Raw genomic sequence first — 57,671 nt, 5'->3', positions numbered from 1 at the left:
CCGAGCCCAGTTGCTGCAGGCGCAGGAGATCAGCCTGCTGCTGCCGGGGGATAAAGCCCGCAAGTGGCGAGAGAGGGGAATCGAAACTCTCCCGCAGCTGGCGGCCTCTGGGAACGGGGAGCAGGCAGAGTTGGCGCAGGCCTGGATGGATGGGCAGGTGGCTTTGCGCCGCCCGAAGAAGAACTGGCAAGAGCAGCCGGAACTCTGGGGCGGTAGCGCACGCAACGCCGTCGGGGGCTTGCGCGACTGGGTGGAGATTGACGTGGATATGGAGGCCCACCCCAACCGCGGCACGTTCCTCTGGGGCACCTTCGACGGCTCGCGCTATATCGGGTTCGGAGACTTCAGCCGGGACGGCGACGAAGGCCAACACGTAGCCGAATTCTGGCACTGGATGCAATCGCAGAAGGACCGCGCCCTGGAGAACGGAAAGAACTTCCAGGTGTGGGTGTATGCCGCGCAAGGGGAAAACTACTGGCTGCGCCACGCCGCCGAGCGCTATGGCGGGCGCCGCTACGCGGTCGCGGGCACAAACGTGAAGGTGACCATGCCCACGCTGGAGGAGGTGAATGCCTTCATCGCCTCCGAGCACTGGTGCGACTGCTTCGGCCTGGTGAAGAAGGCGCTGGCGCCCACGGACTCGCTGGGGTTAAAGACGATCGCTCCGCTGGCGGGGTTCGAATTCAGCCAGGCGGGCATCAACGGCAAGGCGGCGGTGGAACTGTTTGAGCAGGCCATCGGCGGATCCCGCAGTACGGCGCAGGCGGCCAGGCGTAAGCTGGAGCGCTACAACGCCGACGACTGCGTGGCGACCTCGGCGGTTCGCGCGTGGCTGCGCAGGGGCGCGCCGGGCTTGCGGGCGCTGCGGCGTCACTAAGCAGTCAAGAAGAAAAAGGGACAAGACATGACGAACTTCTTCGAACGCATCATGGCGCTCAACAGTCAGGGGCCGTACCGGGCCGAAAGGGTCGGGCCGGAGGACGCGCTGAAGGGCGGACGCACGCCCGTGCTAGAGAATCCGCAGCCGAACGTGGTTCTGGGCACGCCGCTGACCGGCCTGGAGGATAGCTACTGGGCCGAGGCCGACGGGCTGGAGCAACCCGCGCAGATCGTCCTGGGTCTGGGCTGCTTCTGGGGTGTGGAGCGCATGTTCTGGGGCGTGGACGGAGTGTGGGGCACCTCCGTGGGCTACGCGGGCGGATACACTCCGAACCCCACCTACCGCGAGGTATGCACCGGGCGGACCGGCCACGCCGAGGTGGTGCGGGTTGTTTTCGACGCTGCCGCGGTGAGCTTGGAGCAACTGCTGCAGATCGCCTTCGAGAACCACGACCCGACGCAGGGCGACCGGCAGGGCAATGACGTGGGCACGCAGTACCGTTCGTGTGTGTACACGCAGGATGCCGAGCAGTTGGGGCGCGTGCGGCAGGCCATCACAGGCTGGCAGCAGCGCTTTAGCGACGCGGGCTTCGGGGAGATCACCACGGAGGTTGCCGAGCTAGCGGAGATTGGCGACGGGCAGTACTACCTGGCCGAGGACGAGCACCAGCAGTACTTACACAAGCACCCCGACGGGTACTGCAACCACGGGCCTAACGGCGTGAGTTGCCCCGTCGGGGTACTAGGGGACTAGCGAGCCAGCGACTGCGGACTCTACTTGGGGAGGTTCTGGTTCGGAATGCGCCCCTCGGGCACGACCTTGCTGCCGTCCCAGCGGAAGGTGACGTCCGAGTAGTACTTACCAGCATTCACATTGGCATCACCAGATTCCTGCAGCGCCTCCCAGTCGCGCATGCGCACCGTGACGGAAGAATCCGTGGCGGACAGCACCTCGGCCTGCTGGGCTGTGTCTGAGCCCACCCCGATGTACTTGCCCTTGTGGAAGAGCATCAGCTGGGTCCGGAACTGACTATTGCCCTGTTGCGCCTGGGTGATCAGCGCGTAGCTGAGGTCGTTGCAGGGGTTGTAGTTCGACTCGCCCGTGGGCTTCCAGCCGAACTGGTTCGGCGGCAGCTTGCTGATGTTGTTCGTGATCTCCGGGGAGTCTGGCTGTTCGGAGCAGTCCTGGTTGCCGCCGTCAGAGCCGGCGTTACCATCGCCGCCCTCGGCATCCTCACCTTCGGCGGGGTTCGGCGCTGCGGCGTTTTCGGTGTTCGCCCCTTCTGCGTTCTGGTCCTTGCCTTCCTTGGGCGCTTCGCCCTTGTCGGCGGAGCCAGCGTCCGCGGCTTCCGCGTTGGAGGTGACTGGTGCCGGGGCATCTTCACCGTTATTTTCGTCGCCGCAGGCTGCGGTGCCCAACAGCAGGCCGGTCAAGGCGACCACGGCACCAAACTGGCGGGTGCGGCGTGCGCCGCGCGTGCGATGGGATGTGGGGGAGTGGTTGGAACGGATGGTTCGTGCGTGAGCCTTCATGGTTCTTCTCCAATCTCGGGTGGGTGTGTAGGTGACTTGTGGGCCAGCTGCGAAAGTCCAATCGAGCGCGAGTTGAGTGAGTGCTCGTTTAAGAAACCGTTCGCCGGGCCCGTTGCGTTTCTGGGGCCACACTTCTAGGGGTGCGTTTCTAGGGACGCAAAAGGCCCTGTATCAAATGGCCGGAAGATGCTTCCGGCGCTGATACAGGGCCAGCTCTATTTAGTTTTCAGTGCTGGGGAAGCGCCTACGCGGGCGCCCCTTGATGCAGCTTTACTTCTGTGCAGCCTCGTAGCGCTTTGCAACCTCGTCCCAGTTGAAGACGTTCCAGACAGCCTTCACGTAGTCTGCCTTAACGTTCTTGTACTGCAGGTAGAAGGCGTGCTCCCACATATCCAGCAGCAGCAGCGGGGTCAGGTTGATGGACAGGTTGCCCTGCTGGTCGGTCATCTGCTCGACAACCAGGCGGCCAGCGATGTGGTCGTAACCCAGAACAGCCCAGCCGGAGCCCTGCAGGCCCAGTGCAGCACCGTTGAAGTGCTCCTGGAATGCCTCGAAGGAACCGAAGTCGCGGTTGATAGCCTCAGCCAGCTCGCCGGTCGGCTCGCCGCCACCGTTCGGGGAGAGGTTCTTCCAGAACAGGGAGTGGTTGGTGTGGCCACCCAGGTTGAAAGCCAGGTCCTTGGACAGTGCGGTAACTACGCCAGCGATGGAGCCGTCCTTGCGGGCAGCCTCCAGCTTCTCGAGGGCAGCGTTAGCGCCGTTAACGTAGTTCTGGTGGTGCTTGGTGTGGTGCAGCTCCATGATCTCGCCGGAGATGTGGGGCTCCAGAGCGTCGTATGCGTAGTCCAGCTCGGGGAGTTCGTACTTAGCCATAGTTTCTAAAGTTCCTTTCACACGTCGGAAGTGCTTATGACAACAAGTGTGGCGCGAAAATATGGTTCCTGCAAGGTTTTCTATTAGGAACTTTTTATTTATTGACGCCACGTATCAAAAGTTCAAAGTCCAGAAATTCTTGTGGTGAGGGTGTCTGGACGTAGCGCTATGCTGGCCGTGGGCGTCAATAAAGAACGAAGGCACCTACAGGGCAACCAGAAGGAAGAAGGCCACAATGACTGCTCCACAACCGCACAATGACACCACCGGCGCCACCAACGGCACCACCACGCCACCGACCCCCGGTTCCAAGATCGTTCTCATCGGCGCGGGCGACGTCGGCATCGCCTACGCATACACCCTGGTCAACCAGGGTTTGACCGACCACCTGGCCATCATCGACCTGGACGAGCGCAAGACCTGGGGCCACGTACAGGACCTCAACCACGCGGTGCCGTGGTCGCACCATAACACCCGCGTTTCGGTTGGCACCTACGAGGACTGCCGCGATGCCGCAATGGTCTGCATCTGCGCGGGCGCGGCACAGAAGCCGGGGGAGACTCGACTGGACCTCGTTGCCAAGAACACCGCAATCTTCAAGACGATCGTCGGCGACGTGATGGAACACGGCTTCAACGGCATCTTCCTGGTCGCCAGCAACCCGGTGGACATCCTGAGCTACGCGACGTGGAAGTTCTCCGGCATGGACTCCAGCCGCGTGATCGGCTCCGGCACGATCCTGGATACCGCGCGCTTCCGCTACGCGCTGGGCCGCTACTTCGACCTCGCGCCGACCTCCGTGCACGCCTACGTGATCGGCGAGCATGGAGATACTGAGTTGCCGGTGCTTTCTGCCGGTTCGGTGGCGGGTACCTCCATCCGTCACCGGCTGGAGAAGATGGGTGAATCTGCTGACGAGGACGTCGACGAGATCTTCGTGAAGACCCGTGACGCGGCCTACGAAATCATCCAGGCCAAGGGCTCCACCAGCTTCGGCATTGGCATGGGGCTGGCGCGCATCACCCAGGCGGTGTTCAGCAACCAGGATGTCGTGCTGCCGATCTCCACCCTGTTGCAGGGCGAGTACGGATTCGAGGACATCTACATCGGCACTCCCGCGGTGATTAACCGCCAGGGCGTTCGCCACGCCGTGGAGCTACAGTTGGATGCCGAAGAAAAGGAGAGGTTCGACCACTCCGCGAACGTGCTGCGCAAGGTGATGGGCGAAGCCGGGCTAATCTGAGCTGGGCTGATTTAAGCGGGGCTGTTTTAAGTAAACAATAAGTGAAACTTGGAGGGTGCCCGGCGTGAGCGGATGCCGGTTGCAGGCCGGCGCACTAAAAATAGAGGGTATGAAAATTGTCGCCCACCGCGGAGCCTCCAAGGAACGCCCAGAACACACCCTGGCAGCCTATGAACTGGCCGAGCAAAGGGGAGCGGACGGCTTCGAATGCGACATCCGCCTGACCCGCGACGGGGAGCTCGTCTGCCTGCACGACCGCACCATCGACCGAGTGGCGGTGGACAAGCCCGCGAAATCCAACGGCGTGGTCAGCGAGATGACGTTGGCGCAGTTGCGGGAACTGAACGTCGGCACCCCGGAGGAGCCCGCGCAGGTGCTTACTCTGCGCGAGCTTCTGACATTCTTTAACGACGTGAACTCCTCGCGGATCGACGCCGGGCAGGAACATAGCCAGAGGGCGGGGGCGGCAGGCGCTGTAGAGGGGGCGTCACTAAAGAAAGACATCTTTATCGAGACCAAGCACCCGAACCGCTACGGGCCCAAGGTCGAGCACGCCCTGCACTACGAACTGCAGCGGGCGCACCTGGCGGAGAGCTCGCACGTGCACCTGATCAGCTTCAGCCCGCAATCGCTAGTGCGCTTCAAGATGATCAACCCGGCGGTTCACCGCATCCTGCTGCGGCGCGAGTACCAGCGCATGCTCAACCCGGGCCTCGAGGCACTGCATGTTGTGGACGCCCACGGCCTGTCGGTCGCACGTGGTCGGATTCGCCCCGACATCATCGGCCGCTTTGGCGATGGAACCTACGTGTGGACCGCCGATAAGGAAGACGAGGTGCGGTGGGCTACGCGCCAGGGAGTGACCTGGCTGGCGACGAACTACCCCGGGCGGGCGCGGATGTGGCGCGACAACGAGCTGGGGTTGGACAAGCCGGAGCCAGCTAGAGAAACCAGTGCTGCTGCATTTTCCTTGGTGCAGCCAGGTACAATTAACGACCGTGGCTAAGAAGAAAAAGAATCAAGATAACCTGCCCGAGGGCATGAGCCGCCGCCAGGCGAAGCTCGCTGCCCGCGCCGCGGAACGCGCGAAGCTGCAGAAGGACCCGCGCCCCTTCGACGGTTTCGCCATGGAGGCCGACCTGATCGCCCTGCAGGAATTCGTCCCCTCGGCGCACTTCGTTGCCGACGTGAAGGACGCGGAGCACAAGATCTCCATCGTTACCGTCCTGCCGGGTGCGGTCGCAGCGCTGCGCCGCTCGGAGGAAGACGGCGGCGAGGCCTTCGTTGCACTGCAGACCCAGCGCCGCGGTGACAACCCGAACCGTGACCTGGCATTCGCCCTGAACTGGGTAAAGCAGGCCGAGCCGGGCCAGTCCCTGGAGGTCGGCGTGGCCGACGGCACCGAGCCCGCCCTGGCGGACATCCTGAACAAGGACGCTGCCTCCGAGATCACCGTCGCCCAGGACTTCTCCTGGTGGCTGACCGAGGAAAACCGCAACAACCCGCAGATCGCCGCCACCCTGCAGCGCGCTAACGAATCCGTGCTGCCCTCCGAGCGCGTGGAGGCGGACATTAAGGGTGCCGCATGGTGGATCGACCCGTCCGACAAGGCGCACATCCGCTGGGTTCGGCAGGAGGGCGAGGAGGAACTGCTGAACGCTCTGGCCCGCCTGCACGCCGCTGGTGAGCTGCACCTGGGCGAGGGCTCCAAGTTCGCCGGTGTGTTCCGCACCCACGGCATCCTGGTTCCGGTGTGGGACCTGGACCGCAGCCGCGAGTCCGCTTCCTGGAAGGATGGCCTGGAGGCTCTGGATCCGAAGATCGCAGAAGCCCTGGCCAAGGATGCTCCGCTGACTGCCGACGAGCAGAAGGCCAAGCAGACCATCCAGTCCCGCGAGGTAACCATCCGCTAGCAGCGGCTGGCTAGTAGCTGACCAGCCCGGCTGGCTAGTGGGGCCGGCTACTGGCTAACGCAGCTCCGCGAACATCTCCTCTGCGCCGGCATCGTCCCACAGTGCGACGTTGCCGGCGTAAGTGTTTTCATAACCTGCAATCGGCACGGTCTCCTGCTTCGCCCCGCCGGCCATAGCCAGACCCAGCGAGGCGAGGTTCCACACGTGGTCGTCCTCGTTGACCGTCATGTTCGCGCTGAGGGCATCGGCGACCTTCAGGTTCTTAAATGGGTTCAGCAGCGTACCGGGGGACTTGATCTTCTTGGACAGCTCGGCCAGGAACTTGCGCTGGCGCTCCACGCGGTCCAGGTCTCCCTGCGCCGAGGCGTAGCGGGAGCGCACGTACCCCAGCGCGGTCGGCCCATCGAGTTCCTGGCAGCCGGCCTGCAGGTTGATGCCCGCCATTGGGTCATCCAGCGGCTCGTCCAGGCACATCTCCACGCCGCCGACCGCGTCGACAACATTGGCGAATCCGCCGAAGCCGATTTCTGCGTAGTGGTCCAGATGGATGCCCGTCGCCTTCTCCACGGTCTGCTGCAGCAGCGCCGGCCCGCCGAGGGAAAACGCCTGGTTGAGCTTATTCTGCCCATAGCCAGGGATGTCAACCCAGCTATCGCGCGGCAGGGAGAGCATGGTCGCGTCTCCGCCGAAGCGGGGAATGTGCACCACCATGATCGTGTCTGTGCGCCCCACCGAATCGTCGAGCTCCCCGGCCATCAGACGGTCGGCGTCCTCCTCGCTCAGCCCGGCGCGGGAGTCCGAGCCCACCAGGAGCCAGTTGGTGCCGGAGGTGCTCCCCAAGCGGCCGTCGTAATCCTGCAGGGCATCGGTGCGCTGGAGCTTCGTATCGATCCACACGGCCGCGCCGATGCTGAATGCCAGCACGATGGCCAGCAGTAGACCTAGCGCCTTGAAGAAGCCGAAGCGCTTGCGCTTCCTCGGCCGCGGGGTAGCCCGCCCGCGGGGGCGCCGAGTGGGGCGCGGGGGCTCGCCCCTGCCAGCACGGCCCCTGCCGGAGCGGTCGTCGGGGTAGCCGCCGAATTGCGGCTCGCCGAAAGGTTGACCCGGTTGGGGCTGTTGGCCCGGATACTGACCCTGATATTGGCCCGGCTGCGGCTGGTGGCCCCGGTTGGCATCGAGGTTGGCATCGCGTGGCGGGAGCGGCTCGGCACGGCGGTAGCGCGGCCCTTCGGGCTGATTCGGGATCTCGCGGCGCTGGGGCTCCCTGTGCCCGGGGGGCCCGGTGGGCTCGTTGTTGCTCGGAGGGATGACGCCCTTACGCACCGGCCGCCCGTAGCGATCCAGGATGGGCTTGCCGTGTCGATCCCGGGCGATCTCCATGCCTCCGGCACCGTCCGTGCCGCCGGAATTGTTGGCGGGGCGGCGGGGGCCGAAATTATCGCGAGAATTCATGGGGACAATAATAACGGGTTCCGGGGACATGGCTGGCGTCAATGCAGTGGTACAGCGGCGCTCGAAGGGCCTAACTGTGCACTAAAACAGCACAGCGTAGCCGACGAATGCGACGGTATCGATCAGCCCGTGGCCGATGACGAGGGGCCAGATCCGCCCGGTTCGCTTGAAGTACCAGAGGTAGATGACACCCATGATGATGTTGCCCAGCCCGGCGGAATACCCCTGGTAGAGGTGGTAGCTGCCCCGCAGCAGCGCGCTGGCGGCGAACACCCACACCCAGCTGATGCGCAGCTGCCGCAGACGTGTGCTGAGCCAAGCTACGACCACCAGTTCCTCGGCGAATCCATTGGCCCAGGAGTTCACTATCAGCAGCGGGATCCGCCACCAGGATTCGTCCAAGCCAGTGGGCACGACCTGCTTTGATAGCCCCAGGTGAACCGCGCCGAAATAAAGCGCCAGCCCAGGTAGTCCGATGATCGCGGCCAGCCCCGCCCCGTGCAGCCAGTCGCGGCCCCGCAGCCGCCAGCTGCGCACCAGCGCCGGGGTGGGCAGGTGCCGTAGCAGCAGGAATATCGCTAACCCGCCCCAGGCGAAGAGCACGCCACTGGAGAGCAGCTGCAGTATCGGATCCAGCCAGGGCAGCACCGATTGTGCCTGGTTGAGGGTGGCTTTCTGCTCGTTGAGCGCCTCCGGACTGACGGTTGCCTCCACCAGCCGGGCAATGGCGCGCAACCCCGAGGTGCCGAAGGTGATGCCCAGGACGAGCAGTAGCTCCCAACGCAGTACCGTGCGGTCGCTGGTGTTAGTGCTCATGACTGTGGCTGTTGTCGGGTTTGGCGCGGAAATCCAGGGCCTCTATATCGCCCGGAACCGCAACGCTGAGGCTTTCGGCGGGCAGGCGCGAGGCGGCGTCCATAATAAAGGCAGCGAGGGAAAGCAGCGTCGCTGCGCTCGTGCGATTGCCGACCGCACCCAGCATCAGGGCGATCGGCCAGCGGCCGGGCACGCGCTCGGGGGCGACGAGCGGCAGCGTGACGGCCGCCCAGCCCGTCAGGTTCCACAGGGTGCCCCAGGGTGTCCAGGCGGTTTGCGCCCAGAAGTTATCGGTGGGCTTGAGCTGGGAAAACGCTCCGGGAGGTGGCGGTGCGCAGGCGAGAGTCGGGGTGGCGATCACGTCGAAGTGCGGCCACGCCTGCTGTGGGTCTAGCCCGACTATCTGTTTTTCTAACTGTTGACGCCGCCATTTCGGCACCTGCCGGCCTTCCTCACGGAGCCAGGTAGTGATGGGCGACAGCGTGCCCGGTAGGTCCGCACAGCGGGCGGCGATGAGGTCGCGGAAGAGCTGGAAGGTGGCCGGGGGATAGGGGGCTGGCGCCTGGGTGACGGACTCGACGAGCGGATGCGTGGTGGCCAGCGCCGTGGCTGCGGCGGTGGCAGCGGCGATGTCCGGTGAGACAACGCTGCGGGTGTGGAAGGGCTGGTTGGTGTAGCCGATGCGCAGAGGCCGTGGCGGTTGAGCGGGCTCCAGGTGCAGCGTGTCCGTATCCGGCGCGGGCAGGCCGTAGGCGCGGGCGGTGGTGAGTAGGTCGGAGGCGATAAACCCCTGTGCGACCGGTGTAAAAGAGCCGAACCGGTGGTTGTGGGCGGGCTTCAACGCGGCGAGCCCGCAGCAGGCCGCGGGGATGCGGATGGAGCCACCGCCGTCGGTGGCGTGGGCGATGTTCACCAATCCACGGGCGACGGCCGTGGCCGCCCCGCCGGAGGAGCCGCCGACCATGATCGCAGAGTTCAGCGGATTGACGGGCTGAGGCATACCGACGGGCTCGGTATAGGCGGTGGTGCCGTACTCCGCGGAGGAAGACGCACCCACTAGCGTGGCCCCGCCCACCAGCAGGCGGTGGGCGGCCGTGTCGTGGTAGTTGGCCACGAAGCTGTGGTGAACCGAGCCCATCGTGGTGACCTCGCCCGCCACCTGCTGCAGGTCCTTGATCAGCACCTCCTCGCCGCCGAGGGGGAGATCCGGGTGACTGCGCAGGAAATCGTAGCTGTGGGGGTTGTCGTAGACGCGGGCCACGCCCAATTGTGCGTTGCTGAGCCCAGTATCGCGCCGGGCGCGGGCTAGGCGGGCGGCGAAAGTGTTGGGCTGGTCGGGCGTGCGGTTCATTGCTTCCCAAGGATATACCCGGGATATGGCCGGGGAGGCTTCGTCTCCGGGAATCGCAGGGAATCTAAATCCGGGAATGGCAGGGAATCCCCGGTGAGGTTCTCCACTAGACTGCGTTGCATGAGTGGTTCCACAAGTGATTCTTCTGTGCGCGTAGCGTTCCTCGGCCCCGAAGGGACCTTCACCGAAGAGGCGCTGAAGCAGTTTAAGCAGCTCGGCGCAGTACCGGAGGGTGCCACCGAGATTCCCGTCGCCTCCCCACGGGTGGCGCTGGACATGGTGCGCGACGGCGAAGCTGACTTCGCGTGTGTGGCACTGGAAAGCTCCGTGGACGGTCCGGTCTCGCAGACAGAAGATGCGCTGACCTACGGCAAGCCGCTGCAGATCTACCGCGAGGTGCTCGTACCGGTGGTGTTCTCTATCCTGGTGCGCCCCGGCACCAAGCTCGAGGACATCACGACGCTGACCACCCACCCCGTCGCCGAGGCACAGGTGCGCAACTGGGTGGCGGAGAACCTGCCTGACGTTTCCTTCGTCCCCGCCTCCAGTAACGGTGCGGCCGCGGCAGCAGTGAAGGCCGGGCAGGCGGATGCCGCCGCAGCGCCGGCCCGCGCGGGCGAGATCCACCAGCTGGATGCCGTGGCCGAGGGGGTGGCCGACGTCGCCGGCGCCCAGACCCGCTTCATCCTGGTTGGCAACCCCGGCAAGCCCACCGAGCGCACCGGCAACGACCGCAGCGGCATGGTGCTCTGGTTGCCGAACGTGCCCTCCAGTCTGCTGGACGCAATCGCCGAGCTGTCCACCCGCCAGGTGGACATGGCCCGCATCGGCTCCCGCCCCCGCCGTACTGGGGAAAAGGGCGAGGGTGCGGCCAACGGCAACTACGTCTTCCACATCGGCATCGTCGGCCACATCGAGGACGCCGCCGTGGCCGAAGCCCTGGCTGGACTGTACCGCCGTGCGGAGGACGTGCGCTTCCTGGGCAGCTGGCCCTCCGCGGAACCACTGCCGGTCGCGGAGACCTCTACCACCCATCCGCTGCATCGCCATGCGGGCAGTGCCCCGCCGAACTACGCTGAGTCCAGTAGATGGATTGAGGAACTCAAGTGCGGCCAGAAGGGTAGCTAGGCAATGGCACAATCGACACGTCTTTTCCTGGTCAGGCACGGCCAGACGACCTCTAACGCCATTCACGCTTTGGATACCGCGCTGCCCGGTGCCGACCTCACCGACCTGGGCTGGGAGCAGGCCGCAGAGGCCGGCGACTGGCTCAGCGAACGCACCCAGCGCCTGAAGATCGCTTCCTCGTTTGCTGCTCGCGCGCAGCAAACTGCCGTGGGGCTGGCCGGTGCGTTCGGTGGGGAGATCGTTCCTGCGGGCTTCTCCCGCGGGGAATCCTTAGATGACGCCACCGCCTCCGCCCGCGCGACGGATCACATTCAAGCTGCGCTGCAGCGGCTACCGCGGGTCTCTGAGATCCCAGCCGGGCAGTACGAGATGAAGAACGACGAGGACGCACACGAGGCCTACCACTCCATCCTGGGCGCCTGGATGCTCGGCCGGGTGGACAAGGCCGTGCCCGGCGGCCTATCCGGCGCGGAGGTGCTGCGCGAATACCTGGCCACGCTGCTGGTCGCACTGGCTGACAACGAGGCGGCGAACCGGGAGGCAGTACAGAACGGAGCTGAGCCCACCGATGTTGCGCTAATCAGCCACGGTGCCGTGATCCGCCTGGTCGCCCGCTTCCTGGGCGGGGTGGATCCGGAGTGGGCCTTCATGCACTACCTGGCCAACGGCAACGTCATTACCCTGCGCGTGCCAGACAACATTGCCGAGTTGGTTGACGTTGCGGTGGGCCGGCCTGGGGCGTCACAAAATAAGACAGAAACGAACAGGGCCGAAACAACGGCGGCGCGCTCCGGGGTGCTCGACAGTCTGGAGGGCTCTTTCGAAGTGCTGGGGTGGGGCGCGGCGACGCTCTAGCCCCAGCCGAGTTCGTGCAGGCGGTCGTCGTCGATGCCGAAGTGGTGGCCGAGCTCGTGGATGACGGTGATGGCGACCTGTTCGACTAGCTCTTCCTCGGTGTCGCAGATGTCCTCGAGGGCGTGGCGGTAGATCGTGATCTTATCGGGCAGGGCAGATGTGTACTCGGAGGTACGCTCTGTCAGCGCGATGCCCTCGTAGAGACCCAGGATGTGCGGGCTTTCGGGGTTGTAGCCCTCGGTGACGATGGCGACGTTGCTGACGTTATCCAGCAGCTCGCGGGGGATGCGCCGAAGGCCGAGGTCAACGAGCTCTTCGAAGCGCTCGGGAGAAACGTCGATGGCCATGGGAAGTGCCCGCCTACGGCGCCGGGGCTGGGTTGGCAGCGTTGTCGGGCCGTGCATCCCGGCGCAGCGGGTTGCGCTTCGGCGGGGTCTTCGGTGGGTGGCCGTCGATGGTGAATTCGCTGCGCACATCGCCGGCCAGGGCGGCGAATCCGCCGCCGGGGCGACCGAACGTCAAAGCGCAGTTCACGGTGCGTGAGCCCGCATCCCAAGATTGGCGCTGCAGCGTGGTCCAGAACGGCGTGAGCGTGGAGTTGTACAGCGCATCGTCGCCGCCCAGGTAATCCTTCGCGGCCTTGGTGCAGACCTTGTTCAGGAACTCGTTCTGCTTCTTCGTATCCGGCCACGCACCGGGGAACTGCTCGCCGAGGTCCACCACGGAGGTCACCTGCCAGGCGTGCGGCTCTTCGCACGGAACCTCGTTGGTCAGATCGCCATCGGCGCGGACGCAGCGGTTCTTTTCGAAGTAGCGCGACTGATCTTGCTTAGCGGCGAAGCCGGTGGTCTCGGTGGTGCGGCCGGTGGCGTCTGGAACCATCACGCCACACAGCATCGTGCGGTCGCCGTCGTTCCACGCGGACTGCGGGGGCAGGATCGGGGAGATGGAGTAGCGCCCCTCCGGGTCGAGCTTGCCCTCGAGGTACTGCATCGTCGGCCCGATGCAGAGCTCGTTGGTCAATTCTTCTTGACGCTTCAAGTCCGGCTGCTTTGCGGATGAGCCGAACTCGCTGGTGGGGTACTGGCCGAGGTCTTCACGGGAGCTGACCTCGAAGCGGTGAGGCTGCTCGCAATCCACGGTGGCGAAGCCGGAGTTCACACCGTCTTTGCCGGGCTTCCAATTCACACAGTCGCCGTTGCTGGCCTCGGTGAACGTAGTGTTGTTCACGTGCTGCCCCTGCTTTTCATCGGCCGGCACCAGCGGAGTGCTGCCCTCGGGGGCGACGAAGGCGAAGGCTGCGGCGCTGACACCACCGCACAGGGCGGAGAACAATGCGATGGTGAGGCTGCGTGCTCTGCGGCGGGTTTTCGCTTCGCTGGTGGTCATGGGGCTCGCTCTAAATCTGCTTCGGGGTTTTCGGCTGTATCCGACAGTAATTGTGAGGCCAGTCTAGTAGGGGTTGTGCCATAGGGGGGAACTGGGCAGACAACTACGAGGGCGAACCGGCTAAGCTAATCACCATGATTGATCTGAAGTTTCTGCGCGATAACCCCGATGTAGCCCGTGAATCCCAGCGCACTCGTGGGGAGGATCCGGCGCTGATCGACCAGCTGCTGGAGGCCGATTCCCAGCGCCGCGAGGCCATCAGCGCCGCCGACGCGGCCCGTGCGGAACAGAAGGCATTCTCCAAGGAGATGGGGCAGAAGATGCGCTCCGCCTCCGACAAGGAGAAGCAGGCCCTGCGCGAGGAGGGCAAGCAAAAGGCCGAGGCAGTCAAGAAGCTGGAGGAGGCCCAGTCCAGCGCCGAGCAGGCCGTCTACGACCTGCAGATGCAGATTTCCAACATTGTGGAGGAAGGCGCGCCGGCCGGTGGCGAGGAGGACTTCGTCACCCTCGACGTGGTGGGCGAGCCGCCGCAGTTCGACTTCGAGCCGAAGGATCACCTCGAGCTGGGCGAATCCCTGGGGCTGATCGACATGAAGCGCGGCACGAAGGTCTCCGGCGCTCGCTTCTACTTCCTCACCGGCGACGGTGCGCTGCTGCAGCTGGGCATGCTGCAGCTGGCGGCCCAGAAGGCCGTGGAGCACGGCTTTCAGCTCATGATCCCGCCGGTGCTGGTGCGCCCCGAGGTCATGTCCGGCACCGGCTTCCTGGGTGCCCACGCAGATGAGATTTATCACCTGGAAGAAGACGACATGTACCTGGTCGGCACCTCCGAGGTCGCACTGGCCGGTTACCACTCCGAGGAGATCATCGACCTGTCCAACGGCCCGCTGCGCTACGCCGGCTGGTCCTCTTGCTTCCGCCGCGAGGCTGGTTCTTATGGCAAGGACACCCGTGGCATCATCCGCGTCCACCAGTTCGACAAGGTGGAGATGTTCGTTTACTGCAAGCCGGAGGAGGCCACGGAGCTGCACCAGGAGCTGCTGGCCATGGAGCGCGAAATGCTGGCGGCCATTGAGGTGCCCTACCGCGTGATCGACGTCGCCGGCGGCGACCTCGGCTCCTCGGCGGCCCGCAAGTTCGATACGGAGGCGTGGGTCCCCACCCAGCAGACGTACCGCGAGCTGACCAGTACCTCTAACTGCACCACCTTCCAGGGGCGCCGCCTGAAGACCCGCTACCGCGATGCCGACGGCAAGGCGCAGACCGCCGCCACCCTGAACGGCACCCTGGCGACAACCCGCTGGTTGGTGGCCATTTTGGAGAATCACCAGCAGGCCGACGGCTCCGTGGTTGTGCCGAAGGCGCTGCGTCCTTTCGTTGGTAAAGATATTCTGAAGCCCAGCGAATAGCCCAGCGAATCCGGCGCCTGCAGCGCCGACTCGGCCGTGAATGTGCCCCCGGCGCGCTGGCCGAGCCACAGTTTTAAGGATCCCAAGAGAGGTAACCACCACCCATGTCGTCGCTCGATAGCTTCAGCTTCCCCGATGGCTACCAGCCCAAGATCACCGGCCACAAGGAAGCCAAGGAGATCCCCTATGGCTTCCCGACGATCGGCGTCACCAAGCTGTGGTTCCGGTACATGCAGCACCTAGATTGCGCAGTCTACGGTGCGGAGAATATCCCCGCCGACGGGCCGGCGATGATCGCCGTTAACCACACTGGCTACTGGGACTTCACTTACGGGGGCATCCCGGCGCACGTGCGCGGTGGCCGCGTGGTTCGTTTCATGGCGAAGAAGGAGATCTTCGACGTCAAGGGCGTGGGCGCGCTCATGAGCTCCTACAACCACATCCCCGTCGACCGCGCGGACGGCCAGGCCGCGGTGGATCAGGCCATCAAGCAGCTGAAGGCCGGCGACCTGGTGGGCATCTTCCCGGAGGCCACGATCTCTCGATCCTTCGAGATTAAGGAGTTCCGCCAGGGCGCCGCACGCATCGCCTACGAGGCTGGCGTGCCGCTGATCCCGCTGACCATTTGGGGTTCCCAGCGCGTGTGGACGAAGGGCCGCAAGCCGATTTGGCGGCCGAAGGAAACCCAGCTGGTGATCACCGTCGGCAAGCCGGTCGAGGTCACCGAGGATGCCCAGGCCACCACTGAGCGCCTGCACCAAGCCATGGTCGAACAGATGGATCTGACCCGCCAGCGTTGGGAGGAGCGCTTCGGCCCCATGCCCGAGGGCGAATTTTGGGTGCCGGCCGCCCTCGGCGGAACCGCGCCGACGCTGGAGGAAGCCACAGTCCAGGACCGCGCCGATGCCGCGGCCCGTAAGGAAAAGCGCGCCCAGGAGAAGGCTGAGGCCGAGCGTCGCGCCGCCGCCGAGGCTCGCGAACGCGAGCAGGCCACGGGCATCAATAAGATCCTGGTGCCGCTGCGCCAGCGCATCAACCGTCTGCGCAAAAAGTAGGCCCGAGCGATGCAGGATTCCCCGTTGCTGGTGGTCAGCGACGTTGACGGCACCCTGCTCAACAGCAGGGAGCGGGTCTCGCAGCGGATGCGCCGCGCGGTGAATTCGATGCTGCGCGAAGGCACCGTCTTCACCATCGCCACCGGCCGCCCGCCGCGCTGGCTGATGCCCGTCTTCGAGCAGCTGCCCGTCCGGCCCGTCTGTGCCTGCGCCAACGGCGCCATTATTTATGACGCCGACCGGGATCAGATCGTGCACGCCGCGACCCTCGAGCCGGACCTCATCCGTACCCTCATCGCACAGCTCAGCGAGTCCGTCCCTGGAGTGGGCTTCGCCGTCGAACGGGCCGGAACCAGCGCCTTCGACCGTGCCGACGAGCTATTTTCCGTCTCGCCCGGCTACGACCACGCCTGGGATTCCACCGAGCATGCCGTCCAGTCCCTCGAAGAGCTCGCCGCTACGCCCGTGGTGAAGCTGCTGGTTCGGGATCCCAATCGAACCTCGGCCGAACTCTTTGCTGCGGTGCGGCCTTTTATTGACGCCACCCAGGCCAAAGCCACCTACAGCTATGAAGGGGGCCTGGTGGAGGTCGCGGCGGCGGGGATCTCCAAGCGCTCCGCGCTGGAATGGATTGCCGCACAGATCGGCGTAGAGGCCGCGCAGACCATCGCCTTTGGGGATATGCCGAATGACACGGAGATGCTTACCTGGGCGGGGCACGGCGTGGCGATGGGCAATGCCGAAGGGTCGTTGAAGGAAATCGCCGACGAGGTCACCCTGACGAATGACGAGGACGGCGTGGCTGCCGTCCTCGAACGGTGGTTTTAGGCAGCCATGTCCAAGCTAAGCGAAAACGTACGCCGGAAGGTAGCCCAGCTGCAGGTGCGCCACGAGGGGCTGAAGAAGCGCAGCTATGGATTCCTGGTCGGCCCGCTGACGCTGCTCATAGGGTGGCTGCTGGTGGTCGGCGGCATCCTCATTATCCCCACGCCCGGGCCGGGCTGGTTCCTGCTGTTCTTCGGCATCGGCGTGCTCTCCTTCGAGATGGCCTGGCCCAACCGACTGCTGGATTGGGGACTACGGAAATACGACAGTTTCGAGGAGTATTGGAAGCGGCAGGGGGCGGCGACCAAGAGCTTCATCGGCGTGGGCTTCCTGGCGGGCTGCGCCGTGGTCTTCAGCGGCATCTTCTGGGTGATGTGGAACACCGGGATGCTCGGCTTCGCTGAAGGCTGGCTAGGGGACTGGGTGGAGGAGCTGCCCGACTGGGCCGGGTTTAAAGAACCGCTTGCCTGAAATCGCTGCACCGGGCGGCACACCGAGGTGGCGTCATGACCAAAAACAGTGAGTTAGCGCGGTAACCTGGCAGGCATGACTGAGCAGACACAGAGCGGACAGAACTACGACCTCATCGTTGTCGGCAGCGGCTTCTTCGGCCTTACCGTGGCCGAGCGCGCGGCAACCCAGGCCGGCAAGAACGTGCTGGTGGTGGAGAAGCGTTCCCACATCGGCGGTAACGCGTACTCCGAGGCGGAGCCGGAGACGGGCATCGAGATCCACAAGTACGGTGCACACCTGTTCCACACTTCCAACAAGCGCGTATGGGATTACGTCAACCAGTTCACGGACTTCACCGACTACCAGCACCGCGTGTTTGCAATGCACAAGGGCACCGCCTACCAATTTCCGATGGGCCTGGGGCTAATCAACCAGTTCTTCGGCAAGTACTACAGCCCGGACGAGGCCCGCCAGCTGATTAAGGACCAGACCGACGGGCTGGACCCGGCGGAGGCCAAGAACCTCGAGGAAAAGGGCATCGCCCTGATCGGCCGCCCGCTGTACGAAGCCTTCGTGCGTGACTACACCGCCAAGCAGTGGCAGACCGACCCGAAGGAGCTGCCGGCCTCTAATATCTCCCGCCTGCCGGTGCGCTACACCTTCAACAACCGTTACTTCAACGACACCTACGAGGGTCTGCCGGTGGAGGGCTACACCGCGTGGTTGGAGAACATGGCCGCCGATGAGAAGATCGAGGTGCGCCTGGATACCGACTGGTTCGAGATCCGCGACGAGATCCGCGCGGCCAACCCGGACGCGCCGGTTGTCTACACCGGCCCGCTGGATCGCTACTTCGATTACGCCGAAGGTCACCTGGGCTGGCGCACCCTCGACTTCGAAACCGAGGTGCTGAACACCGGCGACTTCCAGGGCACACCGGTGATGAACTACAACGATGCGGAGTTCCCGTATACCCGCATCCACGAGTTCCGTCACTTCCACCCGGAGCGGGGCGACAGGTACCCGAAGGACAAGACGGTCATCATGAAGGAGTTCTCCCGCTTCGCGGAGGAGGGCGACGAGCCGTACTACCCGATTAACACCCCGGAAGACCGCGAGAAGCTGGAGGCCTACCGCAAGCTGGCCGCGGCGGAGGCCGCGGAGAACAAGGTGCTGTTCGGCGGGCGCCTGGGCACCTACCAGTACCTGGACATGCACATGGCCATCGGCGCGGCGCTGTCGATGTACGACAACAAGCTGGCGCCGTACTTCGAGTCGGGCGAGCCGCTGGAGCAGGAGCGCGGGCACTAGGGGGCGGGCTCGGGGGCGTTCCTACTCCGGCCAGATGGAGAACTGCTCCATTGCATCGGTCGCGTGGTGGGAGCGTAAATACTCGCGCATATATGGCAGCTCGTAATCGACGAACCCGTGGGCTGTTGGGCGGATCATCTCTGCCTCAATGAGGGGTAGCCGCCGGTCGCCTTGGTTGCGTTGTCGAGTGCGTGAAGGGTCCGCGAGACCCCGACTTGTTCGGTGGTCTTTTCAAGCGCCGCGCGTACTTCTTCAATCGGCACCATTCCGGTTTCAATTTTGTTCGCGCGACGCAAGAAGGTCACAGGGTTACGACCTTCGTCAGCGGCAAGAAGTGGTTTCACAGCACCAGGAATGCCAGCCATCGCAATCGCAATCTCCCGGTCTTCGCGGACGAGATGTTGAATGGTTGTCCCGAACTCAATGATTTCGTCCATGTGGGCGTAGTACAGCTCGTCCAGGGTGATAAGTAGGCCGACTGGTTCTTGGTTGAGTCGGGCGTCAAGCTCAGCCTGTCGGTCGAAAAGCTCGTCGAGTACCGACCTCAACGTCGGTGTGGGCGAAAAGGAGGGAATGGCTTCGGTCTCGAAGCCGAGGTAAGAGAGATCGATGCCGGAGAGGCGACGTTTGGGCTCGTCGGAAAGATCTTGAAGGAGGCTGAAGGCACGGTCACGAATGCGGTCGTTGAAACCACGAGTCGTGGTTTCGGAGATGACGTGCCATGAGTGCGTCTTCGCGACCGTTTCGAATTCATTTAACAAAACAGTCTTGCCGATACCCCTAGGGCCGGTAATGATGGAGATACGTTCATGGCTTCCGGGGCCATCCTGGATGGCGGCATCGAAATCGTGGAGGTATTCATCGCGTCCTGCGAGAACCAGCGGTGTCTTCCCAACTGTTGCGGTGAAGGGGTTCTTGGGTCGAGCTGAAGTGGACGGCATCTTGCCTCTTTACTATCTTTACTATCTTTACTATTTCGTCGCTAGATCGCGGTTTCTTCATTCAAAGGAAGCTGCACTAATATCGCACGAGTGTCGCGTGAGAAAACCCAAACAAAGGCAACCCAGCAAGAGCTATCGCCACGGCGAGTGAGCAAGTTCCTCGCCCTGCCAGTGGCGCCAGTCCTACTGGTTCTCGTCGGGTCACTGGGTACCCAGGCTGCGGCGGTGTTGGTCACGGACATGCTTACTACTGTCGGCGCGCCGGGCGTATCGGGCCTGCGCATGACCGCCGCCGCCATCATCATGGTGGTTATCTTCCGCCCGAAGCTGTCCGGAATGACGCGCGCCCGTGCCCTCAACATCGTCGTTTACGGTATCGCCATAGGCATGATGAACATGATGGTTTACGCAGCCATCGCTCGCCTGCCCCAGGGCGTCGCCGTCACCATTGACTTCCTCGGCCCCTGTGTTGTGTCCTTCCTGGGGCTGACGATGTGGCGCTCCCGTCTGTGGGCCATCGCCGCGTTCGTCGGTGTTGCGCTTATTGCGCAGCCCTCCAATGACCTGGACATTGTCGGTATTGGATTCGGCGCAGTCGGCGCAATCTTCTTCGGCGCGTACACGCTGTTTGCCGCCCGTGTTGGCAAGACCGAGGGCGGCGGCATGCCCGATTTGGCGCTGTCTGTAGTTGTCGCCGCGCTTGTGCTCGCGCCGTTCTCTGCCTCCGCGGTGCCGCATGTGGACGCCACGATGTGGGGCATTATCGTCATCTCTGGTTTTATCGGTGCCGTTGTGCCCTATGTAGTGGATACAATCGCCGCCGGAATTGTCTCGGCGGCGGTCGTCGGCACGCTATTTGCCCTGGATCCGGTGATCGGCGCGATCCTGGGCTGGGCTTTCTCCGGCGACCAGCTCACCTGGTCCATGGTGGCGGGCATCGTCCTGATCGCGACCGCCGGCGCCATTATTACGTGGCGTGGAGCCCAGGAATCTCGGAAGCTGCATTCGTTGTCCGAAGTAGAGACCTAGCCAACTGGGGCTGTGTCGCACAAGCTCTTGCGACGGGCTTTCATGGATAATCGGATATATTCCAATGTCTTTAATGCCTATGCGGAGGTTTGTGTTCAGCAAATGAACGCTCAGCCAGTGAAAGCCAATACCAACGATGGGTTCGACGCCACCCGCCTAGCACGCATTCTGCTGCCGAAGCGCGGCGAACCACGCAACGTGCGCTCCCTGTATTTCGTGGAGAACGAGGCCACCACCCCCGGCCGCGTCAACGCCGTCTCCCGCACCGAAGCGATCCTGCCCGCGGGCAGCGAAACCTCCTTCGAGACCTACTTCAATGCCTTCCCCGCCTCCTACTGGCGCCGCTGGTCCCAGCTGGACGAGGTCAAGCTGCGTATCGAGATCACTGGTGAGGCTCGCGTAGACCTTTACCGCTCCAAGTACGACGGCTCCCGCATTGGCATCGAGGGCGCCCAGATCGAAACTGACGAAAACGGCCACGGTGTTGCCGAGTTCACCATCTCCCTGGCTCCGTTCGAGGACGGCGGCTGGATCTGGTTCGACCTGACCTGCGAGAAGGAAACCCGCCTGCACTCCGCGGGCTGGTACGCCACCGTCGAGGTCGGCGAACAGACCCTCGAAGGCGAGACGTTGCCGGCCGCTGAGCCGAGCGTCACTATCGGCATCCCGACCTTCAACCGCCCGACCGACGCGGTCGCAGCACTCCACGCTCTCGCTTCCGACCCCGAGGTCGACGGCCGCATCGAGGCCATCATCATGCCCGACCAGGGCGACAAGCATCCCGCCGACGAGCCGGACTTCGACGAGGTTGCGGAGCACTTCGGTGACCGCCTGCGCATCGTGCAGCAGGGCAACCTGGGCGGATCCGGCGGCTACTCCCGCATCATGTACGAGGCCCTCCATGAGGAGCGTGGCACCACCAGCCCGTACATCCTGTACATGGACGACGACATCGCCATCGAGCCTGATAGCGTGCTGCGCGCCTTGGCGGCCGCCCGCTACGCGAAGTCTCCGATGCTGATCGGTGGCCAGATGCTGAACCTGCAGGAACGCAGCCACCTGCACACCATGGGCGAGGTTATCGACCGCGGTTCCTTCATGTGGACCGCCGCACCCCACACCCACTACGACCACGACTTTTACCAGCACCCGCTGCGCGACCTGGGCGATGGTGCTGCTCACAACGCAGCAGGCCAGCCCATCGCGCCGGTGGCCCGGGACGTGGTGAGCAAGGGCTACGGCACTCCGAATAGTTCGGAGAACTCCAAGGACCTGCACCGCCGCATCGACGTTGACTACAACGGCTGGTGGATGTGCATGATCCCGCGTGTCGTCGCGAAAACCATCGGTCAGCCCCTCCCGCTGTTCATCAAGTGGGACGACGGCGAGTTCGGCCTGCGTGCGAAGGACGCTGGCTTCCCCACGGCCTCCTGGCCGGGCATCGCGATCTGGCATATGGCCTGGTCTGATAAGGACGATGCCATCGACTGGCAGGCATACTTCCACCTGCGTAACCGCCTGATTGTTGCTGCGATCCAACACGACGGCAGCCCGCGCGGCATTGTTGCCTCGATGGCGAAGGCCACCGCCAAGCACCTGCTGTGCCTGGAGTACTCCACCGTCGCCATCCAGAACGAGGCGATGAAGGACTTCCTGGCTGGTCCGGATCAGCTGTTCGACATCCTGGAGACCTCTCTGCCGCGCATCGCGAAGCTGCGCAAGAACTACTCCGACGCGGTCGTGATCCCGTCGGCCACCGACCTGCCCGCCGCGACGGGCGGACCGGCCCACCTCACGCGCATTCCGCTGAGCAAGAAGGCCAAGGTTGTCACGCTTGCCAAGGGGCTGCTGAACAACGCCAAGCCTGCCGACGCCCGTCACCACCACGCACCGCAGGTGAACCTCCCGCCCATCGAAGCCCGCTGGTTCAGTCTCTCCCGCGTGGACGGGGCGACCGTGACCACCGCCGATGGCAAGGGAGTGGTGTACCGCAAGCGCGATCGCGGCCAGATGCTGGCCCTGGCACGGGAGTCGATGCGCCTGCAGAAGCAGGTCGCGGATCGCTTCGATGAGCTCCGCGATGCCTATCGGGCAGCGCACCCGTACCTGACTAGCCGGGAAGGCTGGGCGCAGATTTTTGAGCCCGAGCGCGCGGCTGAAAACTAACACCCCATACTGAAACCGAGCCAGACCGAAGTTACTGAAGTTAAGGACAACGCAGAAACAATGAGCGCCACAAGCGTAAGCGGCGACCCGCTGGGCGAATCCGACCTGCTGGTCGCACTGCAAAAGCAGCTGACCGACAAGCCGGGTGTGCTGCCCACCGCCCGGGGCATGAGCCACTTCGGTGAGCACGCCCTCGGCTGGATGGGGTCCGCCGCCCTGGGCTACGGCCTGGCCGTCGCGCAAGGCAAGCCCGCCGACGGGCCGGAACGCCGCGGATGGCTGACCGTGGGCGTCAGCGCCTTCCTGGCGCACGCCGCCAGCGTGGTGCTCAAGCGCATCATCCGTCGCCCTCGCCCGCACGATCCGCGCATTAAGATCGGCGTGGGTACTCCCTCGAAGCTCAGCTTCCCGTCTTCGCATGCAACCAGTTCCACCGCCGCGCTCGTGGCCTTTACTCAGTCGGCGAACAACCGCACCGGGGCGCTGCCCCTCGTGGGCATCCCGGCGATGGCGCTGTCGCGCATGGTGTTGGGCGTACACTATCCCTCTGACGTCGCCCTCGGAAGCTGCATCGGCGCTGCCACGGCCATTGCCGTGCGCAGGGTTGTCGATGGGGACGTGGGGGCGTCACAAAGAAAAACAGTGAGGAGAAGAGTCAGTGAGCGAACAGCCTAGCAACGGCCGGCCGGAGCCGTTGATCGGCACGGAGCCGCACACGTCCGGGCTGGAAGATCCCAACCAGGCGACTAGCACCGCCACCGAAACGAAGAAGCTGCGCCCGCCGCGCAACCTGCCGGAGGCGATGATCAAGGCGCTGCGTCCGAAGCAGTGGGTCAAGAACGTGCTGGTCATCGCGGCTCCTGCGGCTGCTGGCGGGGAGCTGCTCTTCCACAGCCGCGTGCTGCTGGACGTACTGATCGCATTTATTGCCTTCTGCCTGGCGGCCAGCTCGATCTACCTGATCAACGATGCCCGCGATGTGGAGGCCGACCGTGCGCACCCGACCAAGCGCTTCCGCCCGATCGCGGCGGGTGTGTTGCCGGTGGGGTTGGCGTACGCGATGTCGGTGGTGCTGATCATTGCGGCGATTGGTGGCTCGCTGTTGGCCTCGTCGGGCACGAACTTGGCGATTGTTGTGGCGGTGTATATCGCGCTGCAGCTGGGCTACTGCTTCGGTTGGAAGCACCAGCCGGTGATCGACATTGCGCTGGTGAGCTCCGGTTTCATGCTGCGTGCGATGGCCGGCGGTGTGGCCGCTTCGATCCTGCTTTCGCAGTGGTTCCTGCTGGTCGCGGCGTTCGGCTCGCTGTTCATGGCGGCGGGTAAGCGCTACGCGGAGCTGAAGCTTTCGCTTCGCTCGGGCGCGAAGATCCGCAAGTCCCTGGAGAGCTACACCCCGACCTACCTCCGCTTTGTCTGGACCCTGGCTGCCACCGCCGTGGTGCTGAGCTACGCGCTGTGGGGCTTTGGCCTGGCGCAGACAGTCGAGTCCGGTGTGGCCGCCGTGTGGTACCAGGTCTCGATGGTGCCGTTTACCATCGCGATTCTGCGTTATGCCGCGGACGTTGACCGCGGTGAGGGCGGCGCGCCCGACGAGATCGCCCTCGAAGATCGCACCCTGCAGCTGCTGGCTCTGGCCTGGCTGTTCTGTGTGGCGATGGCGGTTTACATCGTGCCGCTGTTCTAGGTTTAACTCTCTGCTCTTTCTTTGTGACGCCGACTTCTCCTTTGTGGGGGAGTCGGCGTTCTGCACTTTCGGGGGTGCGCTGGATTTCTAGCTTGCTAGTGATGGGGTTGCAGTGGCGCGAGTGAAGCGAGGGGGGCATGTGATTAGGTGACTTTAAGGATGTGCTGAGAAGTTTCTAGGGGTGTAGCGTTTCGCGAAAGAGATTCGATCATTACGTTGAGTGCGATCGTAAAGATTTGGTAACGTACACGCATCCTGTGTTTCGAGGCGGACCTTTGGTGCGCCTCTCGTCATATACGTTTCAAGACATTTAGGACTACATGAACACGACTAAGAAGATCAAGGGTCTGGGCTCCAAGCTCACTGCGTTCCTGGTAGCTATTGCCACTGCGCTGGGCATGGCCGTTGTCACTGCACCCACCGCTGCTGCTGACAACCGTGGCCACCTGCGCCCGGGCTGCCACTGGAGCAAGCACAAGTACTACCTGCAGAACTGCTGGGTTTACTCCCCGGCGATGGGGCAGAAGATCCAGGTGCAGATCAAGCCCTCTTCCCGCGGCGGTAACGCTGGCGTCTACATGTTGGACGGCCTGCGCGCACGCCAGGACTGGAACGCCTGGGTTTGGTCGGGCAACGCTGTGAAGAAGTTCGTCAACGACGACGTGACCCTGGTCATGCCGGTCGGTGGCCAGGCTCAGTTCTACACGGACTGGGTGGGCCCGTACGGCGGTAAGGGTGGCCCGAAGAAGCCGCGTTGGGAGACCTTCCTGACCCGCGAGCTGCCGGGCTACCTGCAGCGCAACTTCGGCGTGAGCCCGACCCGTAACTCCATCGTTGGCCTGTCCATGGGCGGTACTGCCGCAATGAACCTGGCCGCATGGCACCGCAACCAGTTCAAGCAGGCGACCTCCCTGTCTGGTTACCTGAACCCGACCTGGCCGGGTATGTATGCCGGAATCCAGTACGCGATGTCTGACGCTGACCAGGGTGCAAACATCTGGGACATGTGGGGCAGCCCGGTCGATCCGCGCCGCTTCCGCAATGATCCGACTGTTCAGGCTGGCCGTTTCCGCGGTATGCCGCTGTACTTGGCTGCCTCCGGCGGCGTGCCGTCTCGCGGCGAGAAGTTCCTGGAGAACCCGCGTGGTGTTGGTGCCGGCATCGGCCTGGAGTGGATGGCCCGCACCTCCACCGCGAAGTTCGAGATGGCTGCCCGCGCAGCTGGTGCTCGCCCGGTTGTGAGCTACCCAATCAACGGCCTGCACGCATGGCCGTACTGGGATGCGGAGCTGAGCAAGGCTCGTCCGCACATCCTGCGCGCGCTGGGTGCCTAATCTTAGGTCGTTCCAGCTTTAACTAAAGCCCAAGAAAGCCACTGTCCTGGTTACCGCCTGGGACGGTGGCTTTTTGTGTGTCCGAGGTGTGTGAGGTGCGTCGTTGAGGGCTAGGGTGTGGGTCGAGCCGGTGGGGTATTGAGGCTTAAAGGCGAATGGAGCGTAGGGGCGTCAATAATAAAAAACCTCAAGAGTCACATAAGTAACACTGGCAACATGGTAGGCTAACCCTCAAGTAAAACTTTAAATGTTCCGCGTGTTGTCCATGTGAAAGCGCTTTTGCTTGCCATAATTGCTCACGTGCTAGAAGCGCACCTGCGATATAAGAGTGAAGAGCTTTAGGAAATCCAGGTCGCGATAGACGTAAACGTGAATAGAGAATGGCCTGAAGAAGCGCCCGGTGGTGTTCGAAGCAGGAGGGGAACCTGCTTCGGCCGCAAAAACCGGCGCTTAGACACGCGCTAGACAAAGCTAGCCAAGCGAACCAACCAGACCACAGCAACCAAAGCTACACATACAACCAAAAAGCAACAGAAAGAATGAAGACTATGCGCCTAGCAGCGAACCTCTCCCGTCGCACTCGCTCCGCCAGCAGCCCCCGCCGTAAGAGCGCGGCGATCCTGGCCCTGCCGCTTTCCGTTGCGCTGGCAATGCCAATGATGCCGGCCGCCACCGCGCAGAGCTCCCTCGGTGGCTCCATGGGCCCGGGCTCCGGCACCAGCTACCTGGATCCGGACAGCGTACCGAAGCGCACCCCGCGCCAGGTCACCGAGCAGCACCTGGAGGGTCTGCCGGAGGGCGTGAGCGTGGACCGCGTCGAGTGGATCACCGAGCGCTGGGCCAACATCTTCATCAACTCCGCCGCCATGCCTGGCAAGCCCATCAAGGTGCAGATCCTGCTGGCCCGCGACTGGTACTCCCAGCCCGACCGCAAGTTCCCGACCGTATGGGCCCTGGACGGCCTGCGCGCCCGCGAGGATGAGTCCGGCTGGACCCTGTCCACCAACATCGCCAACCAGTACGCAGACCGCAACGTCAACGTGATTCTGCCCGTCGGCGGCGAGTCCTCCTTCTACACGGACTGGAACGAGCCGGAGAACGGCAAGCACTACAAGTGGGAGACCTTCCTGACCAAGGAACTGCCGCCCGTCCTGCGCGAGGGCTGGCGCGCCAACGAGGATCGCGCGATCACCGGCCTGTCGATGGGTGGTACTGCCGCAATGAACCTGGCCGAGCGCTTCCCGGAGATGTGGAAGTTCGTCGGCTCCTTCTCCGGCTACCTGGACACGACCTCCTACGGCATGCCGGAAGCCATCGCCTACGCCACCAACGACGGCAACGGCTACGACGCCAAGAAGATGTGGGGCGAGTTCGGCTCCCAGGACTGGATCGACCACGACCCGAAGCTGGGTGTGGATGCGCTGAAGGACATGACCGTCTACGTTTCCGCGGGTAACGGCAACGCGGGCAAGTACGACAAGCCGGGCACCATCCCGGGCATGCCCTCCAACATGGCCGGCTTCGGCCTTGAGGCTATGTCCCGCATGACCACCGAGACCTTCGTCAAGTACGCAAAGAAGGCCGGCGTGAAGCCGATCACGGCCTTCCGCCCCTCCGGCACCCACGACTGGCCGTACTGGCAGTACGAGATGATCCAGGCGTGGCCGCACATTGCGGACGCTCTGGGCATCCCGGAAGCTGACCGCGGCGCGAAGTGCAAGATTGGCGGTGCCATCGCGGAGAACATGAAGAACGCCCCGGAGACCCTCGGCGCCTGCATCTCCAATGAGTACGACGCCAAGAACGGCGGCAAGGTTCAGGACTTCCGTGGCGGCCGCGCCTACTGGTCCCCGAAGACCGGCGCCCACTACGTGTGGGGTCGCATCGGCGCCCACTACGCCTCCATGAACGGTCCGGACTCCTGGCTGGGTTACCCGACCTCCGAGGAGAACGTCATCTCCAACGGTCGCGGCCGCTACACCACCTTCGAGAACGGCGCGATCTACTGGACCCACGAGACCGGCGCCCACGCTGTGCCTAAGGACTTCATGGATGAGTGGGGCAAGACCGGCTGGGAGAACGGCCCGTTGGGCTACCCGATCTCCGAGCTGGAGAAGGTCGGCGATAGCTACATGCAGAAGTACCAGAACGGCGTGATCATCCGCGATAAGGACAACAAGACCAACTACGTCCAGGGCAAGATCGCCGAGAAGTACCTGCAGCTGGGCGGCGCGACCTCTAAGCTGGGCAACCCGAAGAGCGGCGAGCTGGCCATCAAGGGCGGCCGCTTCTCCGAGTTCGAGCACGGCAACATCTACTGGTCCCCGTCCACCGGCGCGCACGTGATCTACTACGGCAACGTGTTCGACGAGTGGGGTAAGCGCGGCTGGGAGCAGGGCAAGCTCGGCTACCCGATCAGCGACCACGAGGACATCCCGGCGGGCGGAACTCGGATCAAGTTCCAGCACGGCGAGATCCGCGAGGTCAACGGACGCGTTGAGGTGCTCTAACTGTGGGCGTCACAAAGAATAGGCAGTTTCGTGTGGCCGCCGGTGCCGCGTGTGCGGCGCTGCTCTCGCTGGCCACGCTGACGGCATGCGGCGGCGATGAGACGGTCGACAATTCGGCGGAGTCCACGACGGTGCCTTCGGTGACGGAGTCTGCGACCGCGACCGAGAAGTCCGACGACGACAAGGACGGCAAGGACGGGGCCGACGACAAGGACGGCGAGTCTGGTTCTTCGGAAGGCAATGACGCCCCAGAACCCGCCGGTGACCGTGATGGCGCCCCGGCACAGGACGGCGCCGTGGACGAGGTCGACGACATTCCATCCGGCACGCAGCGCAGCGATCAGGACAAGGACTTCCTGAAGCGCCTGAAGGATGGCGGCATCGATCTGGCGAAGGCCAACGACGCAGCGGAGATCGGTGGCCTGGAAGATCAGCTCATCGCGGCTGGTCACGCGCACTGCACCGCCGAGGGCGGTGGGCAGGCCGATGTGTACACCCCGTTGGCTGCAGGCCAGCTGGAGGCTAACGGCGTGATCGACGGTGATCCGAAGAAGGCCGAGGACGCTATTCGCGAGGCCGCGAAATCCGCGTATTGTTAGTGGTCACTCGTTTCCCATAACCAGGTTGTCCGCCATAGGTGGCGAGGGCAGCCTGGTTTTGCTTTAGAAGCTCTGGAAGTTTTAGAAGCTCTAGAACCCCTAGAGGAAGGTCTAGAAAGAAGCTATGAAGAAGGTTTTGACCATCCTGGCAGTGCTGGTCCTGCTCGCGCTCATTGTGGTGGGCGTGGGCAATTGGCTGCTCACCGGCGACGATGTTGATGGCCCGGGGCCGGGTAAGCCGACCTCTCCGCCCGCCCCGGAGGCGCAGAATCCGCCCGGATGTGTGGACGTGGAGGTGCTGGCCGCGCCGGGCACCTGGGAATCCAAGGCCGACGACGATCCGTTGGCGCCGCACGCGAACCCTAACTCGCTGCTGCTGAACGTCACCCGCCCGCTGGCTGACGAGTTCTCCCCGGACAAGGTGAAGGTGTGGACCCTGCCGTACACCGCGCAGTTCCGCAACATGAACGCGAAGCACGAGATGAGCTATGACGACTCCCGCAACCAGGGCTTCGAGCGGATGAAGGAGGAGCTGCGGGCGACGCACGAGAAGTGCCCAGCAACGTCCTTCATCCTGACCGGCTTTAGCCAGGGCGCAGTGATTACCGGCGACCTGGCGGGAGAGATCGGCAATGGGCGCGGCCCCGTGCCCGCCGACCGGGTGCTGGGAGTATCGCTGATCGCTGACGGTAGGCAGGAACTGGACAAGGGCAAGCTCGTTGGTGCGCAGGGCATCCGCGGCACCGGCGCGGAAATCGCGCTAAACCCGGTGAGCGGGCTGATCCAGACGATCGTGCCGGGCGCTACGATGCGCGGACCGCGCCCGGATGGATTCGGCGAACTGAACGATCGGGTGAACAACTACTGCGCCCCTGCGGATCTTATTTGTGACGCCCCAGCGGATCTGGGCAACGCTCTTGTGCGAGCCAAGGACCTGGTGGCCGCTAACGCTGTGCATGCGGAGTATGCGACAAACGGGAAGGTCGTGGAAGGCCAGACCGTCCCGGAGTACATCGTTGGATGGGCGCGGGATCTGATTAACGAGCGCGTGCAGTAGCTGCAGCCGCTTCGGCGGGCTCATGTTGAGGTTATTGTGGCCGTGTGCTCGAGCGGTGGGGGCACACGGCACACGGGAATGCGAAATTGCCGGGTAACAGCGGAGCACCCCGGTACGATGTGTTTCACAAGTGAAACTAAATGTTTATGGCGTTAGAGTTATGGCGCTGGAGCTAGGTAGCTAACCCGATACCGTTTGAACCGAGTGGATAAGTAGAGGAGACCCGCGTGGACATCACTGCAGCAATGGGCCAGTTTTACGACGAGCAGGGCGACATCAACGTCCCCGACCAGCTCACCCTTTCCGGCATGTGCGAAATGCTTTACACCATGGCGCAAATGGAGGGCACGGTAGATAACGTGCTGATCCGCCACTGGGACTTCAGCGACTCCCGCGAGGGCACGGTACACGAGATCACCCGCGCGCAGGTAAACACCCGCATCAAGGCCGTGTGCGTCCGCCTGCAGCAGGTCGCCAAGCCCGGCGACCGCGTGGCCATCCTGGCTAATAACTCCCCGGAGTACATGTACGCCTTCCTGGGCGCGATGTACGCCCGCATGGTGCCCGTTCCGCTGTATGACCCGAACGAGCCGGGCCACACCGGCCACCTGACCGCCGTGCTGGGCTCCTCCGAGCCGACGGTTGTGCTGACGAACAAGCGCTCCGCCACGGCCGTGCGCAAGCACTTCGCCTCTACTCCCACCACCGAGCGCCCCCGCGTGCTGACGGTGGACGCGCTGCCGGATGCGCTGGCCGACGACTGGCAGAACCCCATGGCCGCCATCATGGCGGATCCTTCGCTGGCGCCGAAGTCCAGCGAGGAGGCGTTCCTGCAGTACACCTCCGGCTCCACCCGCACCCCAGCGGGTGTGGTGCTCACCCACAAGTCGATCGTCACCAACGTGCTGCAGATCTTCAAGGCAGCGAATCTGCAGACTCCACTGCGCCTGAGCACCTGGCTGCCGCTGCACCATGACATGGGCGTGATCCTGTCCGCCTTCGTGATTATCCTGGGCCTGCCCTTCGACCTGATGTCCCCGCGCGACTTCATCCAGGATCCGACCCGCTGGGCCCGCCAGCTGAACCGCAAGAGCGAGGAAGAGAACGTCTACACCGTCGTGCCTAACTTCGCCCTGGAGCTGGCCGTGCGTTACGCCGACCCGGCGAAGGTCGCGGAGCTGGCTGAACTGGACCTATCTGCCGTCGACGGCATCATCAACGGTTCCGAGCCGGTCCACCACAGCTCCGTGCAGAAGTTCCTGGATACCTTCGAGCCCTACGGCTTCAAGAAGGAAGCCATGCGCCCGTCCTACGGCCTGGCCGAGGCCACGCTAATCGTCACCACCCCGCAGACCGACGAGCGTCCGCTGACGAAGTGGTTCAAGCGCGAGGAGCTGTCCGACGGCACCGCCGTGGAAGGCAGCGCGGACGACGCAGACAGTCTCTCCCTGGTCTCCCTGGGTCAGGTGTGCGAGCCGCAGACCATCGCGATTATCGACCCGGAGACCGGCAAGGAACTGACCGACGGCAACGTCGGCGAGATCTGGGTCCACGGCGACAACATGGCCGCGGGCTACCTGAACCGCCCGGAGGAGACTCAGGAAACGTTCCGCAACTCCCTGCCGGCTGCCAACCGCCTGGATTCCGACAGCCGCGCGGGCGACGCTCCCGAGGATAACTGGATGCGCACCGGCGACCTGGCCGTCATCGTGGATGGCCACCTGTTCATTACCGGCCGCCTGAAAGACCTCATCATCGTCGCTGGTCGTAACCACTACCCGCAGGACCTCGAGGCCACCGCCGACGAGGCCACCGAGCAGACCGCTCCGGCCGTCATCGCCGCCTTCGCCGTGGAGGCCGGCGGTTCCGCAAGCGGTGCTGCCGACGGCGAGTCCGTCGAGGGGCTCGTCATCGTCGCAGAGCGCGATCCGGACGCCAGCGAGGCCGGGGACGCGGAGGCGATCGAGGCCATGCGCGCGGCCGTCACTGCCACCCACGGTGTGCAGCCTTCCGATGTGCGCATCATCGCGCCGGGCACCCTGCCGCGTTCCTCCGCCAACAAGATCGCCCGTCGCGTGGCTGCGAAGGCGTATCTGGAGGGCACGCTGGGCGCTTAATCCATAAAGCGACCTCGGCGCGTTAAAATATAGCGCTACGGTGACTCACTCACGCCTTCCCTAAGGCATCCCGGCACGAAAGGAAACGCTACCTTCCATGGCAGACAACCAGCAGGGCGCCCCCACAGCTGACCAGCAATCCCGCCCCGCCACGATTCAGCAGATGCGGGAGTGGTTACGCACCTGGGTGGCGAACACCACCGGTTTGGATGCCGCGGAGATCTCCGACGAGCGCTCGATGCAGGACTTCGGCCTGTCTTCCCGCGACGTCGTGGTCCTTTCCGGCGACCTGGAGCGCCTGCTTGGCACGACCCTCGACGCGACGATTGCCTACGAGTTCAACACCATTGCCGCCCTGGCCGATCACCTGATGCAGGGCCGTGGTTCCGGCGCTGTTTTTGGTAGTGACGCCACCGCCTCCGCCGGCGCGGCTGCCAGCGCAGCTGGCCCGCTTCCACTGGGCCAGCGCGACATCGCTGTGGTTGGCATGGCGGGGCGCTACCCCGGGGCAGACAGTGCGGACGAGATGTGGGAGCTGTTCTCCAACTACCGCTCCGGCGTGGGCGAGCTGCCCGCGGGCCGCTGGTCGGAATACTCCCGCGACCCGGAGATGACCCGCCGCATGGAGCAGGCCCAGCTAACAGGCGGTTACATCGAGGACATCGCCTCCTTCGACGCGGAGTTCTTCGGGCTCTCCCCGCTGGAGGCTGCGAACATGGACCCGCAGCAGCGCATCATTCTGCAGCTGACGTGGGAGGCGCTGGAGGATGCGCACATTCCCGCCAATCAGCTGCGCGGCAAGCCCGTCGGCGTGTTTATGGGCAACACCAACAACGACTACGGCATGTTGATCTCCGCCGACCCGGCGGAGGCACACCCCTACGCGCTGACGGGTAACTCCAGCTCCATCATCGCCAACCGCGTGTCCTATGCCTTCGACTTCCGTGGCCCGTCCGTGGCGATGGATACGGCCTGCTCTTCGTCGCTGGTGGCAATTCACCAGGCGGTGCGCTCCCTGCGCGATGGTGATTCTGAGGTCGCTGTGGCGGGTGGCGTCAACCTCCTATGCAGCCCCTTTGCAACGGTGGCGTTCTCCGAACTCGGCGTGCTTAGCCTGACGGGCGGCATCCGTGCCTTCAGCGACGATGCCGACGGCATCGTGCGTTCCGACGGCGCGGGCGTGGTTGTGCTGAAGCGCCTGGAGGATGCGCGCCGCGATGGCGACAACGTGCTCGCCGTGATCAAGGGTTCGGCTGTGAACTCCGACGGCCGCTCCAATGGCCTGACCGCCCCGAACCCGGATGCGCAGGTGGACGTGCTGCGCAGCGCTTACGCTGACGCGCGGATTGATCCGCAGGCCGTGGACTACGTGGAGGCGCACGGCACCGGCACCATCCTGGGCGACCCGATCGAGGCCACCGCCCTGGGGACCGTCCTGGGCCGCCAACGCGATGTGGCCGAGCCTCTGCTGCTGGGCAGCGCGAAGACGAACTTCGGCCACACAGAGGCTGCCGCGGGTGTCGCGGGCGTGATGAAGGTCGTGCTTGCGATGCGCGAGGGCGTGCTGCCGCCGAGCCTGAACTACACCGGCCCGAACCCGTACATCGATTTCGACCGCGAGCACCTGGAAGTCGTGGAGGATCCACGCGAGTGGCCCGAGTACTCCGGGCGCGCCATCGCCGGAGTGTCCGGCTTCGGCTTCGGCGGCACGAATGCCCACGTGGTGATCGCGGCGCCGAACCCGGAAGAAGAGGCCGCGGCGGGCGTTGGGGCGGTCGGCGCAAATTCCGCAGCCCCCATCGGTCTGGACCGCGAGGACTCCGCGGGCGAGGCCCCGCGCGTGCTGCTGCCCGTCAGCGGACTGCTGCCTTCCCGCCGCCGTCAGGCCGCGGAAGCGCTGGCCGCATACCTGGAGCAGAACAAGGAATCTTTCACCAAGGCAGGCGATGAGGCCGACCAGCTACGCGGTGTAGCCCTCGCGTTGGCTGGCCACAACCACGGCCGTTCCCGTGGCGTGGTTTCCGCCGCTACTTTCGACGAAGCCATCGCCGGGCTGCAACGCATCGCCGCTGGCAAGCAGGGCGCAACGGTGAAGACCGCCGACTCGCCTTCGGCCAATGGCCCGGTGTGGGTCTTCTCCGGCTTCGGCTCCCAGCACCGCAAAATGGCCAAGGACCTTTACGAGCTCTCCGGGTTCTTCGCCGTCCGCCTGGACGAACTGGACCAGGTCGTGCTGGCGGAATCCGGCTGGTCCTTCGTCGAGATGGTGCTGGACGACGAGCAGAACTACGACACGGAGCGCGCCCAGGTGGGTATCACCTGTGTGCAGATTGCACTGAACGACCTCATGCGCGCGCTGGGAGCTAAGCCCGCTGCTGTTGTCGGTCAGTCGATGGGCGAGATCGCGGCGGCCTATGCCGTGGGTGGTATCACCGCCGAGGAGGCCGTGCGCACCGCCTGCCACCGCGCCCGCCTGATGGGCGAGGGGGAGCGCCTGCTGCCAGAAGACAAGCAGGGCGCCATGGCCGTGGTGGAGTTCGGTGTGGAGGAGCTCGCCACCTTCACCTCCGAGCACCCGGAATACGCCCAGGTGGAGCCCGCCGTGTACGCCGCGCCGGGCATGACGACCGTCGGCGGCCCGGCCGAGCCCGTGCAGAAGCTGGTGGAATACCTGGAGGGCGAGGGCAAGTTCGCCCGCCTGCTGAAGGTTAAGGGCGCGGGGCACACCTCGATGCTGGATCCGATCCTGGGCGAGCTGCACTACGAGATCAGCGACCTGGATCCACAGCCGATTCACACCCCGCTGTATTCCACCGTGGACCGTGGTCGCGTGTACCAGCCGGGCGAGGTTGTCCACGATGCTGAGTACTTCCTGCGCTGCACCCGCCAGCCCGTCTGGTTCTCCGAGGCGACGGGCAAGCAGTTCGACGATGGCTACCGCACCTTCATCGAGTTCTCCCCGAACCCGGTGGCCTTGATGCCGCTGATGAATAACTCCTTCGCGCACAACGCCAGCGATTCCAAGCTGATGTTCCTGCTCAAGCGCAAGGAGCCGGTCTCCCAGACCCTGCTGTCCACCCTCGCGGAGCTGTACGTGCAGGGCGCGGACCTGGATCTGAAGGCCCTGGCCGGTGGCCAGCGCGCCACCCTGCCGAAGGTGCCGGGCACACAGTGGAACCTGCAGCGCCACTGGACGAGCGCCCGCCCGTCTTCCGGTCCTGCTGTGGATCTTCCGGGCACCCGCGTGGATCTGCCCGACGGCCGCGTTGTCTTCAGCGTGCCGGCCGAAGATGTGCCGAGCATCGAGCTGCTGGCCGAAGCTGCGGCGGAGGTGCTGGCCGACGGCGCTACTGTGGCCGCCACCCGCGAGCACTCCCCGCTGCCGACGGCGGGGCAGCTGACGACCATCGCCGCCGGTTCCCTCGGCGGCTGGTCCCTGTCCGTTTATGCCGCCGACGCGCCCGGTGCGCAGTCGATGCCGCTGGTCGCGGAGGCATTCGTCGCTACTCTCGGCGGCGCGGTTGGGGCCCTGGGTGCTGTGGGTACTGACGCCGCCTCGGCATCTGCCTCCGCGAAGGCCAGCGAGGCGCCGAACGCCTCCGCCGCTGACGCTTCCACAAAGGAGAGCGCGGGCAACGCGCTGCCCGAGGTAGACGAGTCCGCTGACCGCTGGGATCCGAACTCCGGCGAGTCCGCCGGGGACCGCCTGCGCGCCATCGTCTCCGAATCCATGGGCTACGACATCGAGGACCTGCCGGGCGAGTTGCCGCTGATCGACTTGGGCCTGGATTCCCTGATGGGCATGCGCATCAAGAACCGCGTGGAGTACGACTTCGACCTGCCACCGCTGCAGGTTCAGGCACTCCGCGATGGCTCCGTGGACGACGTAATCGCACTCGTGGAGCAGATGATTGCAGAGCGTCACGCAAGCACTCCCGGCGTTGCGGACACTGCTGGCGCCGATGCTGCCGACAGTGTTGAGGTCGCTGCCGGGGGAGAAGGTGGCGTCACTAAACAAGGCGGTAGCGCAGAAGACGGCGCAGCGACCGACTACACCGCGACCGGCGGCGGCGTGGCACCACGCGACGCGAGCGAGCGCCTGGTGTTCGCCACCTGGGCAAAGGTCACCGGCAAGGCCGCCCAGGGTGTGACGAGCCAGCTGCCGAGCATCGACGAAGAACAAGCTCGGGGCATTGCGGAGCGCCTGACCGAACGCTCCGGGGCGGAGGTCAGCACCGACGATGTGCTGGCCGCTGAAACCCTCGAGCCGTTGAGCGAGAAGGTGCGCAGCAGCCTCGAAAGCGAAGTGGAAGGCAACATCCGCGTACTGCGAGCGCGCCCAGAGGGCAGCACCCAGCCTGCGGTGTTCCTGTTCCACCCAGCCGGCGGGTCCTCGGTGGTGTACGCACCGCTGATGCGCCGCCTGCCGGACGACGTTCCGGTCTACGGTGTGGAGCGCCTGGAAGGCGAGCTGGCGGACCGCGCGGCAGCCTACCTGGATGAGATTGTTGAGCTGGCCGACGGTCGTCCAGTCCTGCTGGGAGGCTGGAGCTTCGGTGGCGCCCTGGCGTACGAAGTCGCCCACCAGCTGGGCAAGCGTGCCGCAGCGGGCGAGACGAGCGCGGAGGTCGAGCGCATCGTGCTGCTAGACACCGTGCAGCCGAAGAACCCCGCCCCGGATACGAAGGAAGAAATGCACGCGCGTTGGGACCGCTACGCGGCTTTCGCGCAGAAGACCTACGGCCTGCCACTTGAGGTTCCGCACGAGCTGCTGGAACAGCAGGGCGAGGGCGTGATGATGCAGATGTTCCAGCAGTTCCTGACCTCCCCGGAGGCCAAGGGAATGGGACTGCCCGCGGGCGTGCTGGAGCACCAGCGCGCCAGCTTCGTGGATAACCGCATCCTGGAATCCCTGGACTTCCGTGCATGGGCGGACGTGAAGGCGCCGGTCACGCTGTTCCGCGCGGAGCGGATGCACGACGGCGCGATCGAGCTGGAACCAGCCTATGCCGAGGTGGCTCCGGACGGTGGTTGGGGTGTGATTGTCGAGGACCTGGAAATCGTCCAGCTGTGCGGCGACCACCTGGCTATTGTGGACGAGCCAGAGATCTCTAAAGTGGGACGTGTAATTGCCAAGCACATTGCGGACGGCGCTTAGCTGAAACACGAATGGCGACTAAATAGATAGCCCCTTAGTAGAAGGGGTTTGTCGAAAACGAAGGGACTTTCACTGTGACTGCTGCCGATGAGGGAGCAACCGCCGCCAACGGCACCGAAGCCACCGGCGCTACCGCTGAGAAGCTGGCGGAGCTGCACCGGAGGTTGGAACAGGCGCAGGACCCGGGCTCTGAGAAAGCCAAGGCCAGGCGCGATGAGGCCGGCCTCACCACGCCCCGCCAGCGCATCGACGCGCTATTGGACGAGGGAACGTTCGTGGAGATCGGCGCGCTGGGTCGTACCCCCGGCGAAGAGGATGCCCCCTACGGCGACGGTGTGGTCACCGGCTATGGTCAGGTCGGCGGCCGTACCGTGGCAGTGTACGCCCACGATAAGACGGTGTACGGCGGCTCGGTGGGCGAGACCTTCGGTAAGAAGGTCTGCGAGGTCATGGACATGGCCATCCGCATCGGCTGCCCAGTCATCGGCATTAACGATTCCGGCGGCGCCCGCATTCAGGATGCCGTGATGTCCCTGGCGATGTACTCCGAGATCTCCCGCCGCCAGTTGCCGCTGAGCGGCCAATCCCCGCAGATCTCCATCCTGCTCGGCCCGTCCGCCGGCGGTGCCGTGTATGCGCCCGTGACCACCGACTTTGTGGTGGCGGTCGAAGGCCGTACGCAGATGTTCGTGACGGGCCCGGCGGTCATCGAATCGGTGACGGGCGAGAAGATTTCGATGGAAGAGCTTGGCGGGGCGCGTCAGCAAGCCCGCAACGGCAACGTCTCCTACGTCGCAACCAGCGAGGAAGACGCTTTCAACTACGTCAAGGACCTGCTGGACTTCCTACCCTCCAGCTCCTTCGATGAGACCCCGGAGTTCTGGGCGCCGAACGACGAGCTCACCGAGCGCGACTTCGAGCTGAACGACATCATCCCGGACGATCCGAACGCGGGCTACGACATCATGGAGGTGCTCACCCGCATCTTCGACGACGACAACGTGCTGGAGGTGCAGGGCGACTACGGCTCCAACGTCGTCACCGCCTTCGCCCGCATCGATGGCCATGCGGTGGGCGTGGTGGCCAACCAGCCGATGGAGCTGGCCGGTTGCCTGGACGCCGAGGCTGCGGATAAGGCCGCGCGCTTTATCCGAATTTGTGACGCCTACAACGTCCCCCTCGTCTGGGTCGTGGACACACCCGGATACATGCCCGGCGTGGAGCAGGAAAAAGCCGGCCTGATTCACCGCGGAGCGAAGCTGGGCTTCGCCACGGTGGAGGCGACGGTGCCGAAGGTGACCGTGGTCGTGCGTAAAGCCTTTGGCGGTGGCTATGCCGTAATGGGTTCGAAGAACCTGGGCGCGGACATCAACCTGGTGTGGCCGACGGCGCAGATCGCCGTGATGGGCGCGGAGGCCGCCGTGGTGATGATGCAGGGCAAGGCCCTGGCTGCCATGCCAGAGGAGCAGCGTCCGGCGGCGAAGAAGATGTTCATGGACTTCTACAACGCGAACATGACCAGCCCCTATGTGGCGGCCGAGCGCGGCTATGTGGACTCCGTCATCACCCCGGATCAGACCCGTATCCGTCTCCGCCAGGCGATGCGCCAGCTGCGCAACAAGCAGGTGGTGGATACTCCGAAGAAGCACACCATCATGCCGATGTAGTCGGCTGCCCTAGAGGCCGATGTTGGTTCCCGCGGGCAGCTTCAGAGTGTCGGCCTTCACGAAGTAGGTGTGCATCGTGCCATTCGTCATCTCCAGGTGATCGGAGAGCGCGTCCGGCGTGCCGAGGCCGATCTTCTTAGCGGCTTCCTGCAGTTCCTTCGGCGCCATGTTTGCGTCGATGGGCAGCGGGATCAGCGGCAGCCCGGCCACGCGCGGCGTGACCTCCAGCGAGCTCACCACGATGTGGAAGTTCCCAGTCAGCGTGGTGGTCTGCCCCGGGCCGGTCCGCTGCCAGATGCCACCTTCCGGACCTGCTCCCGGGGTGGGGAACTGCACTGAAAGGTTCGTCAGAACGGCCCTGTTCGCGTCGATGCGCAGCGCTGGCTTCGGCCCTTGTGGGGTGGGCTGTTGAATCAGCGACATCTTCACGTGTCCAAGCAGGCGCGTGTTATCCGCCTTGATGATGTACGTCCCCTGCTGGATCGGCTTTTCGCCCTCGATCGGCCCCGGCGGGGTGAGATCCATCCGCAAGTTCTCTGGTACCTCGGGCGCTGGCGGCGGAGGTGGCAAATCCGGCAGCGGCGGCGGAGGCGGAAGCTGCAGCTGAGCCTCGGCGCTCGGCGTGGACTCGACAGCCAGCGCCGCCACCAGCCCGCACATCGACGCCGCCGCAACGACGGCCTTCGCAGCGCTGGAGCTGCCGCGTTTACGCTGCTTGCTCATCTACCTTCCTCTTCTTGCCTTTATTCTTGCCCTTGCCGTTCTTTCTGACGCCCTTAGGCGCCCTTTCTTCATCCGTCCACGACAGTGCCAGGGCTCCGCCGATAACGGCGCACAGGGTACCCAGAACGAAGCCGCCGATATTCGACATGGGCAGAGCCACGATGCCGAGGATCAGGGAGGCCACGCCCGTGAGCAGGCGAGTGTCCGGCTTGAACCACGTCATCAGTGCCGAGGTGATGAGCAAGGCACCGATCAGCAGCGTGGACACGCCGGAGATCGTGGACACCTGGATGACAATGTTCGATACCTCGAAGGACAGGTATGCCGGGACGATCATGATGATGCCCGACAACAGCATGAACAGGCCGGCTGCGAATGGACGACGACGGCGCCAGTTGCCGAAGCCACGGGTGTTCTTAAACGCGGGAACGTTCTGTCCTTCGGACTCGTTATATGCGGCGCCCTGTACTTCAGTGCCCTGGTCGGCGTCTGCCCCTAGGTCTGACTGCAGGTTGTCATCCAGGTCCGGGTCGTAGTTCGGATCCAGCTCGGTGGTTTGGTTGAGCTCTGGGTTCGTGTTGGGATCCGTGCCGGGGTTAGCACTCGGCATTGTCGTTTTCCACAATCGCGATCTTGCTGCCGCCGGCGGTCATCTTGTCCGCCGACAGAGAGGTCGCCTCGATGCCCTGCCCCTTAGCGGATAGGGAATCGGCAACGAGACCCCAGGCGCCGTCCGGTGCGTCCTTGTCGACCTTGCCCGCATTAATACCGATCTGCGGGTTCGTCAGGGTCAGGTCGCCCGACAGCTTGCGGGCGCCGATCAGCATGTTCTCGGCGGAGAAGTTCTGGCCGGGAACGGTCATTTGGAACTTCCTATCCCCAACGCCGGGAATCTTGATTGGTGCCGTCATGCAGACGTCGGTCACCTTGGCATCCTTGATACGCAGGCGGGAGATCGCCTGGTCGCCATTGTGCATTTTGTCGACGTCGGTGAAGAGGTCGAAGCCCTTACCGTCCAGCTCGGCGACGTGCATGTTGAAGATCGTGCCGGAGAGCGCCAGGTGCGCCGACACACCACCCTGGGCGACTGCGACGCCCATGCCTGCGGTGGCTAGCAATCCCACGCCGAGGATTGATGCGAAACGTAGTTTGCGAGTATGTCCCATGCGAGTGATCTTAAACACACTTACGGGCAAGTGGGAGGTTTTTTATCTAAAAAGATCTGATAGTTCTAATAATTTTTCTCGCAAACTCGGGGGCGCACGAGTTAATTGCTCAAGTGTTAAGAGCCTGCTGAGGGGGCAGGGGTTGAAACTAGGGGCGTCATTAAGAAAGGGCCTTATCGCGTTGCATGGCGGCGAAGGCGGTGACGAGGGCGATGAGAGTCAACAGCATCAACCACCCGATGAACAAGCCCCAGCCGTGGGCGAAGAAATAGCCGGAGACCCAGCCGATTAGGGAGGAGCCGAGGTAGTAGCTCAAGATGTACAAGCTGGAGGCTTCGGCGCGATCCTGCTGGGCGACCTCGCCGACCCACGCGCTGGCGATCGAGTGAGCGGGGAAGAAGGTTGCGGTAAAGATCAGCACCGCCACCAGCGTGGTGGGGACGGTCGGGATGAAGGCCAGCAAGAGGCCCGCAAGAGCCATGGTGATACAGGCAACCACGACCTTTGCCTGGCCATAGCGGTTCACCAACTTGCCCGTGCGCGTGGACGTCCACGTGCCCGACAGGTAGATGACGAAAACCAACGCGGCCAGGGATTCCGGCAGGCCGAAGGTATCAATCAGGCGGAAGGTCATGTAGTTGTACATGGAAACGAAGCTGCCCATCAGCAGGAAAGGCAACAGGAAGAGCTTCAGCAGGATCGGGTCGCGCAGGTGGTTGGCGAAGGCCTGCACCTCGTGGGACAGGGTGATCTTCTTCGGGGTGAAGAAGCGTTGCTTGGGTAGCACCCAAGTGGTCACGAGCGCCATCGAGAACGCGAAGAGTGCGCTGAGCAGGGTGGCTATGCGCCAGTCCGTGAACTCCAGAGCGATGCCCGGGATGAGCCTGCCGATCAGGCCGCCCAGCGAGTTGCCCGCAATATAGAACCCCATGATGCGAGGCAGGTAGCTGCGGTCGATCTCCTCGGAAAGGAAGGCCATGGTCACGGCCGGGACACCCGCCACGGCGAAGCCCTGCAGAAGGCGCAGTGCAATGATCGATTGGATTGAGGGTAAGGCGACCAAAGCGATGGAAAGGAGGGTGGCCACCAGGACGGACGCCTGGATTACGCGGCGCCGGCCGAAGCGCTCCGAAATGACGCTGAGTGGAATGACCATGAAAGCCAGGCCGCCCGTGGTGGCGGAGACGGTCAGCGCGGCCAGTGAGGGCGAAATGCCGAAGTCCTCCGACAATGCCGGGAGGACAGCCTGGGTGGCGTACAGAGCGTTGTACGAAGCTAGGCCCGAACACAAGGAGGCGATGAGGGCCATCTTGTAGCCCTTATCCTCTGGGGTGAGGGGGCGGATGTCCTTTGCGTCTGCGGTGTTCGCGGCATCTGCGAGGGTGTTCGTCACCGAGCAAGCTCCTTCCTGTGTCCGGGTGGCTCTCTAGGGACCCAAGCTCACAATTGATGTTTCTAGTGTGACGCAACCAGTATCAATTCACTAAATGCAATAAATAGTTCTAGCTGTCCCGGAAAGTGCATATGCTGAGGTGTGGGCGTCAACAACAAGAAAGGCACACAGCGTGAAGGACCTAACGTGGTTCCTGGACCTAGCCGAAACACAAAACATGGTGGATACATCGCTGCACCTGGGGATCAGCCAGTCTGCTCTCTCCCGACGGCTATCGGCGCTGGAAAGAGAGCTTGGCACGGAGCTGTTCGACCGCAACGGCAGACACCTCGCGCTCAACGAATGCGGAGCCGCGCTCGCCACGAACGCCCGCGAGGCTAACGAGGCATGGCAGCGGGGAGTCGACGAAGTACACCGGCTGATGGACCCGGAGCGGGGTACCGTGCGCGTGGACTTCATGCACTCGCTGGGAACGTGGATGGTGCCGCAGCTGTTGCGGGAGTTTAGGAACGCGCACCCGCAGGTGAGATTCGAGTTGGTGCAGGGCGCCGCACGTCCACTGACGGATCGCGTGATCGCCGGAGAATCCGATGTGGCGATGGTCGGGCCGAAACCTCATGCGCTGGTGGAAGCCGGCGAAGTGCGTTGGCAGCAGCTGGCCACCCAGAGGCTGGCGATGGCGGTGCCAACGAACCACCGTTGGGCAGGACGCACAAGCATCAGCATCGCAGAGGCCAAAGACGAACCCATTGTGGCTATGCTGCCGGGATACGGAACGCGGATGCTGCTGGACGATCTGGCGGCCGCGGCGGGTTTCCGGCCGCGCCTGGTGTTTGAGTCGATGGAGCTTACCACGATGGCGGGGCTGGTAAGCGCCGGTCTGGGCGTGGCGCTGCTGCCGATGGGGGATCCGAACCTGGTGGTCGCAGGCATAAGAATGCTCCCCCTCGAGGAAGACCGCGAGAGGGAGCTGGGGATGGTCTGGAGCGTGCGGGCCCGGTCGGCTCCCGCCGCCGAGGCGTTCCGCGCGTTCGTCGTGGACCAGGCGGTCCGGCGTGACGGCCGGCTGCGCTTCGGCTAGCGCCCGAGCTTAAACGCCGATGGTGCCGAAGTCGTCCTTCCAGGCAACCACGGTCGCCGGGCGGGCGATGGAATCGCCGCCATCCGGCCAGTGGGAGGTAGAGGTCTTGACGGTGGCCTCTTCGTCCTCACCCGGGTGCTGAACGTTGACGATCACGCGCTTGTCGAAGACCAGCGGGCCACAGGTCTCGGCGCCAGCCGGGACAGTCAGGAACTGCTTGGTCAAGCCGCGGGTCTCGCCCTCCAGGGCGACGGCGAACAGGCCGTCGTTGGACTCCAGGGCGTTGCCGTCGGTGGAGACCCACAGGTTGCCGAAGGAGTCGAAGGTGACGTTGTCCGGGCAGGAGATCGGGGAGACCTTGGACTTGTCGAAGCCGCCGAAGTAGGTCTCGGCCTCGTCCGGGTCACCACACACCAGCAGCAGGTTCCACTTCAGTTCCTCGCCGGTGAAGTCGTCCTCGATCTCGAGAACCATGCCGTTCTTGTTCTCCTTGACTGGGGCGTACTCCTTGACGCCTTCCTTGTTCTTGCCCTCTTCTTGCGTGCCGCGGTACTTGTTGTTGGTCAGAGCAGCGTAGACCTTGCCGGTGGTCGGGTGCGGCTCGACGTCCTCCGGGCGGTCCATCTTGGTGGCGCCGACCTTGTCGCCAGCCTCACGGGTGAAGATGATGACTTCCTCGGCGGACATGCCGTCGACGTGGGACTCTGCGGAGCCGTCCTCCTTGACGGTAACCAGCTTGATCCACTTGCCGGTGCCGTCGAACTTCTCGCCCTCCGGTGGGTTGTTCTCGTCGAAGTCATCGTTGTTGCCCTCGAAGGTGGCAACGTACAGGGTGCCCTCGTCCAGGATCTTCATGTTCTCCTCGCGGTCCTTGTCGGAGTTGCCGCTGCGCACCTTGCGGGAGGAAACGAACTTGTAGATGTACTCGAAGCGGGAGTCGTCGCCGGAGTATGCAACTACGGTGCCGTCGTTGGTGACGTGGATGTTGGCGCCCTCGTGCTTGAAACGGCCCAGGGCGGTGTGCTTAACCGGGGTGGACTTCGGATCCCACGGGTTCACCTCAACCACGTAGTTGAAGCGGTTCGGCTCGTTCGGCTCCTTGGTCACGTCGAAGCGGTCGTAGTGCTTCTCCCACTGACGAGCGGTCTTGGCATCCTCGATGCCGTAGCGGCTCAGGCGCTCGCGCTCCTTCTCGTCCTTAACGTTCTCGCCACCGGCGAAGTACTGGTCAACATTCTCCTCGCCGGAGAGGATGGTGCCCCACGGGGTCACGCCACCGGAGCAGTTGTTGAAGGTGCCCTTGACGATCTTGCCTTCCTTGTCGTCAGAAGTCTTCACCAGGTCGTGGCCAACGATCGGGCCACGCAGCTCGAACTCGGTGGTGCCGGTCAGGCGACGGTTGTACTTGCCCATGACGGGCTTCAGCTTGCCGTCTTTATCGTTGCCCTCAACCTCGACGATAGACATGCCGTGGTTGGCCAGCTCGATGTCCACGTGCTCCTTGGACGGGTTGTCGATGTCGTAGTCCGGGAACATCTGCTGCGGGGTGGTGTACTCGTGGTTGGAGATCAGCAGGAAGCGGTTGTCCTCGCCCTCGATCGGCAGCAGAGCGGCGAAGTCGCAATTGAAGCCGTACTGCTTGGCGGCCTGCTCGGCGGTCTGCTTGTCTACGTCGAACTCCTCGGCGCCCTCAACCACCGGGTCGCCCCAGCGGATAACAACGTCGGACTTGTAACCAGCCGGTACAACGACCTCGTCCTTGGTGTTCGGCTCGACCATCTCGAACTTCAGGCCGTCCGGCGCGTCTGCGCTGTTGCCGGAGCCGCCCTTGTTCTCGCCGTTGCCGCCCTTGGCGCTGTTGCCCTCACCGTTGTCGTCACTGCAAGCTGCCAGGAAGGAAGCGCCGCCAACGGTGACCATAGCGGCACCACCGGCGCGCAGTGCGGTGCGGCGCGAGAAGGTGCCCTGGATCAGGTCCATGAAGTAGTTGTTGTCGGACTTGTTGTTCACCGGCTTGGAGCAAGCGTCGCCGCACTTGTAAACGCAGGTGCGGTGGGAACGGCTGGACGTGAAGTCCATCTTCTTCAGCAGGTTGCGACCCTTAAGGCCCATGGGGATCTCTCCTCAGTGTTCGTCAGTCTATGTCGGAGTTCGTCAGCAGCAGTGTGCAGATTGCTCACAAGACTCTAAGCAACGCGAAAGAACCTGACGTAGCGCGAAGATGTACGTCAGGTTAATTCAACTGAAAGGCTGTTTACCTACTACTTGCTGAACATTCGGCCCATGCGCTTCATGCGCGACAGCCTGCGCAGCCGCCCGAGGCGGAACATTCCGCGCCAGCCGAATAGCAGAAGGCCGCTCATCACAGTGGCAACGATCATGAAAGACCAGTGCGGCACCTCTCCGTGGCGCACGCCCCAGATCCCCAGACCGGCGATCACGTTGACGACCCACACCAGAGCACCGGTGGAGAACTCGAAACCGCTGAAGCCCGTCCCCTTGGCGCCACCCGGTCGAACCACGCCAATCCACAGCAGAGCCCAGGCGATCGCCACACCGATGAGGAAAGGCCAGGAGGTATCCAGCCAGCCGCCGAAGCTCAGCGGCATCTCCGGAGTGTTGTGCGCAATGCGCGCCAGCAGCGCAAACAGCAGGACGGCGATCACGTCGAAAAACAGCGCAACCCCCGGCGATCGCTGGATGGTGCCGGGGGTGTCTCCAGTGGAGGTGCTATCGAGGTTGCTCATGCCCCTCATCTTACTGTGCCTAGTTGGCCTAGTTGAGCCTTAGCGTGCCCTGCCGACGGGTTCTTCCTGCTTTTCTTCTTGACGCTCCGTCTCCGCCGCCGCATCTTCAGCATTGCCTTTGGAGTTGACCATCTTGGTGGCGAAGAAGACGATCCATCCGACCAACGCCAGACCGACGAAGCTGAGCATGCGGAAGACGATGACGGCTCCGAATGCCTGGACGGAGGTCAGGGTGCCGAACCCGACCAGGGCACTGGTCAGTGCGACGTCCACTGGGCCCAGTCCGCCGGGGGTGACCTGCGCCTGCCCCACCAGCTTGGCGGTGAGGAAGGCCAGCACCACGCCCGCGATGGGTGGGGTGGCGCCGATAGCGTAGATGCAGGCCAGCAGGCAGAGGATCTCGAAAACCCAGTTGCCAAGGCTGGCGGCGATTGCGGCGGCCAGTTTGGTCAGTGGCAGTTCCACGGCCGACAGCTGGCGGGAGAACCCGCGGACACTGTCGGTGAAGCGGTTGACGGGCTTGCCGCGACGGGCGTTGAAAGTCCGCAGTCGGTTGACTAGCCAACGCTCCACCTTGTCCCGGTTCTTTGCCACCCAGTTGGTGAGGATCGCCAGCGCGACGAGGGCGATCAGGGACATGGCCAACGTCAATGGCTTTACTGTCAGCCCGAGGAAGAACACGGCGCCGATGGCCAGGATCGCCATGCCGCCGCCTGCCAGTGCGCCGGAGAGCAGCATGTACCAGCTGGCAATGACGGGGGTGGCGCCCCACTTGAGCTGCTCGCGGAAGATCATGGCCGCCGACAGCGCCGGTCCGCCGGGGAAAGTCGAGGACCAGGCGTTAGCCGCCAGCCCTAGCGAGTTGGCGCTGATGCGCTTCACCTTCACCCCAGCGCTGCGCAGCAGCACGACCATCACCTCGGCCTGCGCGACCATGGAGGCTGCGAGAGCCAGGATGGCCAGGCCGATCCAGCGCTTGTCGGCATGAGCCAACTCGCGCCAGCCATCGCCGATGAAGTGCAGGTGCTCCCGGGCGAGGAAGGCGATGATGGCAATCAGCGCCAGGCAGAGCAGAGTCCTGACTTCCGTGCGCCGCCACAGATCACGCATTAGCGCTCGCCCCCGCCCCCGCCGTCGGGATTATTGCGGCTTTCTTCGACGCGTCGCATCAGCTCCGCGAAAGGCAGGTTCCGCTGACGTGCGGGAGCCTCACCGGAGCGCTGGGCGGGCACGGGGGCGATGGCGTCCACACCAGAAAGTTCCGCAACCGTCACCCGCGACGAACGGGCAGCAGGCGTTGCCTCGCGAGGCGATGCCTCCAACTGCTCGTTGTGCCCAACCTTCTCCGACAAACGCTTGACCCACTTTGGAGCCCACCAGTTGTCGGTGCCCAGCAGGTGCATGACGGACGGGACGAGGAGCATGCGGATGATTGTGGCATCGAGGAGTAGAGCAATGACCATGCCGAAGGCGATGTACTTCATCATCACGATCGAGGAGAACCCGAAGGCACCGCAGACCACGATCATGATCAGCGCGGCGGCGGTGATGATGCTGCCGGTGGTGGCCGTGCCGAAGCGGATCGCCTGATCCGTGGACGCACCCCGGGCGCGGGCCTCCACCATGCGGGAGACCAGGAACACCTCGTAGTCGGTCGAGAGGCCGAAGACGATGGCGATGATCAGCACCAGCACCGGGGAAGTCAGCGGCCCGGCGGTGAAGTTAAACATGTCCGCGCCGTGGCCGTCGACGAAGATCAGCGTCAACAGGCCGAGTGTCGCGCCGGTGCCCAGGATGTTCATGATCACGGCCTTGGCAGGAATGATCAGCGAGCCGAAGATCATGGCCATCAGCACGAAGCTGACCAGCACGATATACAGCAACATCCACGGCAGCTTCTCGAACAGCGCGTCGATGGATTCGACCTCCAGAGCCGGGGTGCCGGCGACGTACACGTTGGCACCGTCGACGTTGATGTCCTCCAGAGCATTGACGATGCGGTCGTTGTCATCGCGGTCTGCAATGCCGGTGGACAGCACCGTCACGTCGTCCTTCGTGGGGCGGGAGACCTGGAACGGGGCCGTCAGGCCCGGAACCGCGTTGGCCTCCTTGTACACCGCAGCCACGGTCTTGGAATCGCCCTCGATGACCAGCTTGATCGGGTCGGTGCGGAACTGCGGGAACTTCTCGGTGAACTCCTCCTGGTTCACGCGCGTCTGGTTCGACGGCGGCAGGTAGGTCTCGTTCATGCCACCCAGCTTGATGCCCGCAATCGGCACCGCCATCAGCAGCATGCCGCCGACGATCACGACCGTAAACAGCTTCGAGTGGCGCATGGCGAAGGCCGGGATGCGGCCCCAAATGCCTTCGACCTGCTCGGATCGGCGCCGGGACTGCTTCTTCTTAAATGACCACTTGTCGATGTTCGGCCCCAGCATCGCGAAGATACTCGGCAGGACAGCCACGGACAGTAGCGCGGCCAGACCCACAGCGGAGATCGCACCGAATGCCACGGACTTCAAGAAGGCCTGCGGGAAGATGAACAAACCGGACAGCGCCACGGCCACCATCGCCGCGGAGAAGACCACAGTCTTACCTGCAGTGGCAGTGGTGTTGCGCACGGCCGTGCGAGTGTCGTGGCCCTCCGCCATCTCCTCGCGGAAACGGGAGACCATGAACAGGCCGTAGTCGATGGCCAGGCCCAGGCCCAGCAGCGTGACCACAGACTGGGCGAACACGTTGATCTGTGTGAAGCTAGCCAGGATCGCCAGCACACCCATGGATCCCAGGATCGACAGGCCACCCACCAGTAGCGGCATAAACGCGGCGATCAGGCCGCCGAAAACGATCAGCAGCAGCAGACCCACGGCGGGCAGTGCGTAGATCTCGGCACGGTGAATGTCGCCGGCCATGCCCTCGTCCAGGGAGTCCGAAACCGCCGTGGCGCCGGCGATCTTCACATCCACGCCCGGGGCGCTGATGGCCCGCAGGTCGTCCTCGATCTTGCGGAAGTTGATCAGCACATCGTCTTCGATACCCTGCAGCCCGATGGAGGCGAAGGCCGCGGTGCCGTCCGGGTTGGCCATGGCCGCCGGGCCGCGATTGAAGTAGCTGGTCACACCCCCGATCTCGTCGGGGTGATCCTTGCGCAGCTGCTCGATCTGCTGGGTGATGGCCTGCTTGACCTCGTCCGAGGTTGCAGATCCCGGCTTATCGCCGGTGACCATCAGGATTACATCCCCGTTGGCGTCACGACCAAAAACCTCTTGCTCGATCTGCGCAGCCTTCGTGGACTGCGAGTTCGGGTCGTCCCACCCCTCCTGGCTCATTCGGTCGGCCAGTTTCAGCCCGGCGACGACATACAGCACCAGGATCGCCGCGATGATCACCAGAGGGATCAGCCGGCGGAACCGGTAGGCAACATCGCCCCAAGAGCTAAACAACGTGAGTGGTCCTTTCTATAACGCCAGAATTCCCTCTAGTCTACGAAGCCGACCAGGGCGAACAGCAAATTTTCCGGGGTGTGTTAGCTATTTCTTCCGCCACAGGTACTCGCGGATGATGTGTTCCTTATCCAAGCCTTTGCCCTCGAACTTGGTGATTACCTGGCGATCCGTCAGCTGTGGAATGTCCGACTGGTCCTCGGGCCAGCCCAGATATTCCAGCTGCTCCTCGACCTCTACCAGTTCGTCGATCCACTCTGCGTAGTCCGCGTGGTCGGTGGCGATGTGCAGAATGCCACCCGGCTTGAGGCGGGAGGCGATCAGGTGCAGCGTGCCGGATTGCACGATGCGCCGCTTGTGGTGGCGGGCCTTGGGCCACGGGTCCGGGAAGTAGATGCGCACGCCGGATAGCGACTCTGACGCGAACATGCGCTGCAGAACCTCCACGCCGTCGCCGCGGATCATGCGTACATTGTGAATGTCGCCGCGCACCACGGAACCCAGCAGCTTGGCCAGCCCGGGTCGGTAGAGTTCGACGGCGACGATGTTCTTTTCCGCCTCCAGCGGCGCCATCGCGGCGGTCGAGGTGCCCGTTCCGGAGCCAATTTCCACAATTGTTTCGGCATCGCGGCCGAACCATTCGGGCAGGTCAATGACCTCGTCGGCGAGGACTTTGCCCAGCTTAGGCCAGTGTTCGTTCCACAGGGTCTCCTGGTTGTCGGTCAGGGTGCCGCGCCGGAAGCTAAAGTTTCCCAGTCGCGGATAGTCGCGACCGTCGTTAAACTCTGTCTGTGGTGGGCGGCCTGGGGGAAGGCTGCCTGGCGTGTTATCGGAATTATTCATCCAGACCATTCTTGCAGATGGCCTGCGGAATGTCTTAAGCCAAGTGGGGGAGCTAACAAAGATGTTGAAGACCATTTCGGTCATTGGCCCGGATGCGCGCGCGGTCGCCGAGTGCGCCGCGCAGTTGCGCACGCGGGTGGAAGCTAAGGCAAGTGCAAGCACGGCGGGGGAGCGCTTCGAGGTTGTGGAGGGTGCTGGCCCGGAGCGGCATCCCGATGTTGTTGTTGCGGCGGTGGGGCACGCCACCGCGGAGGATCGCGAGGTCGCCCGGGCCGTCGCGCAGGCTATGGGTGTGGTGTTGCTCTGGCCCTTTGGTAGTGACGCCCCCTCGTCTGAATGGGCCCACACCCCAGGCTGGGTCTGGTGCGAGGATGTGGACGAGGTGTGCGAGTGGATCCGGGAGCTGTGCGTGGATGTAAACGAGTGGGAGGTGCAGGCGCGCCGGGCGGATGCCGAGAGGCTGGACCGGGTGCGCATCGCCACGCGGCTGAGCGCGACCCGGATCGCCCAGGAGGTGCTGGAGGACGCCGGCGCTGCTGACCGGGTGCGCGGCACTCGTGACGTTAGGGGTGCTTGGGGTGCTAGGGGCACTAGTGCTGCGAGGAGTGCTAGGAGCGCTGAAGGTTTCGAGTATCTGCACGCTGTATTCATGGCGCGGCTGCGCTTGGCGGTGCTGGAACAGGGAGTGGTCTTCCCCGCACTTCCGGAAACACAGGAGGAGGCCCCGGCACGGCCTGTTGCGGCGGTGGGCTCGCGGGCGAGCGTGGTGCTCGCCGCCGCGGCTGGCCTGGCAGCAGGATTGGGTTTGGGGACCATGGTCGGCAGGCTCTCCGGGCCGGCGGCCGGCGTGATAGTCGGCGTGGTGGTGACTCTGGCAGTGGTGGGGGCGCGGCTGGTCATGCTGCGCTCCGAAGCGCTGAAGGCCCGGGCTGCCAAGGAGGATGCAGTATTGCGACAGCATTGGTCGGCAGTGGTGACGGAGGTGGTTGCCCGGCTGGAAATCCCGCCGGTGGCGCCCCGCATCCGCAGCCTGGCGCTGGAGGCGAACTGATGGGTGAACTAATGGATATGGGAATGTTTGATTTCCCGGATGACGGGCTCACGCCGCAGAACCCTCTGGCCGATTTGATTGGTAACCACGAGCTGCGCGGCGGTTTGCAGGGAGCCCCGGGCAGCTTGGATGACCTGGGCGGTGGACTCGGCGGAGTCGGAGAAGGCGGCGGATTCACCGGAGGCGGCAGCGGCCTGACCGTCGAGTACGGCGGGCGCGAATACTACGTAGACGAACTCAACTCTCACGATCCCAATGCCCACGACCCCAACCGGGCACCCGGCCAGCGCAGTGGCGCCCACTCAGGCACCCACCCGGAAAGCCACTCTGGCGCCAGCCCGGGGAGCAACTCGAGCGTCGACCCGGGCGCCAACCCAAGCGCTGGCCCAGGCTCCGACCCGGGCGCCCGCGCGTGGTACGGCAGCGGAGGCGTGGAGGAGTCCGTCACCATCGCAGACGACCAGGGGATGAGCATCCTTAGCGATACGGACGGCGACGGCAAGGTGGACTACGTCTCTTCAGTTTCCTACGACGGACGATGGTCAGCCTGGCGGTGGATAGAGACCGGTGAGGCCGAAGGGGCGTCAGAAAGAAAGAACAGCAATACCCCCGATCCGGGGAACAATCAATGGCAGGCAGATGCCTGGAAATGCGTTGATCGGGGGGAATGGGGCTAGCCGGGGTGTGATGTACAACCACTGGCCACGGAACCAAACCACGGCCCCGGTGCTTCACGATAGTCTGGGGGCGGAAGGGATACCTGTGTCTTCGCGCAGGCCCGGATAATTACAGATCACAGCTATATCGAACGCCCAATAACCGCAGGATTTAGTAGAGTTAATGGTGAATACAACCGGGTTTGAACTGGACGTTTAAACATACGGCTGGCTAGCGCATGATTGTGCATACTTGGCCGGGCCGGGTTGTGGGACACAAACACGTAGGGAGAAAATCGATGACCATTCGAGGGCTTGTCGGCGAGGCGCCCACCAAGAACCAGGAAATGCTGAACTGGATCGAGGAGGCCGTGGAGCTCTTCCAGCCAGAATCAGTCGTGTTCTGTGACGGCTCCGAGGAGGAGTGGAACCAGCTGGCAGAGCAGCTGGTCGAGCACGGCACCCTGATCAAGCTGGACGAAAAGGCACAGCCGAACTCCTTCCTGGCACGCTCCAACCCGGCAGACGTTGCGCGCGTGGAGTCCCGTACCTTCATCTGCTCCAAGACCGAGGAAGACGCCGGCCCCACCAACAACTGGATGGACCCGGAGCAGATGCGTGCCGAGATGCGCGAGCACTTCTCCGGCTCCATGAAGGGGCGCCGCATGTACATCGTGCCCTTCTGCATGGGCCCGATCACCGATCCGTCCCCGAAGCTGGGCATCGAGATCACCGACTCCCCGTACGTGGTTATGTCCATGCGCATCATGACCCGCATGGGTAAAGAAGCCCTTGACAAGATCGGCGAGAACGGCGAGTTCGTGAAGGGCCTGCACTCCGTGGGCGCTCCGCTGGAGCCGGGCCAGGAAGACTCCACCTGGCCGTGCAACGACACGAAGTACATCACCCACTTCCCAGAGGACCGCGAGATCTGGTCCTACGGCTCCGGCTACGGCGGCAACGCCATCCTGGCTAAGAAGTGCTACGCACTGCGCATCGCCTCCGCCATGGCGCGCGACGAGGGCTGGATGGCAGAGCACATGCTGATCCTGAAGCTGATCAGCCCGGAGGACAAGGCCTACTACATCTGCGCGGCCTTCCCGTCCGCATGTGGCAAGACCAACCTGGCCATGATCCAGCCGACCATCCCGGGCTGGCGCGCAGAGGTCGTCGGCGACGACATCGCATGGCTGCACTTCGGCGAGGACGGCCGCCTGTACGCCGTGAACCCGGAGAACGGCTTCTTCGGCGTGGCACCGGGCACCAACTACGCTTCCAACCCGATGGCCATGAAGTCCATGGAGCCGGGCAATACCCTGTACACCAACGTGGCTCTGACTGACGACAACAACGTCTGGTGGGAGTCCAAGGAGGGTGAGCCGCAGCACCTCATCGACTGGCTGGGCAACGAGTGGACCCCGGATTCCGGCAACAAGGCCGCACACCCGAACTCCCGCTACTGCGTGCCGATCGAGCAGTGCCCGGTTGCCGCACCGGAGTTCAACGACCCGAAGGGCGTGCCGGTTTCCGCCATCCTGTTCGGCGGTCGCCGTGCGGACACCGTGCCGCTGGTAACCCAGGCTCGCGACTGGAACCACGCCACCTTCATCGGCGCCACCCTGGCTTCCGGCCAGACCGCCGCTGCAGCCGAGGCTGCCGTTGGCTCCCTGCGCCACGACCCGATGGCCATGCTGCCGTTCATTGGCTACAACGCCGGTGACTACCTGCAGCACTGGATTAATATGGGCAACAAGGGCGGCGACAAGATGCCAGAGGTCTTCCTGGTGAACTGGTTCCGCCGTGGCGAGGACGGCCGCTTCCTGTGGCCGGGCTTCGGCGAGAACTCCCGCGTGCTGAAGTGGATCATCGACCGCATTGAGGGCCGCGTGGAGGCCGACGAGACCGTTGTTGGCTACACCGCTCGCTACGAGGACATCGACACCGAAGGTCTGAAGGAGACCGAGGAGGACATCCGCGAGGCACTGTCCGTGAACCCGGCTGACTGGGAGCGCGACCTGGCCGACAACGAGGAATGGCTGAAGTTCCTGGGTCCGAAGGTTCCGTCCGAGGTCTGGGACGAGTTCAAGGGTCTGAAGGATCGCGTGGAGGCTGCGAAGTAGCTGTTAGTTGCGCTAGCGCCTCAGGGGCGCTGCGCTGCGTAGCGCTGACAGCTCGCGTCCGCGAGCGTGCTGGCGCTTGGCGCTGAACTAGGCAAAGCGCCGGGAGAGTTTTCCTCCCGGCGCTTTCTTTGTTGCCCAGGCCTCTGGGGCCTGTGTTGGTTAAACCGTCCCAGCGCCGTTTCCGCGCGCCGCATCAGCCCCATCAGCCCCACGAGGCGCAACTAGCCTCCGGAGGACTACGGCGCGCCCTTGCAAGGCCCATCGCTAGGGGTCAAATGTCGGAAAAGTTGCAAAACGTAAATTTCGCCACACGCCCCTAACCACGCAAAACGCCCTGACCAGGCATTTCGCATAGATGAAAAATGTGCCCAATAACGTTTTGCAACTTTTCCGACATTTAAGCCGAAGTCCCAGCCGCCTGGGAGCGCGACCTGGCCCACGGCGCGGCGGTTGACCTACGCGCCGGCGCGGATTGCTGCACCTAGGCCGCAACAAACACTGCCCGGGTCGCAACAAACACTTCCAGGGCGGTGTAGTTAGCCGAAGAAATTGGTCCGCTCGCGGGTGATGAATGCACCCTTGCCATTATTGGAGTTCCAGCAGGTCAGCCCCTCATGAGCGGAATGGCAGGCGTAGCGACCGTAGTAGACAGTGGTGCCGTAGGGGACGGTTTCTGTTGGTGCGTGGTCATTGATATCGGCACCTTGGGGAAAATACGCGGGAGGGTCGTTCTTAGGCCCAACAGTCTGAGCGTCGACGTCCACTCACCAGTTGGCGTATTGTCCACTTTTCCCGTGCGGTTGGCTTTCCCGGTAGGATGCGACACCACAGTTCAACGAGTCTTTTTGGATGTCACAGCCGATATTCTCACTCGGGGTCTTGAAGACCGCGATATCTCCTAGACTGTTGTGCTTAATCGTCCGCACCGGACGGGCATCTGAAGGAATTGGCCCACCGGCCTTCGCGTAGGCGCCTTCGGGGAGGTTCTTATTCGCGGAGGCTGAGGCGTCGCCGTCAGGATTGGGCTTGTTGCCTCCCTTTCCGTCTCCCTTCTTCACATAACCGGCAGGAAGGTCGGGATTAGGCTTTTTTACCCTTCTTTTTCTTGCTTTTATCCTTGCTATTGGAGCCATCGGATTTCCCGGATTTCGCAGAGGAGTTGCCGGACCCGAAGTTGGGGCCAGACTGGTTTTTGTTTAGCCCGCTCGCGTCGTCGGCGGCGTACCATTCCAGCTCAACCTGTTCGGCCGGAGTGCCTGTGACCTGGCTCCATTCGCTGTGCTCGCCCTCGGTGAGCTGCTTGCCGTCGAAATTGTAATGAATCGTTGGCACTTCCGGGCGCCCGCTTGTGTAAGACCATTCGTAAATTCCGTCTCCCTCGCTGGAAGCCGTTACGTTTGCGCGAGCTGCAGTGGTTCCCGCGCCCGTCACCAGTTCTTTATCTACGGCAAAAGGCTTTCCGTCCTTGCCAATTGCAATAAAAGTCACCGGTGAGAAATACTTGCAGTCATTCTTGAGTAACAACTCCGGAACTTCATCATTATTCGCCTCAATCAGTGCATAGGAATAAGTTCCAGTCGGGTGATAATCGTCGCGGTCGGAATGGTCGCGCTCGTACTTTTCCGGACTATCCAAAACATCCTTGTATGCATTGATCGCCTGCTGCGTCGGGTCGGCCTTCGCCTCCTCACCGCTTTTATTGTCGCCCTCATCTGCGCTGCTCGCCGCGGTGTCTTCCTGAGGTTCATCACTAGAACAGCTGGTCGCCGCTAAAGCCGCTATGGTCATGACGCCCACAGCCCCAACTCGCCACCGGTCCCGCTTCGTGCGGGCGCTTGTGTGGCCAGCGTTCTTCGAGGTGAGGTGGGTGAGGGTGGAGCGCAAACGCATGGATAATCCTTTGCTAGGGGTGAGAATTAGGTTTCGCTTCTTAGATGTTACTTATAGGTGCAATATTTCCGCTGGCTATTGGATGGTCTCCCTGGGGCTCCCTAACCCCTAAAGCTAGGGTTGGCACTGTTAGGACAGCATGTGATTGCTTGCGGCAAACAAAACGAGTCCTCAATACTTACATCGTGCTTTCAATGATTGCCGGAGTTCCCGGCCACCCTTTGTTTATTCACGCGGCTGTGGTTTTTGCACCAGTCGCTGCGCTCGCCAGCATTTGGTGGGCTGTTCGACCTGAGTGGAAGAAGCTTTTGCAAGCCGCTGTGGTCATCAATTTCTTGTCTGCTGTGTTTACCTGGCTTGCGCGTTCATCGGGCGAAGCTCTGCTGAAGATGCAGGGGCTTTCCGAGGAGAATCCCGGCCGCCTCGCAAAGCATGCAGAGTATGCAAACTACCTCACGGCCAGTGTGATCGTATTGTTTGTTGCAGTTGTTGGATTCTTCCTTGTTGACCGCTTCGTTTCTCTGCCTACTTGGCTGGCCAACGTGCTGCGCGTCATTGCTGTGTTGGCTGCAATTGCAGTCGTCGCGACAGTCGTGATGACTGGTCACGAGGGTGCTGTGCAGGTCTGGAACGACTAAAGAAGTGTGTTGCAGGAACCAACGCTCGCACGTTGACTAAAGCGTCAGTCTCGAAGTCCCCGGTGCTCTAGTCTGGGAGGCATGAGTACCGAAGATCAGACCACTGAAGATCAGACCGCCGAAGATCAGACTCGGCATGATCAGCAATCACCGCAGGCCAGCCGATGGGTGGTTAGCGATTTCATTGATATCGATGTCACGCCGGAGGAAGTCTATGAGCTAATCTCCGATGTCACCCGTACCGGAGAATGGTCGCCAACGTGTAAGCGCTGCGAGTGGCTGGGCGAACCTGGCCAGGTGGGGAGTCGTTTCAAGGGAACCAACGAAACGTCCGAGCGTACCTGGGAAACAGTATCCCAAGTTGTAGCAGCGGATCGCCCGCGCGAATTCGCATGGGTGGTTGGGCCGGATGCTCAGCCTGGCGGTTTCGTACGCTGGGGCTACCGTGTGGAGCCGCTCGGTGGGGCTGCGGGCAACGCTGCGGGCATGCGTACGCGACTCTACGAGGATTGGAATTTTCACGAGGCCGGCCGAGCTGCGTTCTTCAAGAAGTGGGGTGACCAGGGTGAATCCGAAGCGGAGAAGCGCCGCGAAGCTGCCCTGGCGGGGATTCCCGAAACGCTCGCGACTATCAGGAAGATTGCCGAGGCTGGCAAATAGGTAGCCCACAAAGCGCAACCCGGCACCCCGTGGCGTAGTCAAACTGGCTCCCTGTAGCGAGAGATGTTGGCTCTTTGCGGCTGGGGGGGAGCTCCGCGGTGGATAAAAACCTGTTCTGCAGAGGGGTGTTCCGGGTGCATGGAGGGGTTACAGAATCGGAAATGTCGTTAGAACGGGAATGCGCAACCGTGCGCCATGGTCCCCCTACCGGCCGCAGGCCTCTGAACTGCGGTTTTACGGTAATAAAAATTGTTCGCAGTAACGTATTCTCGTTCTAGCGACATTTGAGCCAACACCCCGCTTCGCCCCGTTACCTTGTGAGTGTCCCTGATAATGGGGATAGTCGCTGATCCCGGTATGGTTTACTTGCCCTGTAGTTTCTATAATCCGGGGGGTGTTGCCGCCGGGTGCCAGGACTTTCGATGACAGCTGATAGGGACACGGCCAGTTTCAAACTAGGTCTCTTTGTAACGTGGGTGCTTGCAACGAAGGTCATGACACCAGCGACTG

48 protein-coding genes (1 of these 48 running past the window's edge) are annotated in these 57,671 nt (G+C 63.6%); 29 read left to right on the top strand and 19 right to left on the bottom strand.

The features are described from left to right. Positions 1 to 877, top strand: partial view of a TM0106 family RecB-like putative nuclease gene (locus tag MHX66_RS07940; protein WP_239202019.1) — the 3' portion only. Its footprint begins 785 nt before the window's first position; 877 of the gene's 1,662 nt are visible here — the last part of the coding sequence; its start codon lies off the left edge, out of view; its stop codon occupies positions 875 to 877. A gap of 51 nt (positions 878 to 928) precedes the next feature. Further along, positions 929 to 1,633: a peptide-methionine (S)-S-oxide reductase MsrA gene (gene msrA, locus MHX66_RS07935; RefSeq protein WP_193393332.1), complete on the top strand. Its 705-nt coding sequence runs from the start codon at positions 929 to 931 to the stop codon at positions 1,631 to 1,633. Positions 1,634 to 1,653: 20 nt separating this feature from the next. Here msrA and MHX66_RS07930 read toward each other — a convergent pair whose 3' ends face one another. Further along, positions 1,654 to 2,412, bottom strand: a complete 759-nt coding sequence (locus MHX66_RS07930; RefSeq protein WP_239202017.1) for an LppP/LprE family lipoprotein — start codon at positions 2,410 to 2,412, stop codon at positions 1,654 to 1,656. A gap of 270 nt (positions 2,413 to 2,682) precedes the next feature. After that, positions 2,683 to 3,285 (bottom strand): superoxide dismutase, encoded by a 603-nt coding sequence (locus tag MHX66_RS07925; protein WP_239202015.1) that lies wholly within the window; start codon positions 3,283 to 3,285, stop codon positions 2,683 to 2,685. 235 nt (positions 3,286 to 3,520) lie between these two features. Between MHX66_RS07925 and MHX66_RS07920 the strand changes: the two genes are divergently transcribed. From MHX66_RS07920 to MHX66_RS07910, 3 genes are all read left to right on the top strand, one after another. Further along, positions 3,521 to 4,528 carry an L-lactate dehydrogenase gene (locus MHX66_RS07920; protein WP_239202014.1) on the top strand — a complete coding sequence of 336 codons (1,008 nt, stop codon included), beginning with the start codon at positions 3,521 to 3,523 and terminating at the stop codon, positions 4,526 to 4,528. A 109-nt stretch (positions 4,529 to 4,637) separates the two neighbouring features. Further along, on the top strand, positions 4,638 to 5,534 hold the full coding sequence (locus MHX66_RS07915) for a glycerophosphodiester phosphodiesterase family protein (RefSeq protein WP_239202010.1): 897 nt from the start codon (positions 4,638 to 4,640) through the stop codon (positions 5,532 to 5,534). A 34-nt stretch (positions 5,535 to 5,568) separates the two neighbouring features. Beyond that, the gene (locus MHX66_RS07910) at positions 5,569 to 6,441 is read left to right on the top strand and encodes a DUF5926 family protein (RefSeq protein ID WP_255717315.1); all 873 of its coding nucleotides are present in this window, start codon (positions 5,569 to 5,571) and stop codon (positions 6,439 to 6,441) included. A gap of 54 nt (positions 6,442 to 6,495) precedes the next feature. On the opposite strand, the gene MHX66_RS07905 is transcribed toward MHX66_RS07910, so the two are convergent. The 3 genes from MHX66_RS07905 to MHX66_RS07895 form a co-directional block, all read right to left on the bottom strand. Then, the gene (locus MHX66_RS07905; RefSeq protein WP_239202006.1) at positions 6,496 to 7,893 is read right to left on the bottom strand and encodes an LCP family protein; all 1,398 of its coding nucleotides are present in this window, start codon (positions 7,891 to 7,893) and stop codon (positions 6,496 to 6,498) included. Positions 7,894 to 7,974: 81 nt separating this feature from the next. Continuing rightward, on the bottom strand, positions 7,975 to 8,709 hold the full coding sequence (locus MHX66_RS07900) for a CPBP family intramembrane glutamic endopeptidase (protein WP_239202004.1): 735 nt from the start codon (positions 8,707 to 8,709) through the stop codon (positions 7,975 to 7,977). Beyond that, complete coding sequence (locus MHX66_RS07895; protein ID WP_239202002.1) at positions 8,699 to 10,060, bottom strand: amidase; 1,362 nt, start codon at positions 10,058 to 10,060, stop codon at positions 8,699 to 8,701. The genes MHX66_RS07900 and MHX66_RS07895 overlap by 11 nt, the downstream gene beginning before the upstream one ends. Before the next feature lie 120 nt (positions 10,061 to 10,180). On the opposite strand from MHX66_RS07895, the gene pheA reads away from it, so the two are divergent. Continuing rightward, on the top strand, positions 10,181 to 11,188 hold the full coding sequence (pheA, locus tag MHX66_RS07890; RefSeq protein WP_239202000.1) for a prephenate dehydratase: 1,008 nt from the start codon (positions 10,181 to 10,183) through the stop codon (positions 11,186 to 11,188). 3 nt (positions 11,189 to 11,191) lie between these two features. Beyond that, positions 11,192 to 12,043, top strand: coding sequence for a histidine phosphatase family protein (locus MHX66_RS07880; RefSeq protein ID WP_297667177.1), 852 nt, complete (start codon positions 11,192 to 11,194; stop codon positions 12,041 to 12,043). Here MHX66_RS07880 and MHX66_RS07875 read toward each other — a convergent pair. Together MHX66_RS07875 and MHX66_RS07870 are read right to left on the bottom strand one after the other, a co-directional pair. Beyond that, positions 12,040 to 12,390 (bottom strand): metallopeptidase family protein, encoded by a 351-nt coding sequence (locus MHX66_RS07875; protein WP_239201998.1) that lies wholly within the window; start codon positions 12,388 to 12,390, stop codon positions 12,040 to 12,042. The two genes, MHX66_RS07880 and MHX66_RS07875, sit on opposite strands and share 4 nt — an antisense overlap. Before the next feature lie 13 nt (positions 12,391 to 12,403). Continuing rightward, entirely contained in the window at positions 12,404 to 13,432 is a 1,029-nt protein-coding gene (locus MHX66_RS07870) for a septum formation family protein (protein ID WP_239201997.1), read from the bottom strand. 134 nt (positions 13,433 to 13,566) lie between these two features. Here MHX66_RS07870 and serS point away from each other — a divergent pair, with 134 nt between their 5' ends. The 5 genes from serS (at position 13,567) to glf (ending at position 18,485) form a co-directional block, all read left to right on the top strand. After that, on the top strand, positions 13,567 to 14,841 hold the full coding sequence (gene serS / locus MHX66_RS07865; protein WP_239201996.1) for a serine--tRNA ligase: 1,275 nt from the start codon (positions 13,567 to 13,569) through the stop codon (positions 14,839 to 14,841). Positions 14,842 to 14,945: 104 nt separating this feature from the next. Then, on the top strand, positions 14,946 to 15,896 hold the full coding sequence (locus tag MHX66_RS07860) for a 1-acyl-sn-glycerol-3-phosphate acyltransferase (RefSeq protein ID WP_239201995.1): 951 nt from the start codon (positions 14,946 to 14,948) through the stop codon (positions 15,894 to 15,896). A 9-nt stretch (positions 15,897 to 15,905) separates the two neighbouring features. Then, entirely contained in the window at positions 15,906 to 16,724 is an 819-nt protein-coding gene (locus tag MHX66_RS07855; protein ID WP_239201994.1) for an HAD family hydrolase, read from the top strand. Between the two features lie 6 nt (positions 16,725 to 16,730). After that, positions 16,731 to 17,192 carry a TIGR02611 family protein gene (locus MHX66_RS07850; protein WP_239201993.1) on the top strand — a complete coding sequence of 154 codons (462 nt, stop codon included), beginning with the start codon at positions 16,731 to 16,733 and terminating at the stop codon, positions 17,190 to 17,192. A gap of 75 nt (positions 17,193 to 17,267) precedes the next feature. Next, complete coding sequence (gene glf / locus MHX66_RS07845) at positions 17,268 to 18,485, top strand: UDP-galactopyranose mutase (protein ID WP_239201992.1); 1,218 nt, start codon at positions 17,268 to 17,270, stop codon at positions 18,483 to 18,485. 134 nt (positions 18,486 to 18,619) lie between these two features. On the opposite strand, the gene MHX66_RS07840 is transcribed toward glf, so the two are convergent. Continuing rightward, entirely contained in the window at positions 18,620 to 19,426 is an 807-nt protein-coding gene (locus tag MHX66_RS07840; protein WP_239201991.1) for an ATP-binding protein, read from the bottom strand. A 147-nt stretch (positions 19,427 to 19,573) separates the two neighbouring features. Here MHX66_RS07840 and MHX66_RS07835 point away from each other — a divergent pair, with 147 nt between their 5' ends. The 11 genes from MHX66_RS07835 (at position 19,574) to MHX66_RS07785 (ending at position 38,750) form a co-directional block, all read left to right on the top strand. Further along, complete coding sequence (locus MHX66_RS07835; protein WP_239201990.1) at positions 19,574 to 20,455, top strand: EamA family transporter; 882 nt, start codon at positions 19,574 to 19,576, stop codon at positions 20,453 to 20,455. 102 nt (positions 20,456 to 20,557) lie between these two features. After that, a complete protein-coding gene (locus MHX66_RS07830) occupies positions 20,558 to 22,621 on the top strand; it encodes a glycosyltransferase (RefSeq protein ID WP_239201988.1) in 2,064 nt (687 codons plus the stop codon). 60 nt (positions 22,622 to 22,681) lie between these two features. After that, positions 22,682 to 23,296, top strand: a complete 615-nt coding sequence (locus MHX66_RS07825) for a phosphatase PAP2 family protein (RefSeq protein ID WP_239201986.1) — start codon at positions 22,682 to 22,684, stop codon at positions 23,294 to 23,296. Next, on the top strand, positions 23,280 to 24,308 hold the full coding sequence (locus MHX66_RS07820) for a decaprenyl-phosphate phosphoribosyltransferase (protein WP_035005858.1): 1,029 nt from the start codon (positions 23,280 to 23,282) through the stop codon (positions 24,306 to 24,308). The genes MHX66_RS07825 and MHX66_RS07820 overlap by 17 nt, the downstream gene beginning before the upstream one ends. Positions 24,309 to 24,628: 320 nt before the next feature. Further along, complete coding sequence (locus MHX66_RS07815) at positions 24,629 to 25,642, top strand: alpha/beta hydrolase family protein (RefSeq protein ID WP_239201984.1); 1,014 nt, start codon at positions 24,629 to 24,631, stop codon at positions 25,640 to 25,642. A 548-nt stretch (positions 25,643 to 26,190) separates the two neighbouring features. Then, positions 26,191 to 28,152, top strand: a complete 1,962-nt coding sequence (locus tag MHX66_RS07810; protein WP_370646286.1) for an alpha/beta hydrolase-fold protein — start codon at positions 26,191 to 26,193, stop codon at positions 28,150 to 28,152. Positions 28,153 to 28,154: 2 nt separating this feature from the next. Next, positions 28,155 to 28,751 (top strand): DUF732 domain-containing protein, encoded by a 597-nt coding sequence (locus MHX66_RS07805; protein WP_239201980.1) that lies wholly within the window; start codon positions 28,155 to 28,157, stop codon positions 28,749 to 28,751. A gap of 124 nt (positions 28,752 to 28,875) precedes the next feature. Further along, positions 28,876 to 29,808: a cutinase family protein gene (locus tag MHX66_RS07800; protein WP_239201978.1), complete on the top strand. Its 933-nt coding sequence runs from the start codon at positions 28,876 to 28,878 to the stop codon at positions 29,806 to 29,808. A 227-nt stretch (positions 29,809 to 30,035) separates the two neighbouring features. Further along, positions 30,036 to 31,925, top strand: coding sequence for a FadD32-like long-chain-fatty-acid--AMP ligase (locus tag MHX66_RS07795; protein WP_239201976.1), 1,890 nt, complete (start codon positions 30,036 to 30,038; stop codon positions 31,923 to 31,925). Between the two features lie 97 nt (positions 31,926 to 32,022). Continuing rightward, complete coding sequence (gene pks13, locus MHX66_RS07790) at positions 32,023 to 37,083, top strand: polyketide synthase Pks13 (protein WP_239201974.1); 5,061 nt, start codon at positions 32,023 to 32,025, stop codon at positions 37,081 to 37,083. Between the two features lie 74 nt (positions 37,084 to 37,157). Continuing rightward, positions 37,158 to 38,750: an acyl-CoA carboxylase subunit beta gene (locus MHX66_RS07785; protein ID WP_239201972.1), complete on the top strand. Its 1,593-nt coding sequence runs from the start codon at positions 37,158 to 37,160 to the stop codon at positions 38,748 to 38,750. A gap of 9 nt (positions 38,751 to 38,759) precedes the next feature. Here MHX66_RS07785 and MHX66_RS07780 read toward each other — a convergent pair whose 3' ends face one another. The 4 genes from MHX66_RS07780 to MHX66_RS07765 form a co-directional block, all read right to left on the bottom strand. Beyond that, positions 38,760 to 39,473, bottom strand: coding sequence for a hypothetical protein (locus MHX66_RS07780; protein ID WP_239202039.1), 714 nt, complete (start codon positions 39,471 to 39,473; stop codon positions 38,760 to 38,762). Then, positions 39,457 to 40,083: a DUF6114 domain-containing protein gene (locus MHX66_RS07775; RefSeq protein ID WP_239201971.1), complete on the bottom strand. Its 627-nt coding sequence runs from the start codon at positions 40,081 to 40,083 to the stop codon at positions 39,457 to 39,459. Before MHX66_RS07775 ends, MHX66_RS07780 begins: the two co-directional genes overlap by 17 nt. Then, a complete protein-coding gene (locus tag MHX66_RS07770) occupies positions 40,070 to 40,639 on the bottom strand; it encodes a DUF6230 family protein (protein ID WP_239201970.1) in 570 nt (189 codons plus the stop codon). The genes MHX66_RS07775 and MHX66_RS07770 overlap by 14 nt, the downstream gene beginning before the upstream one ends. 160 nt (positions 40,640 to 40,799) lie before the next feature. Further along, on the bottom strand, positions 40,800 to 42,032 hold the full coding sequence (locus MHX66_RS07765) for an MFS transporter (protein ID WP_239201969.1): 1,233 nt from the start codon (positions 42,030 to 42,032) through the stop codon (positions 40,800 to 40,802). Between the two features lie 172 nt (positions 42,033 to 42,204). Here MHX66_RS07765 and MHX66_RS07760 point away from each other — a divergent pair, with 172 nt between their 5' ends. Next, positions 42,205 to 43,113: a LysR family transcriptional regulator gene (locus tag MHX66_RS07760; RefSeq protein ID WP_239201968.1), complete on the top strand. Its 909-nt coding sequence runs from the start codon at positions 42,205 to 42,207 to the stop codon at positions 43,111 to 43,113. A 9-nt stretch (positions 43,114 to 43,122) separates the two neighbouring features. Here MHX66_RS07760 and MHX66_RS07755 read toward each other — a convergent pair whose 3' ends face one another. From MHX66_RS07755 to trmB, 5 genes are all read right to left on the bottom strand, one after another. Beyond that, positions 43,123 to 45,225: a PhoX family phosphatase gene (locus MHX66_RS07755; protein ID WP_239201967.1), complete on the bottom strand. Its 2,103-nt coding sequence runs from the start codon at positions 45,223 to 45,225 to the stop codon at positions 43,123 to 43,125. A 149-nt stretch (positions 45,226 to 45,374) separates the two neighbouring features. Beyond that, positions 45,375 to 45,860: a DUF3054 domain-containing protein gene (locus MHX66_RS07750; RefSeq protein ID WP_239201966.1), complete on the bottom strand. Its 486-nt coding sequence runs from the start codon at positions 45,858 to 45,860 to the stop codon at positions 45,375 to 45,377. A gap of 39 nt (positions 45,861 to 45,899) precedes the next feature. After that, on the bottom strand, positions 45,900 to 46,970 hold the full coding sequence (locus tag MHX66_RS07745) for a YbhN family protein (protein WP_239201965.1): 1,071 nt from the start codon (positions 46,968 to 46,970) through the stop codon (positions 45,900 to 45,902). Continuing rightward, the gene (locus MHX66_RS07740) at positions 46,970 to 49,303 is read right to left on the bottom strand and encodes an MMPL family transporter (protein ID WP_239201963.1); all 2,334 of its coding nucleotides are present in this window, start codon (positions 49,301 to 49,303) and stop codon (positions 46,970 to 46,972) included. The genes MHX66_RS07745 and MHX66_RS07740 overlap by 1 nt, the downstream gene beginning before the upstream one ends. Before the next feature lie 87 nt (positions 49,304 to 49,390). Beyond that, the gene (trmB, locus tag MHX66_RS07735; protein WP_239201961.1) at positions 49,391 to 50,155 is read right to left on the bottom strand and encodes a tRNA (guanosine(46)-N7)-methyltransferase TrmB; all 765 of its coding nucleotides are present in this window, start codon (positions 50,153 to 50,155) and stop codon (positions 49,391 to 49,393) included. Between the two features lie 52 nt (positions 50,156 to 50,207). Between trmB and MHX66_RS07730 the strand changes: the two genes are divergently transcribed. The 3 genes from MHX66_RS07730 to MHX66_RS07720 all read left to right on the top strand — a co-directional run bounded on the left by MHX66_RS07730 (position 50,208) and on the right by MHX66_RS07720 (position 53,973). Next, positions 50,208 to 51,197, top strand: coding sequence for a hypothetical protein (locus MHX66_RS07730; RefSeq protein WP_239201959.1), 990 nt, complete (start codon positions 50,208 to 50,210; stop codon positions 51,195 to 51,197). Positions 51,198 to 51,220: 23 nt separating this feature from the next. Beyond that, positions 51,221 to 51,874: a DUF6802 family protein gene (locus MHX66_RS07725; RefSeq protein WP_239201957.1), complete on the top strand. Its 654-nt coding sequence runs from the start codon at positions 51,221 to 51,223 to the stop codon at positions 51,872 to 51,874. A gap of 278 nt (positions 51,875 to 52,152) precedes the next feature. Next, positions 52,153 to 53,973, top strand: a complete 1,821-nt coding sequence (locus MHX66_RS07720; protein ID WP_239201955.1) for a phosphoenolpyruvate carboxykinase (GTP) — start codon at positions 52,153 to 52,155, stop codon at positions 53,971 to 53,973. A 536-nt stretch (positions 53,974 to 54,509) separates the two neighbouring features. Here the strand turns inward: MHX66_RS07720 and MHX66_RS07715 are convergent. Both MHX66_RS07715 and MHX66_RS07710 read right to left on the bottom strand, forming a co-directional pair. Then, on the bottom strand, positions 54,510 to 54,737 hold the full coding sequence (locus MHX66_RS07715) for a hypothetical protein (RefSeq protein WP_239201953.1): 228 nt from the start codon (positions 54,735 to 54,737) through the stop codon (positions 54,510 to 54,512). 316 nt (positions 54,738 to 55,053) lie between these two features. Beyond that, entirely contained in the window at positions 55,054 to 55,863 is an 810-nt protein-coding gene (locus MHX66_RS07710) for a hypothetical protein (protein ID WP_239201951.1), read from the bottom strand. 194 nt (positions 55,864 to 56,057) lie between these two features. Here MHX66_RS07710 and MHX66_RS07705 point away from each other — a divergent pair, with 194 nt between their 5' ends. Continuing rightward, a complete protein-coding gene (locus MHX66_RS07705; protein ID WP_239201950.1) occupies positions 56,058 to 56,501 on the top strand; it encodes a DUF2231 domain-containing protein in 444 nt (147 codons plus the stop codon). An 81-nt stretch (positions 56,502 to 56,582) separates the two neighbouring features. Beyond that, entirely contained in the window at positions 56,583 to 57,161 is a 579-nt protein-coding gene (locus MHX66_RS07700; RefSeq protein ID WP_239201949.1) for an SRPBCC family protein, read from the top strand. Positions 57,162 to 57,671 lie beyond the last annotated feature (510 nt).

It is taken from the genome of Corynebacterium sp. ACRPH, from assembly GCF_022347285.1.
Lineage (GTDB): Bacteria > Actinomycetota > Actinomycetes > Mycobacteriales > Mycobacteriaceae > Corynebacterium.
The sequence above is the reverse complement of the archived record's forward strand: the minus strand, read 5'-3'. Positions and strand labels throughout refer to the sequence as shown.

Coding starts and splice junctions, on each gene's coding strand:
- msrA (WP_193393332.1), top strand. CDS start 929: ATGGCGCTCAACAGTCAGGGGCCGTACCGGGCCGAAAGGGTCGGGCCG.
- MHX66_RS07930 (WP_239202017.1), bottom strand. CDS start 2,412: ATGAAGGCTCACGCACGAACCATCCGTTCCAACCACTCCCCCACATCC.
- MHX66_RS07925 (WP_239202015.1), bottom strand. CDS start 3,285: ATGGCTAAGTACGAACTCCCCGAGCTGGACTACGCATACGACGCTCTG.
- MHX66_RS07920 (WP_239202014.1), top strand. CDS start 3,521: ATGACTGCTCCACAACCGCACAATGACACCACCGGCGCCACCAACGGC.
- MHX66_RS07915 (WP_239202010.1), top strand. CDS start 4,638: ATGAAAATTGTCGCCCACCGCGGAGCCTCCAAGGAACGCCCAGAACAC.
- MHX66_RS07910 (WP_255717315.1), top strand. CDS start 5,569: ATGAGCCGCCGCCAGGCGAAGCTCGCTGCCCGCGCCGCGGAACGCGCG.
- MHX66_RS07905 (WP_239202006.1), bottom strand. CDS start 7,893: ATGAATTCTCGCGATAATTTCGGCCCCCGCCGCCCCGCCAACAATTCC.
- MHX66_RS07900 (WP_239202004.1), bottom strand. CDS start 8,709: ATGAGCACTAACACCAGCGACCGCACGGTACTGCGTTGGGAGCTACTG.
- MHX66_RS07895 (WP_239202002.1), bottom strand. CDS start 10,060: ATGAACCGCACGCCCGACCAGCCCAACACTTTCGCCGCCCGCCTAGCC.
- pheA (WP_239202000.1), top strand. CDS start 10,181: ATGAGTGGTTCCACAAGTGATTCTTCTGTGCGCGTAGCGTTCCTCGGC.
- MHX66_RS07880 (WP_297667177.1), top strand. CDS start 11,192: ATGGCACAATCGACACGTCTTTTCCTGGTCAGGCACGGCCAGACGACC.
- MHX66_RS07875 (WP_239201998.1), bottom strand. CDS start 12,390: ATGGCCATCGACGTTTCTCCCGAGCGCTTCGAAGAGCTCGTTGACCTC.
- MHX66_RS07870 (WP_239201997.1), bottom strand. CDS start 13,432: ATGACCACCAGCGAAGCGAAAACCCGCCGCAGAGCACGCAGCCTCACC.
- serS (WP_239201996.1), top strand. CDS start 13,567: ATGATTGATCTGAAGTTTCTGCGCGATAACCCCGATGTAGCCCGTGAA.
- MHX66_RS07860 (WP_239201995.1), top strand. CDS start 14,946: ATGTCGTCGCTCGATAGCTTCAGCTTCCCCGATGGCTACCAGCCCAAG.
- MHX66_RS07855 (WP_239201994.1), top strand. CDS start 15,906: ATGCAGGATTCCCCGTTGCTGGTGGTCAGCGACGTTGACGGCACCCTG.
- MHX66_RS07850 (WP_239201993.1), top strand. CDS start 16,731: ATGTCCAAGCTAAGCGAAAACGTACGCCGGAAGGTAGCCCAGCTGCAG.
- glf (WP_239201992.1), top strand. CDS start 17,268: ATGACTGAGCAGACACAGAGCGGACAGAACTACGACCTCATCGTTGTC.
- MHX66_RS07840 (WP_239201991.1), bottom strand. CDS start 19,426: ATGCCGTCCACTTCAGCTCGACCCAAGAACCCCTTCACCGCAACAGTT.
- MHX66_RS07830 (WP_239201988.1), top strand. CDS start 20,558: ATGAACGCTCAGCCAGTGAAAGCCAATACCAACGATGGGTTCGACGCC.
- MHX66_RS07825 (WP_239201986.1), top strand. CDS start 22,682: ATGAGCGCCACAAGCGTAAGCGGCGACCCGCTGGGCGAATCCGACCTG.
- MHX66_RS07815 (WP_239201984.1), top strand. CDS start 24,629: ATGAACACGACTAAGAAGATCAAGGGTCTGGGCTCCAAGCTCACTGCG.
- MHX66_RS07810 (WP_370646286.1), top strand. CDS start 26,191: ATGCGCCTAGCAGCGAACCTCTCCCGTCGCACTCGCTCCGCCAGCAGC.
- MHX66_RS07800 (WP_239201978.1), top strand. CDS start 28,876: ATGAAGAAGGTTTTGACCATCCTGGCAGTGCTGGTCCTGCTCGCGCTC.
- pks13 (WP_239201974.1), top strand. CDS start 32,023: ATGGCAGACAACCAGCAGGGCGCCCCCACAGCTGACCAGCAATCCCGC.
- MHX66_RS07780 (WP_239202039.1), bottom strand. CDS start 39,473: ATGAGCAAGCAGCGTAAACGCGGCAGCTCCAGCGCTGCGAAGGCCGTC.
- MHX66_RS07775 (WP_239201971.1), bottom strand. CDS start 40,083: ATGCCGAGTGCTAACCCCGGCACGGATCCCAACACGAACCCAGAGCTC.
- MHX66_RS07770 (WP_239201970.1), bottom strand. CDS start 40,639: ATGGGACATACTCGCAAACTACGTTTCGCATCAATCCTCGGCGTGGGA.
- MHX66_RS07755 (WP_239201967.1), bottom strand. CDS start 45,225: ATGGGCCTTAAGGGTCGCAACCTGCTGAAGAAGATGGACTTCACGTCC.
- MHX66_RS07750 (WP_239201966.1), bottom strand. CDS start 45,860: ATGAGCAACCTCGATAGCACCTCCACTGGAGACACCCCCGGCACCATC.
- MHX66_RS07745 (WP_239201965.1), bottom strand. CDS start 46,970: ATGCGTGATCTGTGGCGGCGCACGGAAGTCAGGACTCTGCTCTGCCTG.
- trmB (WP_239201961.1), bottom strand. CDS start 50,155: ATGGTCTGGATGAATAATTCCGATAACACGCCAGGCAGCCTTCCCCCA.
- MHX66_RS07730 (WP_239201959.1), top strand. CDS start 50,208: ATGTTGAAGACCATTTCGGTCATTGGCCCGGATGCGCGCGCGGTCGCC.
- MHX66_RS07725 (WP_239201957.1), top strand. CDS start 51,221: ATGTTTGATTTCCCGGATGACGGGCTCACGCCGCAGAACCCTCTGGCC.
- MHX66_RS07720 (WP_239201955.1), top strand. CDS start 52,153: ATGACCATTCGAGGGCTTGTCGGCGAGGCGCCCACCAAGAACCAGGAA.
- MHX66_RS07710 (WP_239201951.1), bottom strand. CDS start 55,863: ATGCGTTTGCGCTCCACCCTCACCCACCTCACCTCGAAGAACGCTGGC.
- MHX66_RS07705 (WP_239201950.1), top strand. CDS start 56,058: ATGATTGCCGGAGTTCCCGGCCACCCTTTGTTTATTCACGCGGCTGTG.
- MHX66_RS07700 (WP_239201949.1), top strand. CDS start 56,583: ATGAGTACCGAAGATCAGACCACTGAAGATCAGACCGCCGAAGATCAG.